The 57,671-nt window shown below is 47.5% G+C and carries 53 protein-coding genes and 1 pseudogene (2 of these 54 running past the window's edge); 13 read left to right on the top strand and 41 right to left on the bottom strand.

What is annotated here, in order from left to right; all coding sequences use genetic code 11:
* Positions 1-60, top strand: partial view of a hypothetical protein gene (locus WH46_RS17135; RefSeq protein ID WP_017811012.1) — the 3' portion only. The gene continues 366 nt to the left of window position 1, outside the view; only the last 60 of its 426 coding nucleotides appear in the window; its start codon lies off the left edge, out of view; its stop codon occupies positions 58-60.
* Here WH46_RS17135 and WH46_RS17130 read toward each other — a convergent pair.
* The 3 genes from WH46_RS17130 to WH46_RS17120 all read right to left on the bottom strand — a co-directional run bounded on the left by WH46_RS17130 (position 48) and on the right by WH46_RS17120 (position 2,377).
* Positions 48-539 (bottom strand): GNAT family N-acetyltransferase, encoded by a 492-nt coding sequence (locus WH46_RS17130; RefSeq protein WP_026135949.1) that lies wholly within the window; start codon positions 537-539, stop codon positions 48-50. The genes WH46_RS17135 and WH46_RS17130 overlap by 13 nt on opposite strands.
* 129 nt (positions 540-668) lie before the next feature.
* Positions 669-1,904 (bottom strand): MFS transporter, encoded by a 1,236-nt coding sequence (locus WH46_RS17125; RefSeq protein WP_046227638.1) that lies wholly within the window; start codon positions 1,902-1,904, stop codon positions 669-671.
* Between the two features lie 2 nt (positions 1,905-1,906).
* Complete coding sequence (locus WH46_RS17120) at positions 1,907-2,377, bottom strand: hypothetical protein (protein ID WP_046227637.1); 471 nt, start codon at positions 2,375-2,377, stop codon at positions 1,907-1,909.
* A gap of 208 nt (positions 2,378-2,585) precedes the next feature.
* On the opposite strand from WH46_RS17120, the gene WH46_RS17115 reads away from it, so the two are divergent.
* From WH46_RS17115 to WH46_RS17100, 3 genes are all read left to right on the top strand, one after another.
* Complete coding sequence (locus tag WH46_RS17115) at positions 2,586-3,698, top strand: sigma-70 family RNA polymerase sigma factor (RefSeq protein ID WP_082208439.1); 1,113 nt, start codon at positions 2,586-2,588, stop codon at positions 3,696-3,698.
* 168 nt (positions 3,699-3,866) lie between these two features.
* Complete coding sequence (locus WH46_RS17110) at positions 3,867-4,313, top strand: carboxymuconolactone decarboxylase family protein (RefSeq protein WP_046227636.1); 447 nt, start codon at positions 3,867-3,869, stop codon at positions 4,311-4,313.
* A gap of 565 nt (positions 4,314-4,878) precedes the next feature.
* Complete coding sequence (locus WH46_RS17100) at positions 4,879-6,591, top strand: methyl-accepting chemotaxis protein (protein WP_046227634.1); 1,713 nt, start codon at positions 4,879-4,881, stop codon at positions 6,589-6,591.
* Between the two features lie 183 nt (positions 6,592-6,774).
* Here WH46_RS17100 and WH46_RS17095 read toward each other — a convergent pair whose 3' ends face one another.
* The 26 genes from WH46_RS17095 to WH46_RS16970 form a co-directional block, all read right to left on the bottom strand.
* Complete coding sequence (locus tag WH46_RS17095; protein WP_017811019.1) at positions 6,775-7,983, bottom strand: ATP-binding protein; 1,209 nt, start codon at positions 7,981-7,983, stop codon at positions 6,775-6,777.
* Positions 7,984-8,217: 234 nt separating this feature from the next.
* A complete protein-coding gene (locus tag WH46_RS17090; RefSeq protein WP_046227633.1) occupies positions 8,218-9,111 on the bottom strand; it encodes a formate/nitrite transporter family protein in 894 nt (297 codons plus the stop codon).
* Between the two features lie 354 nt (positions 9,112-9,465).
* On the bottom strand, positions 9,466-10,827 hold the full coding sequence (locus tag WH46_RS17085; protein WP_046227632.1) for an FAD-dependent oxidoreductase: 1,362 nt from the start codon (positions 10,825-10,827) through the stop codon (positions 9,466-9,468).
* Between the two features lie 505 nt (positions 10,828-11,332).
* Positions 11,333-12,199 carry an ABC transporter ATP-binding protein gene (locus tag WH46_RS17080; protein ID WP_017811022.1) on the bottom strand — a complete coding sequence of 289 codons (867 nt, stop codon included), beginning with the start codon at positions 12,197-12,199 and terminating at the stop codon, positions 11,333-11,335.
* Positions 12,200-12,424: 225 nt separating this feature from the next.
* On the bottom strand, positions 12,425-13,450 hold the full coding sequence (locus tag WH46_RS17075; RefSeq protein ID WP_046227631.1) for a FecCD family ABC transporter permease: 1,026 nt from the start codon (positions 13,448-13,450) through the stop codon (positions 12,425-12,427).
* A complete protein-coding gene (locus tag WH46_RS17070) occupies positions 13,447-14,502 on the bottom strand; it encodes a FecCD family ABC transporter permease (RefSeq protein WP_017811024.1) in 1,056 nt (351 codons plus the stop codon). The genes WH46_RS17075 and WH46_RS17070 overlap by 4 nt, the downstream gene beginning before the upstream one ends.
* A 345-nt stretch (positions 14,503-14,847) precedes the next feature.
* Positions 14,848-15,744 (bottom strand): copper amine oxidase N-terminal domain-containing protein, encoded by an 897-nt coding sequence (locus tag WH46_RS17065; RefSeq protein WP_046227630.1) that lies wholly within the window; start codon positions 15,742-15,744, stop codon positions 14,848-14,850.
* Positions 15,745-16,006: 262 nt separating this feature from the next.
* Positions 16,007-16,948, bottom strand: coding sequence for a glutaminase A (gene glsA, locus WH46_RS17060; RefSeq protein WP_017811026.1), 942 nt, complete (start codon positions 16,946-16,948; stop codon positions 16,007-16,009).
* Between the two features lie 331 nt (positions 16,949-17,279).
* Positions 17,280-17,756 (bottom strand): DMT family transporter, encoded by a 477-nt coding sequence (locus WH46_RS17055; RefSeq protein ID WP_046227629.1) that lies wholly within the window; start codon positions 17,754-17,756, stop codon positions 17,280-17,282.
* An 84-nt stretch (positions 17,757-17,840) separates the two neighbouring features.
* On the bottom strand, positions 17,841-18,266 hold the full coding sequence (locus tag WH46_RS17050) for a DMT family transporter (RefSeq protein WP_046227628.1): 426 nt from the start codon (positions 18,264-18,266) through the stop codon (positions 17,841-17,843).
* Positions 18,267-18,629: 363 nt separating this feature from the next.
* Entirely contained in the window at positions 18,630-20,291 is a 1,662-nt protein-coding gene (locus tag WH46_RS17045; RefSeq protein WP_046227627.1) for a DEAD/DEAH box helicase, read from the bottom strand.
* A gap of 198 nt (positions 20,292-20,489) precedes the next feature.
* Entirely contained in the window at positions 20,490-21,938 is a 1,449-nt protein-coding gene (locus tag WH46_RS17040; RefSeq protein WP_046227626.1) for a SulP family inorganic anion transporter, read from the bottom strand.
* Between the two features lie 416 nt (positions 21,939-22,354).
* Positions 22,355-24,025 carry an ABC1 kinase family protein gene (locus WH46_RS17035; protein ID WP_046227625.1) on the bottom strand — a complete coding sequence of 557 codons (1,671 nt, stop codon included), beginning with the start codon at positions 24,023-24,025 and terminating at the stop codon, positions 22,355-22,357.
* A gap of 1 nt (position 24,026) precedes the next feature.
* Entirely contained in the window at positions 24,027-24,350 is a 324-nt protein-coding gene (locus WH46_RS17030; RefSeq protein ID WP_017811032.1) for a phasin family protein, read from the bottom strand.
* Between the two features lie 189 nt (positions 24,351-24,539).
* The gene (locus WH46_RS17025; RefSeq protein WP_017811033.1) at positions 24,540-25,214 is read right to left on the bottom strand and encodes a ThuA domain-containing protein; all 675 of its coding nucleotides are present in this window, start codon (positions 25,212-25,214) and stop codon (positions 24,540-24,542) included.
* 220 nt (positions 25,215-25,434) lie between these two features.
* The gene (locus WH46_RS17020; RefSeq protein WP_017811034.1) at positions 25,435-25,761 is read right to left on the bottom strand and encodes a hypothetical protein; all 327 of its coding nucleotides are present in this window, start codon (positions 25,759-25,761) and stop codon (positions 25,435-25,437) included.
* A gap of 398 nt (positions 25,762-26,159) precedes the next feature.
* Positions 26,160-26,489 (bottom strand): hypothetical protein, encoded by a 330-nt coding sequence (locus WH46_RS17015; protein ID WP_017811035.1) that lies wholly within the window; start codon positions 26,487-26,489, stop codon positions 26,160-26,162.
* A gap of 11 nt (positions 26,490-26,500) precedes the next feature.
* Positions 26,501-27,202 (bottom strand): pirin family protein, encoded by a 702-nt coding sequence (locus tag WH46_RS17010; RefSeq protein WP_017811036.1) that lies wholly within the window; start codon positions 27,200-27,202, stop codon positions 26,501-26,503.
* Between the two features lie 325 nt (positions 27,203-27,527).
* Entirely contained in the window at positions 27,528-29,507 is a 1,980-nt protein-coding gene (locus tag WH46_RS17005) for a methyl-accepting chemotaxis protein (RefSeq protein ID WP_046227624.1), read from the bottom strand.
* 321 nt (positions 29,508-29,828) lie between these two features.
* Positions 29,829-30,254 carry a DoxX family protein gene (locus WH46_RS17000; protein WP_052714276.1) on the bottom strand — a complete coding sequence of 142 codons (426 nt, stop codon included), beginning with the start codon at positions 30,252-30,254 and terminating at the stop codon, positions 29,829-29,831.
* 108 nt (positions 30,255-30,362) lie between these two features.
* Positions 30,363-31,247, bottom strand: coding sequence for a M56 family metallopeptidase (locus WH46_RS16995; RefSeq protein ID WP_046227623.1), 885 nt, complete (start codon positions 31,245-31,247; stop codon positions 30,363-30,365).
* The gene (locus WH46_RS16990) at positions 31,229-31,645 is read right to left on the bottom strand and encodes a BlaI/MecI/CopY family transcriptional regulator (protein ID WP_017811040.1); all 417 of its coding nucleotides are present in this window, start codon (positions 31,643-31,645) and stop codon (positions 31,229-31,231) included. The genes WH46_RS16995 and WH46_RS16990 overlap by 19 nt, the downstream gene beginning before the upstream one ends.
* Before the next feature lie 372 nt (positions 31,646-32,017).
* On the bottom strand, positions 32,018-32,455 hold the full coding sequence (locus WH46_RS16985) for a hypothetical protein (protein ID WP_046227622.1): 438 nt from the start codon (positions 32,453-32,455) through the stop codon (positions 32,018-32,020).
* Between the two features lie 466 nt (positions 32,456-32,921).
* On the bottom strand, positions 32,922-34,382 hold the full coding sequence (locus WH46_RS16980) for a catalase (RefSeq protein ID WP_046227621.1): 1,461 nt from the start codon (positions 34,380-34,382) through the stop codon (positions 32,922-32,924).
* A 301-nt stretch (positions 34,383-34,683) separates the two neighbouring features.
* A complete protein-coding gene (locus WH46_RS16975) occupies positions 34,684-35,505 on the bottom strand; it encodes a winged helix-turn-helix transcriptional regulator (RefSeq protein WP_052714275.1) in 822 nt (273 codons plus the stop codon).
* On the bottom strand, positions 35,481-35,876 hold the full coding sequence (locus WH46_RS16970; RefSeq protein ID WP_046227620.1) for a Fur family transcriptional regulator: 396 nt from the start codon (positions 35,874-35,876) through the stop codon (positions 35,481-35,483). The genes WH46_RS16975 and WH46_RS16970 overlap by 25 nt, the downstream gene beginning before the upstream one ends.
* A gap of 531 nt (positions 35,877-36,407) precedes the next feature.
* On the opposite strand from WH46_RS16970, the gene WH46_RS16965 reads away from it, so the two are divergent.
* The gene (locus tag WH46_RS16965; protein WP_046227619.1) at positions 36,408-37,775 is read left to right on the top strand and encodes a transcriptional regulator; all 1,368 of its coding nucleotides are present in this window, start codon (positions 36,408-36,410) and stop codon (positions 37,773-37,775) included.
* A gap of 140 nt (positions 37,776-37,915) precedes the next feature.
* Here WH46_RS16965 and WH46_RS16960 read toward each other — a convergent pair whose 3' ends face one another.
* From WH46_RS16960 to WH46_RS16930, 6 genes and pseudogenes are all read right to left on the bottom strand, one after another.
* A complete protein-coding gene (locus tag WH46_RS16960; RefSeq protein WP_046227618.1) occupies positions 37,916-38,206 on the bottom strand; it encodes a hypothetical protein in 291 nt (96 codons plus the stop codon).
* Positions 38,207-38,333: 127 nt separating this feature from the next.
* Positions 38,334-38,579, bottom strand: a complete 246-nt coding sequence (locus WH46_RS16955) for a DUF1871 family protein (protein ID WP_046227617.1) — start codon at positions 38,577-38,579, stop codon at positions 38,334-38,336.
* A 257-nt stretch (positions 38,580-38,836) separates the two neighbouring features.
* Positions 38,837-39,133 carry a DUF5071 domain-containing protein gene (locus tag WH46_RS16950; protein WP_269430637.1) on the bottom strand — a complete coding sequence of 99 codons (297 nt, stop codon included), beginning with the start codon at positions 39,131-39,133 and terminating at the stop codon, positions 38,837-38,839.
* A gap of 121 nt (positions 39,134-39,254) precedes the next feature.
* Positions 39,255-39,770, bottom strand: coding sequence for a hypothetical protein (locus WH46_RS16945; RefSeq protein ID WP_156172296.1), 516 nt, complete (start codon positions 39,768-39,770; stop codon positions 39,255-39,257).
* Between the two features lie 16 nt (positions 39,771-39,786).
* A pseudogene (locus WH46_RS24605) lies at positions 39,787-40,172 on the bottom strand (DUF4279 domain-containing protein).
* A gap of 161 nt (positions 40,173-40,333) precedes the next feature.
* Positions 40,334-41,275, bottom strand: a complete 942-nt coding sequence (locus WH46_RS16930; RefSeq protein ID WP_026135956.1) for an aldo/keto reductase family protein — start codon at positions 41,273-41,275, stop codon at positions 40,334-40,336.
* Positions 41,276-41,618: 343 nt separating this feature from the next.
* On the opposite strand from WH46_RS16930, the gene WH46_RS16925 reads away from it, so the two are divergent.
* From WH46_RS16925 to WH46_RS16890, 8 genes are all read left to right on the top strand, one after another.
* The gene (locus tag WH46_RS16925) at positions 41,619-42,713 is read left to right on the top strand and encodes an AI-2E family transporter (protein WP_046227613.1); all 1,095 of its coding nucleotides are present in this window, start codon (positions 41,619-41,621) and stop codon (positions 42,711-42,713) included.
* Positions 42,714-43,132: 419 nt separating this feature from the next.
* The gene (locus tag WH46_RS16920; RefSeq protein ID WP_017811054.1) at positions 43,133-43,987 is read left to right on the top strand and encodes a manganese catalase; all 855 of its coding nucleotides are present in this window, start codon (positions 43,133-43,135) and stop codon (positions 43,985-43,987) included.
* Between the two features lie 254 nt (positions 43,988-44,241).
* The gene (locus tag WH46_RS16915) at positions 44,242-44,583 is read left to right on the top strand and encodes a YtxH domain-containing protein (protein ID WP_017811055.1); all 342 of its coding nucleotides are present in this window, start codon (positions 44,242-44,244) and stop codon (positions 44,581-44,583) included.
* A gap of 345 nt (positions 44,584-44,928) precedes the next feature.
* The gene (locus WH46_RS16910) at positions 44,929-45,867 is read left to right on the top strand and encodes a phosphate ABC transporter substrate-binding protein (protein WP_017811056.1); all 939 of its coding nucleotides are present in this window, start codon (positions 44,929-44,931) and stop codon (positions 45,865-45,867) included.
* Positions 45,868-46,057: 190 nt separating this feature from the next.
* Positions 46,058-46,984, top strand: coding sequence for a phosphate ABC transporter permease subunit PstC (pstC, locus tag WH46_RS16905; protein ID WP_017811057.1), 927 nt, complete (start codon positions 46,058-46,060; stop codon positions 46,982-46,984).
* Positions 46,981-47,910, top strand: a complete 930-nt coding sequence (pstA, locus tag WH46_RS16900; protein WP_046227612.1) for a phosphate ABC transporter permease PstA — start codon at positions 46,981-46,983, stop codon at positions 47,908-47,910. Before pstC ends, pstA begins: the two co-directional genes overlap by 4 nt.
* Before the next feature lie 71 nt (positions 47,911-47,981).
* Entirely contained in the window at positions 47,982-48,737 is a 756-nt protein-coding gene (pstB, locus tag WH46_RS16895) for a phosphate ABC transporter ATP-binding protein PstB (RefSeq protein WP_017811059.1), read from the top strand.
* A gap of 336 nt (positions 48,738-49,073) precedes the next feature.
* Positions 49,074-50,015: a DUF418 domain-containing protein gene (locus WH46_RS16890; protein WP_052714274.1), complete on the top strand. Its 942-nt coding sequence runs from the start codon at positions 49,074-49,076 to the stop codon at positions 50,013-50,015.
* Positions 50,016-50,198: 183 nt separating this feature from the next.
* Here WH46_RS16890 and WH46_RS16885 read toward each other — a convergent pair whose 3' ends face one another.
* The 6 genes from WH46_RS16885 to WH46_RS16860 all read right to left on the bottom strand — a co-directional run.
* A complete protein-coding gene (locus tag WH46_RS16885) occupies positions 50,199-53,099 on the bottom strand; it encodes a glycoside hydrolase family 3 C-terminal domain-containing protein (protein ID WP_046227609.1) in 2,901 nt (966 codons plus the stop codon).
* Between the two features lie 327 nt (positions 53,100-53,426).
* On the bottom strand, positions 53,427-54,548 hold the full coding sequence (locus WH46_RS16880; RefSeq protein WP_046227608.1) for a toxic anion resistance protein: 1,122 nt from the start codon (positions 54,546-54,548) through the stop codon (positions 53,427-53,429).
* Between the two features lie 68 nt (positions 54,549-54,616).
* The gene (locus WH46_RS16875) at positions 54,617-55,345 is read right to left on the bottom strand and encodes a hypothetical protein (RefSeq protein WP_052714273.1); all 729 of its coding nucleotides are present in this window, start codon (positions 55,343-55,345) and stop codon (positions 54,617-54,619) included.
* Between the two features lie 32 nt (positions 55,346-55,377).
* On the bottom strand, positions 55,378-56,418 hold the full coding sequence (locus tag WH46_RS16870) for an ATP-grasp domain-containing protein (protein WP_046227607.1): 1,041 nt from the start codon (positions 56,416-56,418) through the stop codon (positions 55,378-55,380).
* Positions 56,399-57,241, bottom strand: coding sequence for an HAD family hydrolase (locus WH46_RS16865; RefSeq protein ID WP_231584372.1), 843 nt, complete (start codon positions 57,239-57,241; stop codon positions 56,399-56,401). Before WH46_RS16865 ends, WH46_RS16870 begins: the two co-directional genes overlap by 20 nt.
* Positions 57,241-57,671, bottom strand: partial view of a cysteine protease StiP family protein gene (locus tag WH46_RS16860; protein ID WP_046227606.1) — the 3' end only. It continues 718 nt past the right edge of the window; 431 of the gene's 1,149 nt are visible here — the last part of the coding sequence; the start codon falls outside the window, past its right edge; it ends in the stop codon at positions 57,241-57,243. The genes WH46_RS16865 and WH46_RS16860 overlap by 1 nt, the downstream gene beginning before the upstream one ends.

The following is a 57,671-nucleotide window of genomic DNA, read 5'->3' as shown; positions in this document are numbered from 1 at the left end:
GAGGAACTGACCGATATCATCACCCAGAGTGTCTATGGCCAGCATCCCTATAACCAGTAAGTCATAAAGATGTCATCCACATATTGTCCATTCATATAAAACTGTTCCTGAAGCCGTCCATTCTCGACGAATCCGTATTTGTCGTAGAAATGGACGGCTTCTGTATTGGTGGACAGTACACGCAGCGTAAGCTTGCGAACCTGCTGGGTATGAGCATGCATGCACAGGGCATCCATCAGCTGTGTGCCGATATTTCGCCGCTGATAATGCGGGTGTACTGCAATATGAATATCGTAGACATGACGGCTGATTTCCAGCGGATGAGGATGCCCGAAGCCTACATAACCGCATATCTGATTCTGCTGAATAGCCAGCAGTTGACTGCCTGGCGGCGAGGATTGAAGATATTGTCTGCGGGAAGAACAGCAGAGAATCGAAGGCGTATTCCGCTCATTCCAGACGAGCTGGTCGAGCATCATCAGCTCTCTGGCATCTTTCATGGTGGACAGACGAATCGTTAATGGAACAGCAGATTGCATGTTCATCCGGCATACTCCTTTTCTCGAAAAAAGTTATAATGCTGACAGCGTCTATTCTGCTTCATTATAGCATCCGCCCCACGCGAAATATGCAACTACCTACCCGGGAGTATTTTTTATTTTATCCGATCAGGCCTGATCACGCGGACGCAGCATAACACCGCGCTGCGCAACACTGTGCACCATATAGAACACAAGCGATAATACACCAGCTACAACAGCGACCCAGCCCACCGGAATCAGTCCGCCCTGGTCATAGAAGATTCCCATGACATAAGGGCCAATGACCCTGCCAACCGCTCCGATACCTCCAGCAACCCCCAGATAAAACGGGGCATAGGCTCCGGTTCGTTCCGAGACAAAGGAAGGAATCGCCGGTGACATCAGCATCTCGCCAAATGTAATCAGTATCATCGCTGCGATAAAGGCCGGATAATTATGGAATCCGAGAATAACCATATACCCGAGCAGATAAAAGACCGCACTCGCCGTTAGCTGCGCCTGGGAAGTCTGTGCCACCAATCGTCGTACCAGATTGACTACCGGCTGCCCGACGAAGATCAGCACTCCGTTTAGCGTCCACAGCAGACTGTAATAGCTGATCAGCATCCCCGAGCTAACGATAAAGGGTGATACGCCGGTGTTCCAGATGGAATTGGCGAGCCAGAGGAACAACGTACCGATCCCCATGAACAGATACACCCGCACCTGCCCGAGCAGCCAGATTGTACTCTCGCCTTTTTCCGCTTTGGGACGGCCCGGATTGTTCTCATCGATAGGTGCGCCAGCCTCTGTCCCTTCCCCAATACGGTTCAGATATACATAAAAGAATCCGGCAAACAGCACACAGCTGACACCATTTAAGATAAACGATAAATAAAATGAAATATCCGCCAATATACCGCAAAGGGCGGTGCCGAGAGCGACCCCGATATTGTTGGCTACATAGACAATATTAAACAGTTCTCCGCGGCGGTCGGCAAAGCGGAAGCCGATAAAAGCCTGAATCGCCGGCATCGACATGGAATTGAACAAACCAATCAGTACCATGGTGCCCATAAATAAATGCCAGTTATCGCTGACCAGCGGCAGCATAAACAGCAGCAGTCCATTCAGAAGTACCGAGCCGACGATCAGCTTTTTGACGCCCAGACGGTGATACAGCATTCCGCCCAGCAGCTGTCCGACAATCCCTCCAAGCGATTGCAGCAGTACAACAAAGCCGGCATCCCGCATCGGACGGTCCAGCTCCTGATACACAAACAAAGTTACCAGCGGCCACATCAGTGACCCGCCTGCGGACTGAATCAGACTCGCAAACAGGAACACCTGTATTTCACGCGGGTAGGTTTTAAGCCAGCGCATAATTAGATTTCCTTTCTTTCCCCACTCTTCTTGTCTTCCAGCTCCCAGAACCACTCCATAAACGTATTAAAATCCGGCCACTGCGGTTGCAGGATACCGTCCATAAAACGCTGCCATTCTTCACCCAATCCAAGACCCAGTACCTGCCCGGTATTGCGATTGTAGAAATAACCGTATTCCCCTTCAAAGCTGTCCAGCGGAATATAGTCCTCAGGGAGTTTTAACCTATCGTGTATTCCCTGTATACTCATCGTATAGCTGTCACTGTTCAAGACAAACCAGCAGATCTGATACAGCTGCAGATGATCTCTGCCCATAAATGTCGGCCCATCTTCCGCATGCAAATAAAACTCTGCAAAATCGGATTCCGGATCGACTCCGATCTGCTGCAGCGCGTCTATATATTCCTGCGTAACCTCATCAAACCACCATCCCCGCTGCTTGCAGTGATGGATTACTTTTTCTGACAGCATAGTTCTAGTTCACCCCTGATGTATGACTGGTATATGTATGAAATGCCGGTGATAGATTCATGCTTCCAAGCATAGCCATAACCCGTCTATCCACTTTGGACATTCCATCCTAGTATGCTGTACTCTGTGCTGGTAGGCAAGCCATCCCTTTGATGCTTTACTCTGCTAACAGTTGCAGTATTCTCACTTAACAAAGGAGTCCTGACTTATGTATGATCCCTTACGTACTAACCGTACTCCATCATCTCTATCGCAATTCGCTGCCGCTTCACAGGGCGAAGATTCACCTAATTCCCTTTTGAAAACATCCGAGTCTCCTTCGCAGGATCCATCCCAAACGAATAACGTGTATTCGTTGGATCAGATCTATAACACGTATTATTCCAAGCTGTTGGCTGTTGCTTACCGGATGACTGGAACCATCACTGATGCTGAAGATATCGTCCATGATCTGTTTGCCTATTGGAGTCAACGGCAGGAGGAAATGATACATATCGATCATATGCAATCCTATCTGATTCGGTCCATAACCAATCGCAGCATCAACCTAATGCAATCCGCACGCAAAAAACGTGAAGTCTATACCGGTCCCTGGCTGCCGGAGCCTGTGGTACAAAGCGCTTCTCACCGGCGTTCCGGTGCTGCTGAAGCGGCATTCGAGCCTGTATCTTCTGGCACCTCGTCTGTATTCCCTACTGCTGATCCATCACAATCTACTGCTGCTAATTCCGGTGCGGAACAGCTTCTGCTGCGCCAGGAAGAACTCAGCTATGCGGTGATGGTACTGCTGGAGCAGCTGTCTCCGGTCGAGCGCGCTATCTTTGTTCTTCGTGAATCGCTTGGTTATGATTATCGCGAAATATCCGAATATGTAGACAAATCCGAAGCGGCCTGCCGCAAAATCCTGAGCCGGATTCATGCCCGCCTGAAGCCAGCTTCCGTCTCTTCTACCGTTGCCAGTGAGCAGGGCGAGACCTTTGTGCGTGCTTTTCTGGCTGCAGCCAGGGAAGGCCGTCTGGAGCCTCTGCTGGATAGACTTCAGGAGGATGTACGACTGTATACTGATGGAGGCGGCAAAGTACGCGCAGCACTGCGTCCAATTTTCACCCGCAGCCGTGTCACAGCCTTTTTCAATGGGATCGCCAGCAAGGGATCTCTGGATGGAGAGTGGTCACTGGTACGAATCAATGGAGAACCAGGGCTAAGACTGCAGCGTGATGGACGTACCATTTATCTGTGCGCCCTGCTGTGGGACAGCAGCGGACAGATTCAGAATATTTATATGATATCGAACCCTGACAAAATCCGGGGAATAATCTGAAGAATAGTATAAGCCCGGATTTTTTTAATTATTAAATTCATTTTCCCTGGTTATTGCATTCTTTTGTCACAGATCGATTGTCTGTCTTGTCTTATATGATGAAGGCTGCTTTTCACGGAGAAAACAGTCTATGACATTCCAAATCATATTCCCCAAGGAGGCAATACTATGCAAACCCGTATAAATCATTATCAAGTTCACCCTGCCGTCTACAAACAAATGATGCAATTGGAGACTTTTATCAAAGAACAGGAGCTTGATCCTGTCCTTTATGAGCTGATCAAAATCCGCGCTTCCCAAATTAACGGCTGCGCCTTTTGTCTGGATATGCATACCCGCGATCTGCGCAAAATGGGCGAGTCCGAAGAACGAATCGCGCTGCTCAGTGTATGGAGAGAAACTCCCTATTACACCGAAGCCGAGAAAGCAGTACTGCATCTGACCGAAGTTGTGACAGAGGTAGCCCGTCAGGGGGTTCCACAGGATGTCCATGACCGTATGCTGCAGCATTTTAGCGAGAAAGAGTACATGGATATCATTATGGCAATCAACATTATTAACAGCTGGAACCGGATTGCTATTTCGACCGGAATGTTCCCGGGCTGCAAGGGCTAAACCGGCTTTTATTATTTTTTCGAAAAATTTATTCGCCGGGTGTTTCAAGTTCTATGGACCCGTTTAACAATAAGTAACGGCATTTGGCGAGAGTGATGTCCCCTTCATTCTCACCCTCTGTCATATCATGGACCACTCCCGGAATCCGCCATATCACGGTTTCGTTCCCCCGAACCGCGCTATGGCGGATTTCATTTGTCTTCCGATATACATAAAGCAAATTATCTTCCTTGTTATTTCGAAAAGCAGCCCTCTGTCTTGATGCCGGAGGGCTGCTTTTTGGTGCGTAATCATACAGATTGACTATATAGCCCGCTCTTCTTCAGGTATGGGTTCCTACGCCTCGCTAAATAGTATATCCCCCATTACATCTCCGGTAATTAAATCATCTAAACGAATTCATATCATGATCCGATACATAGTATTATCAAGTATTCATTTTCTTCTTTCTCCCTATATATAAAAGAATCACCCTACTATTTGATTTGCTTAACACGTCGTTTGGCCGCCCTGCCATTGCTCATCGTTTTGCCCCATTCTCCCCTCGCTCAAAGGAGTGTACCCAATGAATATTCTTCGTAACCTCAAATTTCGTTCCAAACTGCTCGTCCTCAATATAGCTGCACTTGCCTTCCTGGTTGTTATTGGTTCTGTCGGTTATATACAGGTACAGAATATGGCTGCCAACTCGGCCAGTATGTATACCAACAGTCTCCATAAAGTAAGTTCCATCAATCAGATTCTGACTAACTTTAACCGATATATGGGTGATGTACTGCAGCTCATGCTGAATGAAGATCCTGCGCGCAACACCTCTTTGCAGAAGCATTATGAAGAGACGTTCGCCACGATCAGTGCTTCTCTTACCCGTTATACCGAGCTTCCTCTCAGTGCTGAAGAAAAACAAATCTTCGTAGGTATTACCGAGACTCGCAAGCAGATCCGCAGCACACTCGGTGAAATTACAAATCTCACTTCACAAAATCAAAATGCCCAGGCTTACAATATGTATGTAGAGCGAATCGAACCGCTTAAGAAAACACTGGAAGATTATTATACGCAGCTCGCCGATATCGCTACAGCAGAAGCCAAAGTCAAAAATGAAGAAAATGAGCAGGCTCGCCAGCTCGCCCAGACTGTAACTATCGTATGCGCTGTCGCCGCTGCTATTATCCTGCTGCTGCTCTCCTATATCATCACACGCATGATCACCGTACCGATTCGTTCCCTGCAGCAGATGATGGAAAAAGCGGCTGAAGGCGATTTCACGGTCAAAGGCAATTATCCGTACCGCGATGAGACTGGTCAGCTGACCCAATCCTTTGACAGTATGGTCAGTTCATTAAATGATCTGGTGAAGCAAATCAGTGGGAATGCGGTCACCCTGGCTGCCAGTTCGGAGCAGCTGCTAGCCAGTTCAGAACAGAGTGCTACTGCCACCGAGCATATCTCCAACCAGGTACAGGATATTAGTGACGGCACCGAAAAGCAGGCTCAGGGTGCTATTGAGATGAACCGTACCATGGAAGAAATGAATACAGGTATCCAGCGGATCGCCGAATCTGCAACAGAGCTGGCTGCCGAGTCACAGGATTCCGAAGAAAAAGTAACCCGTGGATACAAGCAGCTGGAAAAATCCAATCAGCAAATGGAACAAATCTATCAGTCGATTGGCGCTCTCGCTGTAGTGGTACAATCTCTCAACAAAAAATCGGCCAGTATCGGTGAAATTACCAACACTATCAAAAACATCGCCGATCAGACCAGTCTGCTCTCCCTGAATGCAGCGATCGAAGCCGCTCGTGCCGGCGAAGAAGGCAAAGGGTTCGCTGTAGTCGCAGCTGAAGTGAAAAAGCTTGCTGTGCAAACCCAGGTGTCCTCGCAAAATGTCTCTTCACTGATCAGCGAGATTCAGACCGAGACCCAGAACGTTCTGCAAAATGTCGAAGTCAGCCAATCCCAAGCACAGGAAGGCAAAGAAGCGATCGCCGAAGTCTCCTCCGTGTTTGACAGTGTGATGCAAAGCATCCGTAACCTGTCGGTTCAGCTGCATGAAGTGTCCGCAGTCACCGAAGAAATGTCTGCCAGCTCGGAAGAAGTGCTTGCTTCGGTTGGTACATCTGCCGAAATCGCTCTCCACTCCAAAGACATGTCCCAAAGCGTCGCTGCAGCTACCGAGGAGCAGCTGGCATCCGTTCAGGAAGTAACCAGCTCTGCCGCCTATCTGAGCAGTCTGGCGGTTGAACTGCAATCGTCTATTGAGCGCTTCAAAGTCTAATCCGTCTTCACGTATGACTGGGAACAGGCTGATCACAAGCAGACCGATCGCCAGATTCAGAGCAGAATAAATGCTTAAGCAAAAAGGACCTTTCCATAAGGAAAAGTCCTTTTTGTGCATCGCCGAATATAATCGGATCCGGCTTTGGCTGCAGGATACCGACAAGACATCCTGGTATATACGCTAACGCTGGCTTTGCTGCAACGCCAGTATGCTATTGAGAATATGAATTTTGCGGACAGGCTTGGTAATAATCGTATCAAAAGTATCCCGGAAGTCACCCTCCACTTTCTCACCAAGCGGTGCAAGCAGAAATACGCATTGATTCTGAATCTTCGCCCGATCCTGAAGCCAGCGCTCCCGATCGATCATGGTAAGATCCACAAGTGTCAGATCATAGGCATGATGGTACATTTCGTCAAAAAAGCGTTCATCCATACTGGAAGAAGTAGTGACTTTGGCGCCCCATTCGGTCAACATATCAGAGATGATCCCAACACTTTCCGCATTGCTGTCCAACAGCAAAATACGAATTCCCTGCAGAATATCCTCTTGAAAAGGAATCGATGGCAGATCCGTATACTCCTCAAAATCCAGAATAACACTGACTTCTGTCCCAACGCCGTGCATGCTTTCTAGCCGGATCTCGCCGCCCATCAGCTCTACCAGATGCTTGCTGATCGACAAGCCCAGACCGGTTCCTCCATAGACATGTTCCTGATCGGAGTGAAGCTGGCTGTATACTTCGAAAATATGCTTCAATTGCTCTGTCGACATCCCGATACCGGTATCTTCAATCGCAATTTTCACAGTAAGCTTGCCTTTTACCATAGGTGGCAGCATAAAAAGAGAGACTTTAATATCTCCCGTATTCGTAAATTTAATAGCATTTTGCAGTAAATTCATAATGATCTGCCTTACCTTGAGCACATCGCCAATCACGAACAACGGGATATCCGAATGCACATTCAGATGCACACCGACTCCTTTTTCAAAAGCACGGGGAGCGAGTGCATAGGTCAGATCCTCTATTGTATTAATCACGTCAAACGGATCTTTATTCAGTTTCATTTTGCCGGCTTCCATCTTGCCGATATCGAGCAGGTTATTTACCAAAGCCATCAGAGAATTACTGCTGGTCTGCAGAATCTGTACATAGCTGTTCTGCTCTTCATCCAGTTCGGTTTTGTACAACAGTTCAGCCATCGACAGAATACCATTCATCGGTGTCCGGATCTCATGACTGAGCATGGCAATAAAATTGGATTTATCTTCAGCTACCTTTTGCGCATCGGCTCTGGCTTGCTGACATTCACCCAGTTCAAGGCGAAGCTGCTGTAATTCCATCTCCAACTCTTGCTGTCGCTCTACTAATTTTTCTACATTTTTCATGATTACACCTCTTGAGCCTCAATGGCGTATGTAGTGTATCTATTACCCAATGGTCGGCTTTTCAATCAATCTAGTCAGTTGATCAGTCTGATTGGAGCTTATAATACTAGAAAGTATACCTCTATCTAACAATATAAAATCGCGGTAAGCATTCATCTTTTCAGATGATGCTTACCGCGATTTATATTTATTATAATCACCGATTTGACGAGGTAACATGAAGCAAGTGTTGTCTTACACCCGATCACTATGCTGCAAAGCCATCGCTGCAGGCGTCCCTGCACTGGCTGTAGCACTGGATGGCTGATATCCACCGACTGCTGAACCTGTTCCTGCTGCAGGCACTGAAGACGAGGACTGCGGCTTGTGTACATAGGCTACAAAATAGGCACAAGCGACGAATAGAGCCCCTCCTGTCAGATTACCGAGCCAGACCGGCACAAAGTTCATCAGATATTGTCCCCAGGAATAATAACCTGCGAAGATCGCAGCCGGAATCAAGAACATATTGGCAACAACGTGCTGGAAGCCGATCGCTACAAAAGCCATCGTTGGGAACCAGATACCCAGAATTTTGCCACTGATACTATCTGCACTGTAAGACAGCCAGACGGCCAGAGCGACGAGCCAGTTACAACCAATACCGGACAGGAACATTTGCAGGAAATCCCCTTCCAGCTTGTGACCGGCCATCTCTACCGTTTTGGTTAAATAAGGTCCGGTCTCCGTCATGCCTACAATATGCCCGAAGAAATAAGCGACAAACAGCGCTCCCATCAGATTGGCGATCGTGATCGCAAACAGGTTCCGTACCATCTCCATGCTGGAGATTCGTTTGGCCATACGAGCCAGCGGTACCGCCATCATATTACCGGTCAGCAGTTCCCCTCCGGCAACCAGTACCAGTATCAGGCCAACCGGGAACAGCGAGGCCCCGATAAAGTTGGCAAAACTGCCCCAGGATTCCGGCGTATTGGCAATAACTCTAATATCCAGCAGAAATCCGATCGCAATAAATGCCCCTGCCAGAAATCCGAGTACCAGCATCTGGGTCCAGCTGGAACGAGCCTTGGTTACACCGGTCTCTATCGTATTCATAGCAATTTGCTGCGGTTTGTAGTAAGCCATGATATGATCTCTCCTCTATGTGTATTTCTCATATTTCAATTTTAATGGATATACTTTGTGAAAAAAGTAACAAATGTCACGATACCCATAAAAAAAAGCCCGTATGCATAAAAATCATACGGGCAAATAGAAGGAAGACATTTGTGATAAACCGTTACGCTTGACCATGAATATATGTTAACGGCAGAGAGCAGAACCTACTGCATCCCGATAAAATACCGATTGGCAGCCGGATGTTCAAAGTTCGAAATCCTGTTTGACCGGCTCTGCTATACTGCCGGAATAACCTGGGAAAGATTGTGTTGCATTTCACATAATCAGTTAAAGAAGATTCAGAATACTGTTCCTTCAGACTTAGATCGTAACCGGCTGTCTGGCTTCTACCGGAGCCAGCGCCTGCAGACCTACACTGTTCAGGTAGTTCCACGGTTTGTTGTAATGCGGCTGGAAGAAGAAGTCCACGAATGCCAGCTGATCTACGGTCATACCGGTCTGGATACATACCGAGATGGTATTGATCGACTGGGTCAGATCGGCTTCGGACATAATCTGTGCGCCCAGAATACGGCGGCTGTCTTTTTCATATACTACTTTTAGAGTAACTGTCTCATGGGTTGGCATGAACTCCGGACGATAGTGATCCTGGAAGGTGGAAGTCTCCACATCCAGACCCGCCAGACGGGCAGAAGTCTCGGTCATACCGGTACCGGCAATATTCTGCTCATAAATCTTGATACCCGATGTACCCTGTGTACCCATATATTCATTGGTTGGAGTCACCAGGTTGCGTGCTACAAGCGTACCCATACGTACGGCATTGGTTGCCAGCGGGATATAGGCATGTTGACGGGTCGGGTTGTAGAAGACGGCACAGCTGTCACCAGCGGCAAATACGTCTTTTTTGCTGGTCTGCATGTATTTGTCGACGACAATGGCACCATTGGGCAGCATATCGACCTGACCGGTCAGCAGTTCAGTTTGCGGACGGAAGCCGATGCAGAGAATAACCATATCGGCAGCGTGTTCGCCTTTATCAGTAACGACGGTGCTTACTTTGCCATTTTCACCATTGAACTTCACGACTTTCTCACCCAGTGCCAGCTGGATTCCTTTGCTGGTCAGCAGATCTTCGGTACGGGCAGTAAACTCAGGGTCCAGGTATTTGCTGAGAATGCGATCTTCGGCATCGATCAGGGTCACCTGTTTGCCGTTCATTTCAAATGCTTCGACCAGCTCGACACCGATATAACCGGCACCAACGACTACAATATTACGGGCGGATTTGGCTTTTTCGATAATCGTGTTGGAATGGTTAAAATTTTTGGACAATACGATATTATCCAGTTCGATACCTTCGAACTTCGGAATGATCGGCCAAGAGCCTGTAGTCACGATCAGTTTGTCATAGGTGTCCGTCAATTCAATACCTGTAGTCAGGTCACGTGCAGTCAGCGTCTTGGCATCGGTATTCACGGAGGTCACTTCATGCAGCATCTTGGTAGTGACACCCAGCTCGGCCAGCTGCTGTGGCGAAGAGTAGAACAATCCCTGTGCATCCTCTACTACGCCACCAACATAGAGTGCAATACCGCAAGACAGGAACGAGATATTGTCGTTACGTTCGTATACGGTAATTTGTGCATCCGGGTATAATTTAGCAGTGTTCACAATAGCGGAAGTTCCGGCGTGAGTACATCCAATAACAGCTACTTTCATGATTGTTTCCTCCTGAGTAAATCTGTATTTGATGAAGCTTGTGTCTGTCATGTCATGGTAGTAAGTGAACTGAAAATCAAACGATAAGGTCAACATCAGATGATGTATTCACAGACCATCTGTCCAAGGGGACAACGAATGTTTTTCGCTTGTGAATCATTTCACCTTGTAGTCTTATTATATTGTGATTTTTATCACATTACAATAGGTTTTGGTAATGTTCATACTTTGTTCAATTTTTCACATTTTATTCGTGAGGGGATATATTGACCCTATTCGTAGAATGTGCTGTAAGTAAATGTAATTAATGGTTGTTGGTAACTAACTTTTGGCAAGAGGCATTTGAATGCAAGACGCGAGGAATGTATGACTATAGCGATATACCGATAGGCTCATATATAACAAAAAGCCGCTTCTCCGGCTGATTCCGGTAGAGGCGGCTTTCGAGTGTTCTTGTTATGAAGAAAGGAAGAACTTCATGCTGCAGATAGATAGGATATAGGAATTAGTTCTGAGCAGCGGTACGCAGCTGACTGTGTTGACGTACTTCCTGTACCTGCTGCTCGGCAGCAACCGCGGCATGTACATTACCTGCCAGCGCATATGGCAGACAGAGTGGTACACCGCTGCGCGGATCAACCACAATATCGGCTTCAATCCCGAATACATCACGCAGCACATCGCAGTTCATGACTTCAACCGGCGTACCTTCAGCGATCGCTTTGCCCTTTTTGATAGCAATCATATGATGGGCATAACGGGATGCATGATTCAGATCGTGCACAACCATAATAATGCTGCGGCCGGATGTCGCATTGAGCTTCTCCAGCAGCTGCAGTACTTCCAGCTGATGCGCCATATCCAGATAGGTCGTTGGCTCATCGAGGAACAGAATCTCCGTATCCTGAGCCAGGGACATGGCAATCCATGCACGCTGGCGCTGACCACCGGAGAGCTGGTCAATCGGACGATCATGGAAATCCATCATACCCGTTGCTTCTATCGCCCAGGCGATTTTTTCCTTGTCTTCGGCTTTCATCGAGCCAAATCCTTTTTGGTATGGGAAGCGGCCGTAGGAGACCAGTTCCGTTACTGTCAATCCTTCGGGAGCGGTTGGCGTCTGAGGCAGAATAGCGAGTTGCTTGGCGACTTCACGGGTAGACTGCTTATGGATTGATTTGCCGTCGAGCAGCACGGCACCGGATTTGGGCTGCATAATACGTGCCATCGTCTTCAGGATCGTGGATTTCCCCGATCCATTCGCACCGACCAGCGCAGTAATCTGGCCTTGTGGAATCTGGATATTCAAATCCTCAACAATCAGACGGTCCTCATAGGCAATGTCCAGCTTCGACGTCATCAAACGCACCATAGTTCATCCATCCCTTTCAGTCAGCTGCAGATTCGTATTCTGCGCTGCTTTATATAATAGTGGCAAATCCCGGCAATCGTATTATTGCTGCCAATGGCTCTGTCTGGCAGACATCATTTACGAATTGCATAATCATTCATTTATTGACGGCTATCAACGGCAGAGGTATATATCCAACAGCTTTTTACTTTCCAAAAAAAAGACGTAATTCGCTTGAACCGTATTTCAGGCTCTCGAACGGGCCAGCAGATAAAGGAAATAAGGGCCACCGATAATTGCAACCATAACGCCTGCCGGGATCTCGGCATTCTCCATCAGTGTCCGGCCGACCATATCCGCGATCAGCAGCAATACTGCGCCGATCAATGCCGATACCGGAATCACATGTTCATATCGCGGACCAACCAGACGACGGGCAATATGCGGACCCAGCAAGCCAATGAATCCGATCCCGCCGCTCACTGCCACACACGAAGCGCTCAGTGCTACGGCGATAATCAACAGCAGCAGACGCTGCTTGTTCAGATAAGAGCCCAGCCCTGTCGCTGTATCGTCGCCCAGTGAAAATACATTTAGTTGTCTTGCTTTCCACAAAGCTGCCGGCAGCAGGACGATAATCCATGGAAGCAATGCAATCACGAACTTCCAGCTGCTGCCCCAGATACTGCCCGCCTGCCAGGTCGCGATAAAGTTAAACTCATTCGGGTCCATCTGCAGGGTGAGCACAATCATCAGTGCATTGATCCCCGCCGCCAGCGCGATACCGGACAAGACGAGTCGTGATGACGAGATGCCTTTATCCTTTTTGTAAGCCATCAGATAAATAATCGCTGCAGCTGCAAAGCCGCCTACCAGTGCCAGCAAAGGCATAAACATTGGCGATGCGGATTCACGCATCGGATTCGTAACTACAAACAGTACGACAGCCAGTCCCGCACCGGAGTTAATGCCGAGTATACCGGGATCGGCCAGTGCATTGCGGGACACCCCCTGCAGAATCGCACCGGCAATCGCCAACCCTGTGCCGACAAGCAGTGCAATCACAATACGTGGCAGTCGGAATTCAAACAGAATCAGATTGTCCCGCGGCGTACCGCCACCAAACAGCGTACGCAGTACTTCCGTAGGTGACATTTTGGTAAAACCTGTATTCATGCTGAGTAGCAATACAATAAAAGCAATAATGAGCAGTGCAACGATTGTAATCGTCGTTCGCACCGTACGTTTACGATTAAAAATAACTGGACTCAAAAGTTATCCCCCACTTTCTTCCGAATGACATAGAAGAAGTAAGGAACCCCGATCAGGGCAATCAGCGCACTCACCGGTTGTTCGGTCGGCGGATTCAGCAACCGTCCGAAAGTATCGGCGAAAACAAGCAGCAGCGCTCCCAGAATAGCAGAGGTTGGAATAACCCATTTGTAATCAACACCGACCAGTGCACGGGCTGCATGAGGAATCATCAGACCGATGAATCCAATCGCGCCCACGGTGGAGACCGAAGCGCCTGCAAGCACCATGACAACCAGTACCGCACCGAGACGTACCAGACCGGTTCGCTGTCCCAGTCCAGAGGCAACATCGTCTCCCAGACTGAGAATCGTTATCGATCGGGACAACAACAATGCCCCAATGAGTGCACCAGCGATCCATGGCCACAAAATATCAACCTGAGACCAGGTTACTCCTGCCACACCGCCTGCATACCAGAATGCCAGATCTTGCGATATCCGAAAATACAGTGCAATTCCTTCGGATAATGCAACCAGCATCGCCGCTACGGCAGAGCCTGCCAGTGCGAGCCGTACCGGTGTCAGACCGCCTTTGGCGATTGAACCGATCCCGTAGACGATTACTACGCTGACAGCAGCACCGATAAAGGAAAACATGATGAGCTGATTAAAGCTCATCCCCGGGAAAAAGGCAAAGCACAGCGCCAGCATAAAACCTGCACCGGCATTGACTCCGAGCAGTCCCGGATCTGCCAGCGGATTGCGAGTCATCCCCTGCATCAACGCACCGGCCACTGCAAAAGCAGCACCAACCAGTGCGCCAGCGATCGCCCGCGGAAGCCGAAGCTCCCAGATCACCTGGTGATCCTGATTAGCCGGGTTAAAAGCTACAATAGCCTGCCAGACCACATCCAGCGGAATCTGCCTGCTGCCTTTTGCCACTGAAAATGCCAGTCCGGCCAATAAAAGCACAAGCCCGCCAATGATAATCAGCAGCGCTGCATAAGGACGCGACCAGATTTCTTCTTTCGGCGAGGTCTGCCGGCCTTTCACAAACGTACTGCGAGTCATAAGCAAGCCTCTTTCTGCATCAGTAATGGATTTTATATTATAAAAAATGGTGGATTGTCTGCTAGATTGTGAAAAAGTATAGATTCTTCATGATAATTTCATCTATTTAAAGATACTGATAATCATTATCACTTGTCAACCGATATCAAAAAAAAGCCGCCTAAATTCCCATGAAATTCAGGGAATTTGGCGGTGGAAGTGAAATATTCCATATGGGATGATGCGATATAGAACATAGTAAGGTTCGTTTGCTGCTTTAATTAGCTTAGATGGATAAAGATATCATGTGCTGCAGATTCTCATCATTTGCGGAATATAAAGTAGGAGATCGAAGCGTGGTTATACTTATTTGGTTTCCTGTTCGATAGGGAAAAGCTCATCCAGACTGTTCATGTCTTTTTCTCCATATATTGTGGTCTTGCCGCTTGTACTGATTTCTCCATATTGTGCGAGACCTGCATGCGTAGACAAATAGTAATACATGAGGTTCGTCTGAATAACCGGGCGTTTACCGTTCTCCTTGATGATGCCTTTGATATAAAAAGGGGCATTAGCAGTTGCTTTCTTACTGACGACTGCTTGCCATTGAAGCTGTGCTGAATTATCCGTAATCCGGTAATAGCTGATTACGCCGTCACCTTCAATGAAAAATGCATTTGACATATTCTTGGGGAAATACAGACTGATGGAACCGGCGCTGTTCTCTGTACCCTGGATATCCGGCAAGGTAGAGATGATGGGTAGATGAAGTGCAACAATTCGTGCCTCGGTGAGATTGGAACTTTGAAGCTGACTGTGCTGGGTAGAGCTTGCTCTGGCGACATATACGGTACGTGTACTCGCGTTCCATGCTACATCGCAGCCGAAAGCCTCGGCAACAAAGCGCATCGGAACCAGCAGACTATTATTCACCAGGATCACCGGCTGTTCAAGTGTTAGCGTCGTCTGGTTCCGGGTAGCCGTTTTCTGGTTCACCTGCAGCGTTAGTGTGCTATGACTCACCCGATCTTGAATCGTCAGGATTTTGGTATTATTGTACCAGGTCTGGATATGCAGTCCATCGATTTGTTCCAATGCACGCATAGGGATATATGTAGTATTGTTCTGAATAATAGGCTGAATATGACTTGATACAGATTGGTTGTTGATATCAAGTGTGACCGGACTTGCTGCTTGTGAAGAATGTGGCAGCAGCGCCATGCAGCATACCATTGCAATCAGAACTCCAGTTATTTTTCTCATATGTGCCTCCAGCGTTATATTTATTTTGGTCTGTATTGGATGAATTGTATCTTTTCATAAAGATAGAGGTGATTTTCATATCCATAGCGCTGATTTTGCTGTATGTCGATGCTTTTGGGATTGATATATTGATTGGTTTTTACAATCGGCTTTATCTATAGGATGAAGATGCAGGTTCTGCATGGACCTGACAGAACCAACTACAGAGATAGCGAGTTGGTTCTGTGCAGATACCGTTCGCAGACGGAATAGGGCTGCTTGCTTAGAACAGGCTCCAGCTGAATTCTTTTGATAATCGCTCCAGCAGATGAACACCTGCGGTGCTGTTGCCTTTACTGTTCAGCGAAGGGCCTACGACGCCAATGCCATATTGTCCGGGTACCAGAGCCAGAATACCACCGGACACGCCACTTTTGGCCGGAATACCTACATCGATGGCGAATTCGCCGGAAGCATTATACATACCGCAAGTCACCATAAATGTCTTGGCGATCTGCACATAACGGCGCGGAATCAGCTTCTCTCCATTGCATGGGTCTACCCCGTCAAAAGCAAGTACCAGCGCCATACGTGACAGGTCTGCACAGTTGACTTCGATTGAGCAGTGCTTGAAATAGACAGACAGCACATCCTCTACCGGATCTTTGAGCACGCCATTCTGCTTAAGGAAATAAGCCAGCGAGCGATTGAGGTCACCCGTCTCTAGCTCTGAATGGTAGACATCCATATTGTAATCCAGTCCGTCATTACCGGCGAGCTTGCGGAAAAATTCCAGAATACGCTGGGATTTATCTTCCGGACTGTCACCGGCAATCAGCGAAGATACCGTGATGGCTCCAGCATTGATCAGTGGATTGAACGGGATACCCGGCTCCACCAGCTCCAGCTTGATCATGGAGTTAAAATCATCTCCGGTCGGCTCTTTGCCTACATTATAAAAGACTGCTTCCTCCCCATGATCCATCAGGGCCAGAATCAAAGTAAATACTTTGGAAATACTCTGCATGGTAAACGGGATTCCATAATCTCCCGCGGCAATCGTCTTGCCCTGGGAATCAGCCACGAATACCCCCAGCGTATCCCGAGCAGCCTTGGCCAGCTCGGGAATATACGAAGCCACCTCTCCCTGTCCCGTACGCAGTCGGCTCGTCTCCAGCCATTCCGGCAGCAGGGTTTCCATTTTCTCCATATGCTCTATACTCATTCGCAGTTCTCCTGTCTATTTCAGATGATATCTATGGTTAAGCTTAGCATTGTCTTGTGCAACTTCATAATCTCTTTTCACTTCATTTGCCTCCAAATGAATCAGTCCATCGTGATAGGCCTGCTCTTCTGCAAGCAATCAATGGATCATTTGTAGGAGAACCCTCTCCCTGTACGAATACAAAAGCCTCCCGACACCGAAGTGGATCGAGAGACTTTTACCAGAGGATGAAAACATGATAAATCACGCTTTCCTACCGGGATACTTTAATTATAGTAGGTGCTACAAATAGAGTTTGTTCTATAAGTAATGAATGGACTGCCTTGATTGGTTAAACGGATGGATTGGCCGATTCTTCCACGACTGTTTTGCGTCTGCCGCCAAATTTGAAGACGAGAATACCGGCTACAACAACCAATACTCCGATAATTTTGCCGGGAGTCAGTGGAATCCGTTCCAGTCCAAGCCATCCTGCCGAATCGAACAGCAGTGCTGTTGCCAGCTGGGCAATCAATACGATCGATGTGGAAAAGGTCGGACCCAGCAGGCGAATCCCTTGTACCAGACAGAAGACAACACCTACGCCAATCGCACCGCTAACCCAATACCACAGCTGCATATGCTGAAGTGAAAACGTTCCTTTGCCCTCGAAAATGAGACTGGCTGTCAGCGAAGCGATAAATCCCATTCCCAGCACCAGTGTTGTAGTTGCCCAAGACCCTGCACGGGCATTCACCTGATTATTGAAGACCGTCTGCAGACTGACTAGAGAGCCGGCTACCACAGCCAGCAAAATACCTAAAAGCATGCGTGTACACTCCTTGTTTATTCAATATACTTTCTTGTGTTCTGTATGAGCGGGACAGCTCATTATGTTATCTATCCCTTTACCTTATAGCTTGAGAATAATTACGCCGCCGATCATCATTAAGATGCCGATAAATTGGGGCATGGTCATCTTCTGCCGAACGACACCGAACCAGCCTCTTAGATCAATCAGAAATGTTACACACAGCTGGGCGATCAGCAGCGCGGATACAGTCAGTGTCACTCCTACATACTGGATCGCCATGACTTCACTATAAATAATAATGGAAGCCAGCGCACCGCCGAACAAGTACAACGGTTTGACCTGCTTGAATCCCTGCCAGCTGCCGTCGCGAACAATCAGCAGAACCAGCGCGGCCAGGATGAATCCGGTCAACTGCGTAATCGTCGCTGCCTGCCAGGTTCCAATATCCTGGCTAATCCGGTTGTTGGCTACTCCCTGTAATGTAATACATGCACCGCCCAGCAGGGCGAATAGTATTCCTTTCATGCTGTTATAATTCCTCCTGTATGTCTGTATAATAACCGCATTATGATTAATTCTGTGATTTACGTTAGTGCAAATTTCAACAACATCAATCTACTCCAACAATATCAATCTACTACGCCTTGTCTATTATAAGAACAGCAGGCCATCTCATGAAAAGGACATATGTCCCAATCGACTTGTCGCTTACCTACTGAACCGATCTATCCGGCGTATACGATATGCAAATCGCTAGATTTGCACATGTCTATTTTCTTTTCCGGCAATCCAAACAGCCCCTTATATCGACAAGGGGCTGCCTGGTATTTATTCAAATCCGAATCTGTCTATTATCCTGCAGAAATATGCAGGCAGAATCCAAGATTATTAACGTTTGCCACCGCGACCTCTGTTGTCGGAATTGCGGCTGGACTGACTGGAACGGCTGCTTCCCTGACGGGAGGACGATCCGCTTCCTTGGCGGGAAGATGCGCTGCTGCCACCTTTGCCTCCGGCTTTGCCATACTCACGCGTACGACCGCCTGCGCTGGCACTACCACCGGAACCTTTGGTTGTTTTCGAAGAATCACGACGGAAAGAACCCGATTCATCGGTACGGCGTGCCATCGCTCCGCTCATGCCGACAGCTTTGGCCGGACGAGCTGAACTTTCACTGCGCTTGTTCTTGCCACCGGAACGTGTACCTGTACCTGCGCTACTGCCGGCACTGGAAGCTGGGCGATCGGATGAACGCCCACCACCGCTGCCGCGTCTGCCGCCGGAGCGACCGGATGGCTCATCACGATAGCTGCCGCGTGCTTCACGGCGTCCATTTTCACTGCGTTTGTTTTTGCCGGTACGGCCGCCTGTACGCTCCGCTTTGGGACGAACATTGGACAGCAGTTCGCCGGAATCTTCGGATTGTGCGGACGTCTGGGAGATCTCGCGCGGCAGTTTTTGAGCGGTCTGGCGCTCGATCTGCTCCAATTCCTGACGATCATGCGGCGTTACGAATGTAATCGCACGGCCTTTTTCCCCGGCACGGCCTGTACGTCCGATACGGTGGATATAATATTCCACATCCTGCGGGATATCATAGTTGAATACATGGGTAATACCCTCAACGTCGATACCACGCGCAGCGACATCGGTAGCAACGAGCAGCTGCAGCTTGGCATCACGGAAAGCTTTCATTACCTGCTCCCGCTTGTTCTGGGACAGATCGCCATGCAGTTCATCCGAGGCGTAGCCCATCTCCTGCAGTTCTGCATTCAGTGCAGCGGCACGGCGCTTGGTCCGGCAGAAAATAACGGCCAGATACGGACGCTCCCGTTCAATATATTCACGTAGTGCAGCCAGCTTGCCTCGCGGTGTACATTCCACAACCAGCTGACGAATCAGCTTGAGGGGTACCGTTTCTTCGGTGCCTACACGGAAATCACGCGGTTTGCGCATATACTGGGCGGACAGACGACGGATACCATCTGGCATGGTTGCAGAGAACAGCATGGTCTGACGGGATGGAGATGTCGCCATAATGATCTGCTCCACTTCCTTGAGGAAACCCATATGCAGCATCTGATCGGCTTCATCCAGTACCAGTGTACGGATCTTGGTCATATCCAGCGTGCCACGACCCATATGGTCGAGCAGTCGTCCCGGTGTACCAACGACCAGATGACAGCCGCCTTCCAGCTTGCGCAGCTGACGCTCTACATCCTGACCGCCATAGGCAGCAAGAATACGTACGCCTTCGTAAGCATCTGCCAGCTTGCGCGCTTCTGTCGCAATCTGCAGGGCCAGTTCGCGTGTAGGTGCAACAACGAGCGCCTGTGGTGCGCCGGTTACATTCAGGTTTAACTTTTCAAAAATAGGCAGCAAAAAGGCGAGTGTCTTACCGGTACCTGTCTTCGCCTGTACAATTGCGTCTTCTCCGTTCATCAGTGCAGGAATAGAAGCTTCCTGCACTTCGGTCGGCTGAGTGATTCCGTTAACGGCCAGCAGTTCAATCGCTGCTGACGAAATGCCGAATGAGTTAAAGTTTGTCAATGATTTCACCTGTCTTATTCATAATATTATTCTTGCAGCACTCGTAAAAAGAAGCACCGGCGTGATACCGATGCTTCTGTATCTGTTCGTGACAGACACCTTTATGATCATCCGCAGCCTGACACAGGCTGCAGTCTGAGATTCCCGACCATTCTAACGACAGCTATAGCGTCAATATAACGTTTATTTCCCGCCGCGTCAATGCCCGGAAGCGGCGGAACTGCCGAGTTTTTCGTACAATTGGCGGCTTTCTTCATTCAGACCACGAATACGCACCTGCTTGCCCAGCTGCTCGTACTTTTCCTTGAGCTTGCCGATGCCGATGACAGCAGAATGATCCCAGATATGAGACCCGGCAAAATCAATCGTAATCTGCTCCGGATCTTCTGTCGGTACGAAGTGATCCACGAACTGGCTCATCGTACCGAAGAACATTTGGCCGCGTACTTGATAGACCCGGTGAGCAGACGTAGAATCCCCGGCTTCGGTAATATGGAGCTGTGACATTCTCCAGCCAAACCGCAGCGCACTCATCACCACACCGACACCTACCCCGATCGACAGATTGTCGGTCAGTACCACAATAACTACAACCGTGACCATAATAACGGCCTCGGCAAGTGGAATCTTGTGGATCGTCAGCAGGGAATTCCAGCTGAACGTACCGATCGAGACCATGATCATCACGCCGACCAGCGCCGCCATTGGCACTTCACGTACGATTGTGCCTAGTACCACGAGCAGGACGAGCAGAAAAGCTCCAGCGATAAACGTCGACAATCTGCCGCGTCCACCAGATTTGACGTTAATAACCGATTGACCGATCATGGCACAACCTGCCATTCCTCCGAAAAATCCACTCACAATATTCGCGAGTCCCTGACCTTGAGCTTCGCGATTTTTGTTGCTGCGTGTCTCGGTCATCTCATCAACAATCGTTGCTGTCAGCAGCGATTCCAGCAGACCCACAAAGGCAATCGAGATCGAATACGGCAGTACCGTAATAAACAGATCCCAGCCCAGCGGTACAACCGGCAGATGGAAAAATGGCAACTGATTGCTCAGTTCACCCATATCGCCCACTGTACGTACATCCAGATGCAGGAAGTAGGTCAGCAGAGAAACGATAATAATTGCTACCAGCGGTGCCGGTACTGCCTTGGTGAACAGCGGCAGGATATAGATAATGGCCAGTGTTAAGGCGACCAGTGCATACATCAGCCAGTTGGCTCCGACAAACTGCGGCAACTGTGCCGAGAAGATCACAATCGCCAGCGCATTAACGAACCCTGTCATGACCGACTGCGGAATAAAGGTAATAAACCGCCCAATTTTGAGCCAGCCGAGTATGATCTGGAAAATCCCGGCCAGAATCGTTGCAGCAAATAAGTATTCCACGCCATGCTTGGCAACTAGCGTACCGACCAGCACAGCAATCGCTCCGGTAGCCGCCGAGATCATACCCGGACGCCCCCCTGCAAACGAAATAACAATAGCGATACAAATAGAAGCGTACAGACCGACCATCGGGTCGACACCTGCAATAATCGAGAACCCAATCGCTTCCGGTATAAGGGCCAGGGCTACAGTAATCCCCGCCAGTACATCAGGACGGATATTACCAAACCATTGCTGCTTGTAATTCATGATTATCCTCTTTCAGACATGTGACAACCATCCGGTTGAATAGGTAAAATTCCGGACAATACTGACCAGATGAAGCACAGTGCTTGTTTGATTTGTAATAGCTCCCCTCTCGCAGGGCAGCCGGGTCCGTGGCAGAGATAGATTTTCATTATAACCAATTTTAAGCAATCTCTCTACTATTAATTGCTATATTACCGGATAAATAAATATGTAAACGTAATCATTTCTATAAAATAAAAACGCCTTGTCCGAAAAGGCAGTAAACTGCTCGCTGCTCGTTCGGACAAAGCGTAATCATGTAAAGGCTGGATTACATACGGAATGGCAATAGACTGCTAGCGATCTGCCGCCTTCTCACTTTGCCCAGCCTTCATTTGACAGTCAGAATGCTCTTGCTGCTTCTACAGATCGTTCGGCTAGAACCGCCCTGACCTGAAAATAACGACCAGCAGCCAGACCACCATCAGTGTCGCTATGGCAAAACCAATCTCTACTACCGGCAGTCCCCACAGAATCGGTGTGTTGTCCCGCAGGGAGGAACCAATGATCAGGCCGACCATAATAATACTGAATGCCAGCAATACGATACTGAATGCCAGCCGGTTACTGATCTGATCCATTTTGTGGAGCAGTTCTCCCAGTTCCGGTACACTGACTTCCACCTTGAGCTTGCCGGAGCGAATCACCCGTGATAGCTCGGATGCCTGACGCGGTAGATCGGTCAGAATCTCGACTGCCTGAAAGGCTCCGTCCGTAATCCGCTGACGAATCTTGCTCGGACTGTAGCGCTCACTGAGTAGACGACGACCGAACGGCTCGGCCATGTTCAGGATACTGAGTGAAGGGTCCAGTCGTTCAATCACACCTTCCAGCGTAATCAGCGCTTTGCCAAGCAGTGCCAGATCGGTCGGGATATCAATCTTGTACTGACGGATAATTGCGAACATCTCATTCAGTGCTTCACCCAGATCAATCTGGGAAAAAGGCAGATCATAATATTTCTCCCGCAGCCGCTCCAGCTCATTGCGCAGCGCAGACATATTAATATCCTCAGGAACAAATCCCAGTCGCATAACTGCCCGTACCATACTGTCCGTATTTTTGCGCAGCAGAGCAATTACGAATCCGGCCATGCCATTTTTGGTATCACTGCTCAATCGGCCCATCATGCCAAAGTCCAGATAGGCGATTCGTCCGTCACGCAGGGCGAGCAGATTACCCGGATGAGGATCGGCATGGAAGAATCCGTCGATAAAGATCTGCTGCAGCATGGAATCGACCAGACGCTGAGCCACATCGGACAGTTGGAGCCCTTGCTCCACAATCTCGTCCGGACGGCCCATATGAATACCGTCGACAAACTCCATCGTCAGCACACGGGCAGACGTATAATTCCAGTAGGTTTTCGGAATATGAATCCAGCGGTCCTTTTCAAAATTCTGACCGATCCGTTCCATATTCCGGCCTTCAATATTGTAATCAAGTTCTTCGCGCATGGATTTGGAGAACTCTTCGATAATTTCTTCTACATTATATTGAGCCACCCATTCCAGATGACGCTTGGCGAGCGAGATCAGATCTTGCAGAATCTCCAGGTCACGCTGTACAACGCGTGATACACCGGGACGCTGCACTTTGATCGCGACCAATTCACCGGTATGCAGCTTGCCCAGATGCACCTGTCCGATCGAGGCGGCGGCTACCGGCTGTTCCTGGAAGCTCTCCAGCATCTCGTCCAGACTGGTGCCTAGCTCCAATTCGATAATCTGACGGGCTTCTTCGCCCGGGAAAGGAGGCACCTGATCCTGCAATTTCACCAGTTCGTTAATTACATTTTCCGGTAGCAGATCCGAGCGTGTACTGGCGAGCTGTCCCAATTTGACAAAAGTAGGCCCCAGCTCTTCCAATACCAGACGAATCCGTTCTGCCAGTGTACGAATGCCGTGGACATCACGGCGTGCCAGCTTCAGCGGAATCGCCAGCATACGGTGAAGTCCCATCTCTTCAACCATATAACCAAAGCCATGACGCATCAGCGCCATGGCGATTTCCCTGTACCTTCCGGCATGCCGGATATGCAGAGACATCTTATAACAATGGCGGCTGCTGCTGTTCCTGCTCAGCCAGACGCTTTTCCAGAACCGTAATCCGCTGCTGTAATTGTTCTACGGTTTCCTTGGTCGGAATATCCAGTTCAGTCAGTGCTTTTTGGATCTGGCCGCGTACCCAATCCTTCATCTGATTCTGTTCTTCCGCACCACGGTCCATCAGGCGATCTACCAGTGCACGGGATTCGGATGGGGCCAATTCTCCGCGTTTGACCAGATCATTTACCGCTTTTTCTACCTTTTCCTTGCTGACTACAGTTGCACCCAGTCCCAGGGATAACGCTCTTTTGAACAAATCGCTCATCTCTATTCCTCCTGAACATATAGTAAAGTACGGTCAAGGCTCAACTACTCATCTGCATATTGGCATATTCCGGTGTCATAATCCTCACCGGCGCATGGCAACATGTCCATGCAGGGTCCATCTCTCTCTAGTATAACGGTTCGGTAGCCATATGCCTAATCCGGTATACAGCGAATGGGCAGGAATCTTCTATCCCTCTTCGTCACATCCGGCTACCCAGCAGATGCTCTGTGCAATCATCGTCCGGTATTCCGGATAATCAAAAGAAGCTGCATGGTGTCCGGGCATCAAATACACGGTGCGTCCCATACCATAATGGGAACACCAGGCAGCCGGCCAGGTATCGCCATTCATCGTATATTCCATCAGAATGGTCCGTTCTGCTCCTGGCAGCAGCGTGAATTCATACGGTTCTTCTTCCATGACAAAGGAATGTATACCTTTCATAATCGGGTGTCCCGGCGAGGCGATATGCATCTCCAGTGCTCCATATTCTTCATGACCACCGTACTGCGCACCCATCAACTGCTTGAGCTCGTAGCGTGTCTCCTGCAGCGATACACCGCAGTGGAGTATGAGCAGTCCGCCCCCATTCACTACGTATGTAATAATGCCGGCCGCATGTCTGGGATTGATCTTTTTATTAAAAGCGTCTGTATAGACGATACACAGATCATAAGCTTCGAGGCGTTCCATCTCCAGCATGTCATAATCATCCGAAGTATGCAGTTCCCATCCGGCCGGCATCAGATCGCGGATATGATTTTCCACCTGATCCAGCGGATGATAAGGTGCGTCTTCTCCATAATCTCCGATCAGGATCGCCTGCCTGGCCTTTAATTTGTCATCACTTAATATACTCATGATACGGGCAAGTCTCCTTTGGCATTTAATTTTGAAAAAAGGATATACCGTCAATCCGGCATTTCTCCCTGATATGTCCTTACCCGTATTTTCTTGGAATAGTACAGAATATTTAAATTTTTATCTTTTGTACATACAGCAAATCAGGATCATAAAATAAAACACGGCCTCATCAGATCACTGATGGGCCGTTGATAAATGAACGATATAATCCGGACGATTATTTGCGTACCGTCGGTTTTTTGCGGGCAGGTTTGCGGTTTTTCTCCTGTTCGGCAGCTACACGGATAGCTTCTTCCGCACGATCCTGATCCAGCTGGAGCTTGTCTGCCGCCTGCTGCTTGCGCTTGGCTTCATAAGCTTTGTAGAGTGTATCCTGTATATCCGATTTGCTCATCTTCAGATGGTTGCCAAAAGCGTCCGGGAACATAAACGATTTGCGTCCCACTTCCTCCGAGAACATTACCGTAATCCGTTCGTTATCATTCTCCACTACCTGTCCAACACCAAACTGCTCATGCATTACCTGTTCATCCTTTAAATTCATACGCTTGCCTCCTGTGACCGCTGCTCGGGTCTATTGATGAAGCTGATTGCCTGGATTAATCATTCTGTCTCCGATGCGCAAAGGGCCGTATAACGGCTTTCCTTCCCGGCTCGGACCTATACTAAAATGGCTATCCGCACATCGGCAGCATCTACATGCAGGAATAAGGGATAGCCGCTGAAAACAGCATTCTAAAGTAGTAACAATAACCGCCAGATATGATCTCGAAAAGGAACGTGGTGTCTGCTTCCAGATACAGGATATGGGCAGCACCTATACAAAATGCAGGTGATTTGGTCATATTTTGATAAAATAAACAAACTTCCCTGCAGTACTCTAAAGTGTATCTATTTAATTAGAGCACATATGTTCGAAGAAAGTCAAAGCATTTGTTTGGCTCAGGCCCAGTAATCCGTAGGCAGATAGCGGATTACTGTATCTGCTTCAATAATCAGATCCTGTTGATCGGTATCATAATGGACACCATCGGTACTCACATAATACCAGTGCTTCACCTGCGGTCCATCTTCCGGAATCTCGAATCGGAACAGATTCAGTTCTTTCTGGAAACGCAGGATCTCGGTAACCACCTCTTCCGGTGGCTGATGAAATACGAACCGATATCGTCCTCCTGGCAGATCAGTAAATGCATATTCCAGCGGTTGCTTGTTATTGTTGAGCCATTCGCGGCCGGTAACGGCATGTTTGACCATCACAGTCTCTCTCATGGTTATCCTCCTCAGGGCAAGTCGATCAGCATAAAAAATACAGCCTCTTCGGCTTCCAGCTGCAGACGGTTTTCCTGCTCCAGCCGGGCTGCATCCCTGCGGCTGAGCACATCTGCCTGGTTGAGACGCAGTGCCCCATGAATGACGAATACATAGGTGCGCCGCTCGGATTTCTGCAAGAACTCGATCTGCTGTCCTTTTTCAAGACGGCTCAGATAAATAGTCAGATCCTGATGGATGGTCGCCTGATGCTCTCCCCCCTGCCGGCTGACTACCGGAAGCAGACGTCCGCTGAGTGAAGCCGGATTATAAGAGGAGGTCATATAGGATGGTTCCAGTCCACGCGCTTCCGGTTCAAACCACAGCTGCAGCAAATTGCAATCCGTCTCGTTGGAGGCATTATGCTCGGTATGAATAACACCGGTACCTGCAGACATGCGCTGGATACCACCAAAGGAACTCACCGCCACATTGCCGATATTATCCTCGTGGCGAAGCTGTCCCTGCAGTACGATCGATACAATCTCCATATCACTGTGCGGATGTGCGCCAAAGCCGTATCCTGGTGCGATCGTATCATCATTGAATACACGCAGTACACCAAATCCCGTATTATCAGGGTCCTGATATTCACCAAAGGAAAAGCTGTGACTTCCCCGAAGCCACTCCCGGTCAAAATGAAATCGCTCGCTTGCCGGATAGAATGTGATCATCTCTGTTCCTCCTTGAGACCCTAAGCGTCAATACGGCCTAACCGGATGTATCGACCGCTCTTTGTCGCCGAGTATGAGTTATCTATTCTCTATTGTAATGCACGGATTGGGCGAAGAACAGTATTCCTGTGCGATCAAAAAAAGCCGCTGCCCCTATACATATATGGAGCAGCGGCTGCAAGATTAAACAGACCTACCTTATTTCATTATAAGAAAATGGATTGATCTAAGCAGGAGCGTATTCATTCCCGTTCATTGACTTTTGGCAGAAATATAGCTGTTACACAATAACTTCGCTATATATTTCAGCTGGTAAAAGGATCGTTTACAGCTTGAAGCGTGAAACTACCTGCTGCAGCTGTTCTGCCAGACGTGTCAGATCGGTTGCTGCACTCGATACTTCCTCCATGGAAGCAAGCTGCTCCTGGGCAGCTGCAGAGATTGTCTCTGTATTGCTCGCCGACTGGTCCGAGATGCTGGCAATTTCTTCAATGGAAGCCACGACAGCATCTGCTTCACTGTTCAGCTGATCTGTTGCACCGGATACATCATCCATTTTGCTGGAGACCGCTTTGATTGAACTATTGATTTGGGAGAAGGAACGGCCGGATGTATCGACAGCAACAATACCGCCTTCGACGTTATGCTTGGCTTGTGCCATAACATCCAGAGACTGGGTAACTACACCCTGCATACCGGAAATCAGCTCGCTGATACGCTGAGCGGAATCGCCCGATTCAGAAGCCAGTTTGCGGACTTCCTCGGCAACTACAGCAAACCCTTTGCCGTGTTCACCTGCACGTGCCGCCTCGATCGAAGCATTGAGAGCGAGTAGATTGGTCTGTTTGGCAATATTGCGGATCAAGTCAACGATACTATCAATTTCCGAAGACTGATTATTCATCTGGGTAATAATATCACTCAGTGTGTCAACCGTCGTCTGAATCTCATAGATTTTCTGTACTACATCAACGACAGATTCATTACCTTTGACAGCAGCTTCGGCAGCATTCTGCAGAGTTTGGCTGACTTCATTTACATGATTCGAAATCTCCGCCACCCGCTCGGACATACGCTCGATAGACGCGGCTCCCTGGTTGACACTGGTTACCTGGCGTTCGCTGCCAGTAGATACTTCCTGGATTGCCATCGTAACATGCTCTACCGAACGGCTGGTTTCTTCCGCACCCGCTGCCAGCTCTTCCGAAGCCGAGGATACATTATCGGTAGTATCTTTCACATTCTCGATCATCTCGCGCAGACTGTTTACCATACCGGCAAAGTCCCGTGCCAGATCACCGATTTCGTCATTTTTACTTTGATCAATCTCGACGGTCAAATCGCCTGCACTGATTAATGTAGTTGTCTGACGCAGACGCTGAATCGGATTCATAATCATGCGGATACAGAAGAATACAACAACAGCCGCTACAAGAATAGATACAATAACAATAATCATGGCTTGATTACGAACAGGTGCTACTGCTGTATCCACTTCACTTGTATACATAGTACCGGCAATTTTCCAGCCTGTGGTCGGATTGGTCAGGAATACCATCTGCTTGGGACGATCTTGAAAAGTATAATGGATATCACCGTGATCCTGGCTATACATCGTAGACAAATAATCACCGGTTGCTTTGTCACCCGGCTTGCCGTTGCGGCTGACTACGTAATTCTGATCTTTATCAAGTACAATAACATAGCCTTCATGGCCGACCTGGATATCAACCTGTTTAGCGATACTTTCCAGATTCAGTGAGATTCCCAGTACACCCGAGTTATCCGGCAGTGTACGTGCGATAACAACGACCGGCTTATTGCTGGAGTTGATCACGACAGAGGTCATTACGGTTGTTCCCGGTGCAGCAATTGCTTGCTTGTACCAATCGCGTTCGCGTGGATCATATCCGTTCTCATTTTCCTTGGGCACACCGCGGACCATCAGACCATCAGGCGTACCTACAAATACATCGATCGCTTCCGGATGAAGCTTGATATACTGTGTTAATCGTGGAACAATTTGCGGACTTAGACGACCATCAATCATGGAGCGGTTAAATAAGCCCGACAATACTTCTGCATCATGGAACTTGGCGTCCAGCGAGCTGCTGATAAAATCATTCGCTGCTTTCACCGTTTCATTGGCACTGGTAGTTAGCTGACCTGCCACCTGAGTTTTGGCATTATTATACATACTGATACTGATCACCAAACTCGGGGCAAGCAATACAATCGCGAATGCCACAATCAGTTGATTACGGATCGACCAACGCAGCCAGGATTTACTCTTATTCTTACTCATGTATTTCACACTCTTTCCTGTAGTAATATATCGTGCTGTTTGACCATGAAGAACTGACAATAACCCATAATATTGTATATATCGTCCAATTGAGGTTAATTATTTAGACGACTATCGAAACGAATCGAAATTTGTTGAATCTTCGGTACCATTCCGACACTTAGTTATTTGTATCCGCTATACGATATCTATAGCCCATTGTCATACGACGTATATATATCAAAAAAGAGGACACAATGAATGTGTCCTCCCTTTGTTTGCTTGTATTTGTATTCGATTGTAACTGTCTTATCTCGCAATAAGCTTCTAATTTACTAATAATTAGTTTTCGGCCAGCCGACGATTTTGACTGCGCTCTTTGCGCCATAACATGCCATCCAGGGACAACAATGCACTACCACTAATCGCCATTTGCAGACTGGTAATCAGCAGCAGATAATTGAACTCTGTTCCCATTAGGAAAGCATCCCCTTTGTGCGCAGTGACAAGTGTACCCACGATAATGCAAGCTGTGATGATTCCGGCAATACGTGTGAACAAGCCTACGATCAGTGCAATTCCACCGGCAATCTCCAGTACGGCTACGACAGGAGCCAGCCATGTTGGTAATCCCATGCTCTGAAAAAATCCCATTGTACCGCCAATACCTCCTTGAAACTTGGACAGGCCATGCAGCAGGAAAATCAATCCTGTTAATACTCTCGTAATCAGAATCCCCACTTCTACATTCCTTTTGGTCATATTCATTTGAACGCCTCCTTGATCATTTTCACACTACACAATGTAGTGCTTTGCTATAAAATAAAGTCGCTTTACCGGCAAACACTGTATTCATAGCATTTACCGGTAACCAGATTACTCAATCAGCGACCATAGTAACAAAATACTCAGTAGAATCAGCACAGGCAGCGAGACGAGAATTGACCACCATGGCAACCGGGGCGATACACCGCTTTGCGGATCGATAATCCGTTGTATGCGGTAGTTGAGCGATGTATCGGCAAATGAAGAATAGATCATACGGGCAGGCATCTCCATCCGTGAACGGGAACGCTTCACCAGTTTGAGTAGCGCACCGCCAATACCTACAGGCGTACCCAGATGTTCAATCGCATAATTATCCGCCAGGATCTCGCGCGAGATCTTGTAATGCAGTGCCAGCGTACGGACGACCGGTAAAAACCAAAGCGCACATGCTGACTGCCGCAGCAGGAATGTCGTCAACGGATCGCGCTGATGATAATGGAACAGCTCATGATACAGTACAGCCTGACGCTCATCTTCATTGAGCAAGGCCAGCAGTCCCTCGGACAGCACAATACGGCGATTGATAATACCAATTGTTAAGGCCAGCGGCTGTTCGCAGGACACAATCATAAAGATGTTCCGTCCATCCGGACGATAACGCTCATTATACTTAGCAGACAACCGATAGTTCTCCAGCTGACGGAAACGCTGCATGGCACGGAATGAACCATACCACTGATCCAGTCCGTAACCGACATATAACACAAATGTACACAGAACCAGTGTCTCCAGCAGATGACTCACCGACAACCAGCCATGTGATTTCATCCACTGATTACAGATACGTAGCAGGTCAAACGGAATATTCCAACCGAACAAGACATGCAGCGCGTACATCACCATCAGACCTATCGTAAACAAAGTAATAAACAGCCCTGTCTTCAGCAGTCTTTCGGAACGACGATGCCACCATTCTACGCGTTGTTTTTCCATTGTTTGATCTTTTCCTCCAAGGCTTGAATAAGTTGAGGATCCACCTCTTCAAGTATGTCCACCATGTGGTTTACAGCGAGTGATCCGAACTCTTCCATTAATTCATGAGTTAATTCCCTGGATTGATGATTCAAGAATTCTGCACGACTTTCCGACGGAATGTAATGAAAGCTTCTGCCTTCGCTCTTTTTGAGCAGAGCGCCTTTGTCCACCAGACGATTCATCACCGTCATCACCGTGTTAAAACTGAGCGGCTTGACCGGCTTCAGTGCAGTCTGCACTTCTCTGATCGTCATAGGGTGATCCATATCCCACAGTACATTCATCACCTGTGCTTCCAGCGGACCAAAAAAGCGGTCCATCCCTGTAGCACCAACTTTGAAATTTTGTATTTTCATCTTAATCTACGCCACCTCACACTACACATTGTAGTGTAATCATTAAAAGCAAGTCAAATTTCAGTACTTAATTGTATATTATCACATTATACGAATCAGTCTATACTTTTTTAACAGTTAATGCTTTTCATTTCACATTAAAATAACGAATTATCCTTTTATAAAACTCTAATATATGTTGTTAAACGCATTTTATAGATAAAATTTAATTTATATTTTTTCCCATATAAACCATTTCACTTTCTGCTTTGAATCATAAAAACGCGAAGACTCTACTTGCTTCAAGTCTCCGCGTCATATGCTATTCGGTTCCAGCTTTAATAAACCACTCTACTGTACACCGGTATAATTTATTATCAGCTGCTGATCGATTTAGCGCTCGTCTGTCCAGACAACGGTCATCTCTACACGATCATTCGTATTTGCTGCCGGTACAGCTGTCAGAATCCAGCTCTGCCGGGAAACTTCATTGGTTCCCTGAATGACCATTTTCTGCTCGCTCAGCATATCGATCGCATCCTTCATATCATGCTCACGGAAGTACTCGCTGTAGGTTTTGGCCAATGTCTCCATACTCAACCGGGTCTGGAAAGTAAACAGGACGAATTTCTCCTCGTCGCTGCTGTTCTGTACTGCCGTTACCGTCAGCGCATCATCAGGAACAGGGAAACTGGCCGGCAGATTCAGAGGGCGCTGCTGAATTCCTGTCAACGCAGGTTCTGCCGACACATAACCTGCCGTATTCCACAAACCAATCACCATAAACATGACTACCATACCGCATATCCCCAGGCTCCATAATTTCCTCATGATACACCTCTCCTTTGCTGTTGCAATCGTACTCTTGGGCTTACAGCATTCCGGCAAAGTATGGTCTTCACCATTATTTCCTTTCCACGTGTATCTCTCTGGATGGAATAGATCCCGGCAGGTAGCAGGGTATTACGGAAGGAGAATAAGACAGAAGGAAGCACACACTATATCCTGCTCATAGCATTGCTTCCCTCTACTGTATATATAATGGCCTGGCGGCCTTGTCCGCTGCGGCTTACGGGTTCAGGCAGCATGTACGGTGGCCCGTCATCCTGCGTTATTTCCCGGCTGAGTGCGCCGCAGACAGTGAAAAATATGAGCTTGTTGAACAGCTCCGTATCATCTGCATCGTGTAGAGCGATTCAACAGGCTGTATATAAAAGCATCCTGCCTGTAAGATTACAGGGATTCATACCCCTTTAGGCTGTAAAAGACAGGCTGCTGGATAGCGGTAATGCATAGATCAGGAGCGCATCTGGGACATGAATTCGCTGATATCTACCCCGAGTCCCTGAGCGAGACGCATGCCGTATTCACGATCTGCGCGGATAAAGTTACAGATCGCACGCAGTTGAATATCCTTTTTCACTCCCTGTAAATCATTAACCAGATTTTGAAGTAAATTATCTCTTTGCTGCGCATTATAAGAACGATATTGTTCACCCGCCTGGGTAAAGTCATCGGTTTTCTCGATTTGCTGACGAGTCACCTTGCCCTGCAGTTCTACTTCACTGTCGCGGTAGGCAGGATCTTCGACTGGTCCCTCGGTATAACTGTTCGGTTCGTAGTTATAACGGGAGTTATCCTGATGCACATTCATCAGACCGTCACGCTGGTGATTGCGTACCGGCGCATACGGGCAGTTGATCGGAATCTGCAAATAGTTCGGTCCCAGACGATGACGCTGTGTATCCGGATAGGAGAACAGACGACCCTGCAGCAGCTTGTCCTCGGATGGTTCAATACCCGGTACAAGCGCACTTGGAGAGAATGCGGACTGCTCTACTTCGGCAAAGAAATTCTCCGGATTCTTGTTCAGTGTCATCGTGCCGACCAGATGGAACGGGAACTGCTCTTCCGGCCATACTTTGGTAGGGTCGAGTGGATCAAAGGAATAACTGTCGATATCTTCCGGATGGATAAATTGAACCTTCAAATCCCACTCCGGGAATTCCCCTTGTTCAATATGGTCAAACAGGTCGCGTGTCGCATGGTTGAAATCCCGTCCCTGCTGTTCGCGCACTTCATCCGCGGAGAATGTGCGGACACCCTGTCTGGATTCCCATTTGTATTTAATGTAAGTCACTTTGCCCTCGGCATTGATCCATTTAAAAGCATGGACGCTGAATCCGTCCATTTCACGGTAATTGGCTGGTGTCCCATGATCCGAGAACAACCAGGTCATCATATGTGTAGATTCCGGTGTCAGGGTCATAAAATCCCAGTAACGACCAGGGTTCTGAATATTCGTCTGCGGGTCCGGCTTGAGGGAATGAACCATATCCGGGAATTTGATCGCATCACGGATAAAAAATACAGGCAGATGGTTGCCTACGATATCATAGTTGCCTTCCGGCGTGTAGAATTTCACGGCAAAACCGCGCGGATCGCGTGCCGTCTCCGGAGAGCCTACTCCATGAATAACAGTGGAGAAACGTACAAATACCGGTGTCTCAAGTCCCTCTTCCTGCAAAAAAGCAGCCCGGGTATATTTCTTCATACTGCTTGCTGTGCGGAATACGCCATGGGCACCTGCACCACGGGCATGCACAACACGCTCGGGAATACGTTCACGGTCAAAATGGGCAATCTTCTCAATAAGGTGATAATCCTCCAGCAGTGCCGGTCCTCTGCGTCCTGCTGTTCTGGAATTCTGGTTATCTCCTACAGGAGCACCCTGGTTGGTAGTAAGACGGTTGTCCATCGTTAGAATCATCCTTTCAAATCGGACAGTCTCAAGTCTTTTCACATCATCTATCATTCCTAACAGTACATTCATCTGAAAGTGAATGAATTAGACTTGTAATTAGACTTAATTTAAAATCCGTAAGTTTAGAATTATTCTAACATCGCCAACCAGGTACATTCATGAGCTCCGCATGAGTCTTGGATGAGCCTTGCATGAAGAAGACGTGAATAGATTGTTCATATTATGAATGTACAGCTTATCCATAATCCTATATTCTCAATAAAATTTGATTTGCCTATTATTATGTTTAAATGAATCAATCAGCCAAGCGATAACCTACACCGCGTACAGTCGCAATATACTGTGGTGCAGAAGCATTATCGCCGATTTTTTTACGCAGACTTTTGACATGGACATCTACGACATTACTGCCGCCGAAGAACTGTGTACCCCATATTTCGCTCATTAGTTGTTCACGGGATAATACGCTGCCTTCGCCTTCGATCAGCATGAGCAGCAGATCATACTCGGTTTTGGTCAGCTCTACACGTTGCTGTCCGCGATGAACGGTCATTTTCTTGCGGTCGATCCACAGATCCTTGAATACGATCCGGTGCTGAGCATCTTCATCTGCTGCAGGTGCTGCCGGACGGCTCGCATTGGAACGAATAACACGCTCTACATGATACAGTCCTTCCTGCGGACGCATCGGCCAGACGAGCAGTTCTTCTTCGGTCCATTCTTTCATTCCGAGAGCCAGCATCTCCTCGCGCACTAGAAAAATAGATGGTACATGAGAATCATTATCATTTATACGCAGCTTGGCAAGCTCGATCTCACTGCTGCCTGCAGCGGTAATCATATCAAAAATATACAGGTCGGCACTGATCGCACCTGCACCATTATTTTCCCAGCGATGAAATACCATAACATCAAAGCAGCTGTCCGACAGCATACGAGTCAATTCATGAATACGGCTCGGAGCCGGACTAATAATGACGACACGGCGTGTTACCGGACAAGCCTGAATCATGGTCTCCATCTCTTCATAAGTGCTATTGCCCGGTGCCCAGTTCATCGACGAAGTGGAGTCAGAAAGATAATCATTCTCAATTACTTTTTCGATTTGTTTTTGCATTCGGTACACACTCCTTTAAATACAACATGTGCATGATGGACATCGTACCCGGTCTCCTCTGCTACATCAGCGTACCATTGCAGCGGTGCATCGGTCATGACTTCATCTACACGTCCACAGGATTCACATACAATATGCTGGTGATCATCCATTTTGCCATCGTAACGGCTGGCGGTCTCACCAAGCTTGAGTTCACGGATCAGCCCGTTATCGGACAGATATCGCAGCGAGTTATATACAGTACCATAAGCGAAATTATGACCACGCTCTACCAACCGGTTCATTACGTCAGCGGCAGTCGGGTGATCCTCGGCGTTGCAGACGATTTCGTAAACAGCTTTGCGCTGCGTCGTCAGATTGATAATTTTCACATGGATCATTCCCTTAATTTGATTTTAGAATAAGTATAAATCCATTTCAAATGTCGGTCAATAGGTTTGCGAATAATACGAGAATCATTCTCACCAATTTTGAATATTTGTCATACTATTAAGTATTAAACGGTTCTTTTGTCCGTGAACAGCTCTTTTATCCTGTCGTATAATGTAGGATAAGTCATTCGTGGACAACGATCGACATGTTCAGGGTATCGTGTTCTTTTGTTATATGCTGCATACCTTGCTCTACGGAATAGGCTGCATGCATTTGAAAGGCATACTTTTCGGCATTTCTTCGCTGTTCTGTAATATCCATGTTCGTTATAAATTTTGGTTATCCGCTGTAAAATGGATTGCTCCCCCTGTCTGTATCCGCTATATTTTATTTAAAACCTTACAACCTGTAATCTTTTGTATATTTGTATAGACAAAGCATCATTCTTGTAGACCTCATAACCATGTGGTTCATAACCATCTGCGCATCGCATAAGCAATCTGCTTAATTTCATAAAGGAGGTGTGCCCTTTGGACCATCCACTACTCATTCGTGACAGACTGGAACAGCGTATCCAGCAAGAAGAGATTTCCATGAGCCGTTTTGCCAAGAAACACAATATCAATGTAGGTATTATCAGCTCCATCCTCAACGGTAACCGGGTGCTCAGTATCGAGCAGCTCGACAAAATCACCGAGATTCTGGAGCTGGAGAAGGGCGCGCTGTACGACCAGTACATCAATGAGTATCTGAACGATGCGACACCGGACTGGCGGCGGATCAAGCCGTTTCTGTATCGCTGTGTCGAGCTGGACAAACTGGATTGCATTCAGAAGATTGTACATATGCTCGCAGGCAAGTCCCAGTATCCTGGATTTCTGTTCGAGACGGCAGAAGACTTTTTCCGGGAAGATAAAAAGGAAGCCGCCAGCATGCTGTATGAAAGCGTAGCGGAGAGCGAGAACAAGCAGCATTCCGAACGACTGGCGATCTGCCATTACCGCCTGTTCATGGCGAGGCAGGGAGATGACCAGGAACAGAACTATCAGCTGGCCATCCGGTTCGAGCCATTTGTGGAGCGATTGAATGAAGTGGAGCAGCTAGATGCCTATACCGATCTGGCGAACACGTATCGCTCGCTGCGCAATTGGAAAAAAGTCGAAAAGATCGCCGAGATTCTACTGGATAAAGCCAGACTTCTGTACGATCGCAAACAGGCTGGAGAGCTGCCGACTGATCGCCAGCCGCAAAAACCATGGTTCTTTTACATAGCGTATGCGTATCTGCTACGTGCTCATGCGAATGAGGAATACAAGGATTATGAACAGGTCGCTCATTACCTCAAGCTGACCACCGAACTGGACTGGGTACAGGAAGAGGACGATGATACGTTATTATGGAAAAACCGGTTTGAAGAATGGGCCCGTGCCAACAGCTACGCGGCGAGACTGTATGCGGGTGAGCCGGATGTGCTAGAGGAATATGTGGAGTATGTAGAACAGCGGCCGGAGGAACTGCTCGTATTTCTATTAAATGTGGTCACTGCAGCCAACCGGCACCGACTGGACCTGAGTACCGTGCTGCCAAAGTTCAAGCACGAAATCGACGATCTGGAAGCGCAGACACTGGATGATGAGCTGTATACACTGCAGCTGAACCTAGAGCGCTATGCCCGGCTACTATATGAACTGGCATTGTATTATCTGGAGCGTGGACAATATGATCAGGGATTTGGGTATTTGCTGGAGTGTATGGAGCAGGCACAACGATGGAATTACAATCTGCTGCTGCTAAAGTGTACGAATTTGTTTGAGCGGTTCCGAGGAAATGCGGAAAAGGATATCGTGGCAAAGTATGCTGAACTGTATCAGCATGCGCAGAGACTGCTGCATCTTTGAGATGAGTGTGACGAGTTAGGATTATCGCAAGTTTGCTTTATACAACTTAATTTAATGAAAAAAGGAATGGGCCAAACTCTTAAGCCTCATTCCTTTTTCTCTCTTGTTCTAAATCATTTATGATTTGAAGATCATACCATTTACATTCTTTTATTAATCATCCTTACTATTTTCTTTAAATACCATGGGCTATATATTTCACTACTAGGTATACCTGGCCACTCCCCACTGCCAGTATCCCATTTTTCAACCAGCTCAGCATACCTTAGATCTTGAACTAAAATTTTAGTTTGTATCGTATATTTGTAATATCTATTACAGTGAAAACATTTAAGTTTATCTAAGCCACTTCCAAAACCAACAACATTAAGTTCTTGATTACAATTTGTACATTCCAATTTATTTTTTCTTAAATAATCAGATAATGACATTGAGTTCCCTCCTAACTTTGGAAATATTCACGTGCTTACATATTTTTGGATCATGTTAACGATTCACCTTACACTGGGTACGCGTAAAAAAAAGCCTTGAGGATTATAGTCCTCAAAGTCTTTATCATCAATTATTTAATGCGTTTAGTATCTTTTCTGCTATAACTTCACACTCAATAAGTGTATTTTGAAATAGTTTCCCAAAATTTTTTTCGAATACCTGATATATCTTTTCAGCCAACTCATATTTAGTATCGTTAAGAGTTAATAGTTCATATATCTGCTTCACTTCACTATCATACTCAATATCAAGCAAAGGATAAATCTCAATAGGATTCCAGTCATTAATGATTAGAGTTATTTTCTTAGTCAAGCGATCACCCCACTCTTTTATTCATCGAACAATGATGTAGATATTGCCTTATAAGCCTCAAAACTGAATAATTGTTATTTGAGATTGATATCCTTCTAACTGATTATCCTCCCATACTTTTCTTTGATTATACTTTTCAATATTTGACTATTCGTATTGCTCTCCTCAATGTTTCAGGAAATTTCTAATTTATGTAGGCTTTCATTTCAATCTATTTTTAGAGACTCCTTTCATTGGATCAAGCCTGGTCACTAGCTTTATTCGTTAGCAGATTCCAGAATTTTTTGTGCTAGCAAATCAACCTCCTCGCTTTGATCTGCAAAAGTAGGATGATTACTAAGCATACTCAATTCCTCGATAAGTTTCTGTATAACTTCTGTTCTTAGAAAGGGAATAAAGTCATTTAATAAAAAGTATTTCCAAGATGAGTCGTTCGAATTCAATATTTCTTTTAACGGTTCAATCAGATTTTCCTGTTGAGGCAACAATAACTCCTTGATCGATTGGTAGATAGGCCAATTACCATCTTGAATCCAGATTAAAAGGTCGGGAATAAGCGCAGTGATCTAGACGAATTCCAATTGTTGTAACACGGTTATACTAGCAAAATCATCTTTACTCTCAGGCAATTTGTGGTTCATATTAAGTATTTCCTCCTTTTATTTAGATATTCAACTAACTTATAGAGACGTTGAAATTCTCTTTGATTTTAGGAAGCGTCTTATTCAGGAAATCATGCTTATTTGTAAATCCTAAATAATAGTCATAGTCTTCATCCCCTGTAGAATAATATTCCTCATGAAAAAGAACATTTGAATGCTGCTGAAAATCTTTTCCTTGCTCAATGACTACACATCTAAACAGATGATCAATTTTGATAGCTTGAAGGATATCTTCTTTTTTTGTCACTGAAAACCAAATGATTTTTGGCGGTGTATTCAACTCATCCCAATGAGGTATCGTTTCTGCCCAGGGTAGAACCCATTCAGAATTTACAAACACACATCTGTTCAAGATGAAATCTTGTGTAGTCACATTATAAAGGTGCAGGTTTCTTTCATAAAAGGAAAAAAGTAAGCTCGAGTTTCCTACTAAAAACAAACTCAAAATCATAGAAAGATCCTCGTGTATTTCATTATATTTAATCATACCGTAAGAGGAAGATTTAAAAACAATGTCCAATGTAATCATCCTTTTTAATAAATAGTTAACTGTAATTATAGAGCTCAATACAAAACTCAGTGTTAAAATTATAAGCGAATTCAATAAATTGCTTTTCAAAGTGCATTGCTGGCTTTATATCTTCTTCAACATTAATAACAATAGCAATAACAAATTCTAAGCTACTCTCTTGTTTAAGGTCATTAAGAATATCAATCTTACTGCTTATTCGACTTATCATCTTATATAACTGATCGTTAATATCAAGAGATTCTTCATACCTGTAGATAATATCCAACATGAATCAGGTCTGGCAATTTTCTTATCAGGAATTGAATCTCCTTTAAGCCAACTTTCTGAAGGAGAGATTCCGATTACATTTGTTAATTTATTTAAATCCAGTTGCTCTACAGTAATAATAAATTCAACCATTACATTTGTTTTATCCAACATTCCGCCTCCTTTTACAATGATCTTGTTGATCTTTCACACATTATTCTCCTTCTGCTCCTTTCAGAGCTCATCTGCATTCTCTGCAAAGACATAAAGCCCTTCTGTATCTATATATTACAGAAGGGCTTTTGCCTACCTTTTTACTTCTTCAACACATCTTCAATTGCTGTCAGTACATCTTCACTCAATTTCACACCTGCAGCTCCCGCATTCTGCTGAATCTGTTCCGGACGGCTCGCGCCGACCAGGGCGCTGGAGACGTTGTCCTGACGAAGAATCCATGCCAGCGCCAGATGGGTCAGCGATAATCCGGCTTCGTCTGCGATACTTTGCAGTTGCTGTACCTGACCCAGACGCTGTTCATCCAGCTTTTTCTCGTCCCAACCGAGTTTGGCGGCGCGGCTATCGGAAGGGATCTGACCACCTGAGGTGTATTTACCAGTTAGCAGACCCTGTGCCAGCGGCGAATACACGACCTGACCGATGCCGTATTTTTCTCCAAGCGGAATGACTTCTTCTTCGATATAACGTTCGAACATATTGTAGATCGGCTGATTCACGACGATCCGATCCAGCAGGTAACGGTCGGCTACACCGACAGCCGCCTGCATCTGGGCAGCTGTCCACTGGCTGACACCTACATACAGAATCTTGCCCTGGCGCACCAGATCGTCCAGTGCACGTAGTGTCTCTTCGATCGGTGTCTCCGGAGAGAAGCGGTGGCAGTAATACAGATCGATATAATCATGCCCCAGCCGCTTCAGGCTGGCATGGCATTGTTCCATAATATGCTTGCGGGATAATCCTTTATCATTGGGGCCGTCACCCATATTGCCGAATACCTTGGTTGCCAGTACATACGACTCACGCGGATACGATTTCAGGGTCTCGCCGACTACCTTCTCCGCTTCCCCACGTTCATAGACATTGGCTGTATCGAAGAAATTAATGCCCAGATCATATGCGGCACGGATCGAATTCACAGCATTCTCCCGTTCCACATATCCTCCATACGTCAGCCAGCTTCCCAAGCTGATCTCACTTACTTTGAGCCCACTTCCACCCAGTCTGCGGTAATTCATCGTCATCGGTTACAGCCTCCTCATGGTATGTATCATGTGCCTTGTCACTCGGGCAGATCGGCGGATTCATCGCCGTATATCTATCCGAACCGGAACACCTAGCTCCCATTATATCGCTATAAGAATCCGCTTCCAAATATTTATTGTAAAAGTTATCCGTTTGTAGCTTTTGCTAACTTGCTTGTCCCAACTGTATGAAAAATGAAGCATAACGATTGAGTAGGCTATAATAGCGTTTATATACAGTTATCAGCTCTTTTAATAGCTAAGTTACTTGGACTGCCATACATAGAAGCAACTAAGCAGCTTAGAGTTGGACTATTCTCCGGGAGGAAACCTGCCTATGATACAAAATCGTTTTTTTCGTATTGGCGCGGGCATCGCGCTCGTACTGCTGATCATCTATCTCGGAACACTGGTTGATTTTATCTTTGTTCCTATCCGCTCTTTGATTAGCCTCACCATTGTACCTCTGTTAATTACTGCTTTTATCTACTATCCACTGCGTCCATTGGTTAACTGGCTGGAACGCAAACGCAAGGTCAAGCGGTCCATGTCTATCCTGATGATCTATGTGGTCATTATTCTGGCATTGGTTATTTTCTCCATGATCGGCTGGCCGACGCTGCGTGATCAGGTAACCAGCTTTGTACAAAACACGCCTCAGTTTACCAACAGCATTGTAAAACAGATTGAAGCACTGCAGCATAACTCGTTTATCAAGCAGTATCTGCCTGATCAGGGAACCAGTAATGATATGCTGTCCAAACTCACAGAATACCTGAATACGGTATTCACCTGGCTGTCGGATCACATTTCCAGTATGTTCTCCTTTGTATCCAATGTGGTACTGGTTATTGCTACTGTGCCGATTATGCTGTACTACCTGCTCAAGGACGACAAAAAGTTGTCCGAGCGTCTGGTACTGTTATTCCCGCAGCGATTCCGTGAAGACGGCAAGCTGATGCTTGGAGAGATCGATGACTCACTAAGCAGCTTTATTGCGGGGCGCGTTATTGTCAACTTTGCACTGTGCGTACTGCTGTATATCGGATTTTTGATTATCGATCTGCCTTATTCCCTGCTGCTCGTGTTCCTGGCTTTCTTCCTGAATTTCATTCCTTATATCGGGGCGATTCTGTCAGCGGTACCGGTAGCGATTGTCGGATTTATTGAATCGCCGATGATGGGGATCTGGTCGATTGTGATCGTTATTGTCGCCCAGTTGATTCAGAACAATCTGCTGGAGCCGATTATCTTTGGTAATCAGCTCGATATTCATCCATTTACAATCATTGTTCTCCTGCTAGTCGGTGGAGATATGGGTGGTATTCTCGGCATGCTGCTTGTTATTCCAATCTACATGGCGGTCAAAATTACGATCGTACACATTTACCGTATGTATCTGAAGCAGAAAATCGGCAGCGATTTCCAGTAGACAGCTTCATATTCATTAAAATTTCATTTAAATATATTTATCAGTATAGGATTGCCTTACCATGTGGCAGATCAGGGATATGTGAAGTTAACATACCCTGATCTGTTTTTATTTACCAATTAATGGATAGAAAACGGTATTATTAATGCTAGATAAATAACAATTTTGTCATTTTATCAGGAAGAAAAAGGTTATATCCAATCTGAATTGGTTAATAGTTGTTTGCGATGGCCATCGTATTCTTCGGGACACTTTTCATATGGTTCTGCTGCTATAGAGCAGTAGATTCATCTGCATTATTTAATGGATGAGTCATATGCAAAGTGGGACTACTTAACTTGAAGTGAATATGTACAGAAATTACGAATCCCTATGCATCCCAGTCTAGTTTTCTCACACATTAAAGGAGGCGTTACATTATGTTCTTTCACATTAAAGAGTTACAGTATACAGCTAAGCCAGACAAGCCGGATCCGATTTATGCGAAAAAACTGCAGGAAGTACTCGGCGGACAATATGGCGAAATGTCCGTTATGATGCAGTACCTATTCCAGGGGTGGAATTCCCGTGCAGAGAGCAAGTACAAAGATATGCTGCTTGATATCGGTACCGAGGAGATTGGTCACGTCGAAATGTTGGCAACCATGATTGCACAGCTGCTTGATGATGCACCACTGGATCAAGTTGAGCAAATGGCCAAAGACCCTGCGATTGGCGCAGTACTGGGCGGCATGAACCCGCAGCATGCCATTGTATCCAGTCTGGGCGCACTGCCATCCGACAGCGTAGGCTATCCTTGGAATTCCCGTTATATCGTCGCAAGTGGCGATTTGCTGGCTGATTTCCGTGCCAACCTGAATGCTGAGTCCCAGGGACGTCTGCAGGTTATCCGCCTGTACGAACAAACGACAGATCCGGGTATCCGCGACATGCTGTCCTTTATGATTGCCCGCGATACGATGCACCAGAATCAATGGCTCGCAGCGATTGCCGAAATCGAAGCCAAACAAGGTCCTATTACACCGGCTTCCTTCCCTCCAGAATTGGAGAAACGTGAAGTGGTCCACCAGTTCATGAACTTCTCCCAAGGTGAAGAAAGTGCAGCCGGACGCTGGGCAAGCGGTCCTGCAATGGATGGCACAGGTGACTTCGAATATGTACAGCAACCAAAAGCCTATGGTCAGGCACCGATTCTGAAGCCGGCTCCGGACTTTATGCATTCCCGTGCAGATCAGGCGCCAAGTATCGTCAATGTAGGTACACTGAGTAAATAAGATTCTGCTCTACAGGCAGATTTGTAAATAAGGCAACAAGCCCTGCTGATTCAGGCAGGGCTTTATTATCACCGGCAATAACTGCTATCTGCTATGATCCACGATGATAGTACTTCGGGAATATAGGATAGTTATACGTATGATCTATATCCAATAGATAAAAATAATCGACCCGATTACTGCTATCAGCTGGGATAATTTCATGAATGTGGGTAATAATAAACAAGCACTTCACTACGAAGGGAGTAATGAACATGAATACAGAGACAACAAAAACGTTAGCTATCGGTGCAGTAACAGGTGCGCTGGTAGGTGCAGGTGTAGCTGTTCTGGTCGCCCCGCAGCAAGGTGCAAAAGCACGTGCCAAACTGGCTGAGGTTACCGAACTGGTTAGAGAAAAAGGCCCAATGATTAATGAAAAAGGTCACGAGATCGCCGAGAAAGGCCAGGAAGTAGTCGGCGTAATCAAGGAATCACTCAGTACTGCCAAAGACTTCAAAACCGAAGCACAATCGGCAGTAGGCGATGTGAAATCCGAGATCCAAGGCTTCAAACAGTCCCATAACAGTACAGGCAGCGGCCCAACTACCATGTAACTTGCCTGATACGGCTGCCACGATGCAGCTTATAAAATCATACATTTTCATTTAATGATGCCCTAACTTCGGTGTTCTTTTCCGGAGATGGGGCATTTTTGCTGTGTCCACATTCCTCTATATATGGTCTTCTTCTATTCAATAAGAGAATATCCGGAATTGAGCATTTCCTTCTTTTCCCCACCTCTTTCCTTTCGCTTACATTCCTCAAACAATTTCGCGAAATTTTAATACAGAGTTTACAAAACTAAGACTTAACTCTAACACTGCGCCCCTAGAATAAGTCATGTAAGACAAAACACATAAAAGTATTGCGCCTTTAATTAGGGGGAGGAGACTTTACAAATGTTTAAAAAACTGCCAATCATGCTTCTTACGCTGACGATGGTCCTTGTGCTTGCTGCCTGCGGATCAAACGGCGGAACTACTTCGGGATCGAATGCCGGTACAGATACTGGCAGCACAGGAGGAGAAAATTCTTCCGAGCTTAGCGGTTCTATTCTGGCTGTAGGTTCAACAGCATTGCAACCACTGGTTGATCAAGTCGCTCAAAAGTTTATGGCAGATTCCAAATATGCTAACGTGTCTGTGCAAGTACAGGGCGGCGGTAGCGGTACGGGTCTGACTCAGGTATCCGAAGGTCAAGCCAATATCGGTAACTCCGACGTATTCGCAGAAGAAAAGCTGGACGCTGACAAAGCGGCTGAGCTGGTCGATCATCAAGTAGCGGTAGTCGCTATGGCAGCTGTTGCCAACAAAGGCGCTAACGTAAAAGACCTGAAAAAACAACAACTGGTGGATATCTTCACTGGTAAAGTAACGAACTGGAAAGAAGTTGGCGGTGCCGATCAAAAGATCGTCGTTATCAACCGTCCAAGCAGCTCCGGTACTCGTGCTACTTTTGAGAAGTACGCACTGGGTGAGAAAACAGAAGATCCAGCAGGTTCGATCCAACAGGATTCTTCCGGTACGGTTAAAAAGCTGATCGCTGAAACTCCAGGCGCTATCGGTTACCTGGCACTGTCTTACCTGGATGACAGTGTAACTGCACTGAGCTATGACGGCGTAGAACCTAAGGTAGAGAATGTTGAAGCTGGTAAATACCCAATCTGGGCTTACGAGCACATGTATACCAAAGGTGAGCCAGATGCTTCTACCAAAGCGTTCCTGGATTACATGCTGAGCGAAGATGTTCAACAAAGCGATGTAACAGAACTGGGTTATATCCCAATGTCCGGCATGCAGGTACAACGTGATGCAGAAGGTAAAGTTAGCCAGAAATAAGCATTGAATCGAATATAACAGATGAAAAGATGCAGCTGCTGGCTCGATCGCCATGGCTCGAAGAGGCGGGGACCCCGCCTCTCTTTTCACGTTTTTATACAGAACGACGATTTCATCATCATTCTCCCTTGAATTGTTGAGATAACGGCATGTCATTTATTCAAAGCATGAAGAAAAGAGGTTATTACTTATGGAGCATTCCAAAGTTACTCCACGGGAAGCACAGCGTCGCAGGCTGCCGCTTGAGAAGCACCGTCTGGAAGACTGGATCGGCAAAATTTACACATCGGTGTGTGTTGTTTTTCTGATCGCGGTCATCGTATCCATTGTGTATTTTGTTACTTCCAAAGGCGTTGCTACCTTTGCAGTAAATGGTGTCAGCCTGACTGAATTCTTCTTCGGTACCCACTGGGCTCCGGATGCAGCTGAACCTTCATTTGGCGCATTACCGGCAATCTCGGGTTCCTTTATGGTTACCCTGCTGGCTGCACTGATCGCAAGTCCGCTGAGTATTGCGGCAGCGCTGTTCATGACCGAGATCGTGCCCACTTTCGGTAAACGCATCCTGCAACCGGCGATTGAGCTGCTGTCCGGTATTCCTTCGGTTGTATATGGATTTATCGGTCTGACCCTGATTGTTCCTTTCCTGCGTGATCATGTAGGCGGACAGGGTATCGGTGTAGGTGCCGGTGCACTGGTACTGTCGATTATGATCCTGCCGACAATTACAAGCGTAGCTGCAGATGCCCTGGCTTCCCTGCCGCGTGGTCTGCGTGAAGCTTCGTATGCACTCGGTGCTACACGCTGGCAGACCATTTACCGTGTAGTATTGCCCACTGTTCTGCCTGCACTGCTAACCGGTATCGTACTCGGTATGGCTCGTGCATTCGGTGAAGCACTGGCCGTACAGATGGTTATCGGTAATGCCCCTTATATTCCAACGTCCCTGCTGGAATCCGCATCCACGCTGACCAGTGTTATTACACTCGGCATGGGGAATACAGCAATGGGTTCTATCCAGAATAATGCATTGTGGAGTATGGCACTCGTACTGATGCTGATGACATTTGTCTTCATCCTCATCATCCGCCTGCTCGAAAGGAGAAACCGAGTATGACAACTAAAACCGTAAACACCAAAGCCAGAACACGGGCCAGAAATGCAGACAAAATCGCTACGGTTATTATTGTCGCGCTTGCGCTCTCCATTGTAGTCATTTTGATCGGCCTGCTCGGATTCATCCTGTTCCGTGGTCTGGGACATATCAGCTGGGATTTCCTGACTTCCAAGCCACAGACGATTCGTGAAGGCGGCGGAATCGGGCCTCCACTGTTCAACTCCCTGTACCTGCTCGTACTGACAATGATTATTACAATTCCGCTTGGTCTTGGCGGCGGGATCTATATGTCCGAATATGCCAAACCCGGCAAAATCACCGGCTTTATCCGACTGGTTGTAGAGGTACTGTCCTCTTTCCCGTCGATCGTTATCGGTTTGTTCGGTCTCCTGGTCTTTGTAAACACTATGGGTATGGGATTCTCCCTGCTGGCAGGTGCACTGGCACTGACCATCTTCAACCTGCCGCTGATGGTACGGATTACAGAACAGGCTTTTGCTTCCGTACCCCGTGAGCAAAAAGAAGCCGGTCTGGCACTGGGATTATCCAAATGGAAAATCATCACTTCCATCATGCTTCCGGTAGCGATTCCTTCACTGGTGACCGGTACGATTCTGGCAGCCGGCCGTGTATTCGGTGAAGCAGCAGCCCTGCTGTTTACCTCAGGAATGACCACGCCTCCGCTGAACTTCTCAGACTGGAATCCGCTGCATCCGCGTTCACCACTGAACCCGCTGCGCCCGGCCGAGACACTGGCTACCCATATCTGGAAAGTCAACAGTGAAGGTCTGGCACCGGATGCGATACAGATTGCTGCCGGCGCTTCCGCTGTGCTCGTAATCATGGTATTGATCTTCAATCTGCTCGCACGCTGGGGTGGTCGTACACTGTATCGTTATATGACTGCTTCCAAACGCATGAACTAATTTTCCCAGGATCATTATGGGACAGATCCTTTCTGTCCCTATGGCAGTCTACTCAAGGAGGATTTTATACTATGGCAATGCCTTTCAGTACAGAAGATCTAAGTGTCTACTATGGCGAGTATCAAGCCATTAAAAATATAAGTCTTGGTTTCCCCGCCAAAACGGTCACTGCGCTGATCGGCCCATCGGGATGCGGGAAATCCACATTCCTGCGCTCACTCAACCGGATGAATGATGAGATCGCCGGAGCGCGCAGTACTGGCCATATCTGGATGGACGGCATCGATCTTGCTTCTCCTTCTACAGATGTTATCAAGCTTCGGCAACGGATCGGTATGGTATGGCAGCGTCCGAATCCATTTTACAAATCCATTTATGAGAATATTGCTTTTGGTCCACGCTACTATGGGATCAAAAATCGCAAAAAACTCGACGAAATCGTCGAAACCAGTCTGCGCCGTGCCGCTCTCTGGGACGAAGTCAAAGATCGGTTGAAAGAGTCGGCATTGTCCCTGTCCGGCGGTCAACAGCAGCGTCTGTGTATCGCACGCGCACTGTCAGTCAACCCGCAGATTCTGCTGCTGGATGAACCGGCTTCCGCACTCGATCCGGTATCCACCGGCAAAGTCGAAGAACTCATTTCCGAACTCAAAAGTGATCTGCGTATCGTTATCGTCACTCATAACATGCAGCAGGCGGCACGGGTATCCGATTATACCGCTTACTTTTATCTGGGTAATCTGGTGGAACACGGAGAGACGAACAAAATCTTCACTAACCCCGAGAAAAATTCTACACAGGAATACATTATGGGACGCTTCGGATGAAGCGTCTTTTTTTGTATGGTAGCTTTGTGCGATAGCTCATTTGACTGTTGACTATCGTGCGTGGATCAGGCCAGGCTTGGACAAAAGTTGAAAAGACTGCAGGATTGGACTTCTTAGCATAAATAGATCAGAGTGTTTTACTCATTTATTTATCCATTAGATCCACCTTTCTTCACTGTAAGCTTTTCGTAAGGTAAATCGATAGTACCGTCCGGATGGTTCTTTTATGCTGAATATATGGAGAGACTCCGCATGATGAACAGAGAGGAAATATATTGGCTCTTTGATCGGTCTTTCCTATAGCTATTAGATATTCACATATAAGGAGGCATTATTTTGAAACGCTTGGCTAACCTGGATATTCTGCGCGGATTCGCATTGTGTGGAATTATCCTGATCAATATTATGCAATTGGTACATTACAATATGGACCGGACTCCACTCGATGAGGGGATTTTGCAATTTCTGTATTTTGCTGTGGAGCAGCGTTTTTATGTTATTTTTGCATTTCTATTCGGAGTAAGCTTTCATATTTTTATTAGCCGGGCCGAGGCACGTGGCGACCGTCCGCGTCTCCGCTTTACTCGCAGATTGCTTATTTTACTCGTAATTGGTATGATCCATCATTATTTTCAGCCTGGAGAGGCGCTGTTGGTATACGCGATACTCGGATTTTTTCTGATTCCTTTTTACCGGGTCAAGCCGTGGGTGAGTCTGCTGATGGCACTGTTCATTATCGGCATAAGTGTGGGCTGGTTGGGTATCGCTCAGCTGGAGGCACTGGGCATGTTTTTCCTGGGCAAATGGGCCGGCCAGATCAGGTTATTCGCCGAGCCAGGACGCTATCGCAAAGGACTGCGGATTACACAAATTGCAGCCCTCGTGCTCATCTGGCCGCTGCATCTGGCAGGTAACCGGATTCTGGATCAATTCGGATTGGTGGATATCTCCTCCATGTTAAGCGGACTGCCGGTGAGTGTATTCTATGTCACAACGTTGATCCTGCTGCTGCGTCATCCGCGTATCGAGCGTCTGCTGACACCGCTCGGCAATCTTGGACGTATGGCCTTGACCAACTATGTATCACAGACGGCTGTGATTCTGCTACTGTCTTATCTGCTGCATTGGCCGTCTCAGGTACATATTACTGTACTGATGATTACTGCCCTATTTATTCTGATTATTCAGATGATTCTCAGCAACTGGTGGCTAAGTCGCTTCGCTATAGGACCGATCGAATATATATGGCGCCTTGGTACGTATGGACAGAAGTCCTAGCGCTGAGCAATATCCTCCTCCTGAAAGATTAAAATGTAAAAGGGCAGCTTCCATTGAGGAAAGCTGCCCTTTTAATTGTGTGCTGCTTGATGCTCGATTGTACATTCCGAGCCATCACATTGCCTACTCTGCACTTCCATTTAATCAACAAATCAATGGGATACTTACTTTCAAATCGTATACTTACTGTCCAAACCGGAATTCACGAATACGGGTGCCCTGACGAAGCACCAGATATACATTATGACGTCCATTCACCGACTGTATATTCACGCTGGTATTCTGCCAGTTGGTTATACCCGCAGAGCCACTCAGTTCCAGTGTACCGATCAATATTCCATCCGGGGCATCCAGGCGAATCTGTACTTCACCGGATTCGCCGGCAAATGCAGTCCGTGCCTGGAATATCCCTGTACCTGCTTCACCAAATTCCGCATCGCCGAACAGAATCCACGCTCCATCGCCCAGCGCTTCCACAGCCGCGCCGCCTTCACTGGATTCCACCAGATGCACCTGACGATAGTCGTCATAGTTCTCGGCCAGTACCGGCTTGGTCAGTTCCTGGGGAGGGATCACTTCGCCATTTACCTGAACATTGGACTGCAGCTGAATATCCGCAGACGAGCGACCGACCATGAGAGTATAGCTGCCCGTCTCGACACAATAACGGCTACGTGTTACATCCCAGCAGGATAGCTCGGTCACTGGCAGCTCGAACGTAACGACACTTGACTGACCGGCTGCCAGATGAATGCGCCGGAAGGCTTGCAGAGTACGTAGCGGCCGCTGGATACGCGATTGATCCAGCTTCGTATACAGCTGTACCACTTCATCACTATCGATCTCTCCGGTATTGCGGATCGTAACCGACAGACGGATTGTATCCTCTGCATCTACTTCTTCAGCTTCCAGTTCCAGACTGCTGTACTCCATCGGTGCATAGGTTAGTCCATGACCAAACGGATACAACGCCTGACCTCTGAAATACTGATACGTGCGTTCCGAGCGGATAATATCGTAATCCCTCAGATCACCGAGCTGCTCTTCCGAACGGTACCAGGTCATATTCAGGCGCCCAGCCGGAGCGTAATCTCCGTATAGCACATCCGCTACTGCATTGCCCAATTCCGGACCGGCATGAGACAGATATAGAATTGCCGGAATATGCTCTTCCACCCATTCCATAGCAAATGGATAACTGCCGACTACCACAACAACAGTATTGGGATTGACTGCATATACTTCCTGAATCAACTTCAGCTGGGAGGCTGGCAGCTCCAGACTTGGACGGTCATTCTCTTCCTTACCGTTGATCAGCGGATTGTTGCCGACAAATACAATCGCTGTCTTCGCTGCACGGGCTGCTGCCACCGCCTGTTCCAACCCATTTTCCAATACCATCTTCTCAAAAAGTCTTTCTTCCCCCGGTACTGTCTGCTCTTCCGCAATAGCCAGATTCCCTTCCGTACCCGAAAGATACACCGCGCGTCCATTCCACGTGCTGATTGCTATGCGTCCGTCATCCTGCTGATCCAGACCGAATACTTCTTTGACAAACCATCCATACGCTTCGTCGGCAGAAGCTGTAATCTGCCGACCTTCATCATCGGCTGTCCAGTACTTGCCGCTCTCTGCCAAACGGATCGTATAGCTGCCAAATCCCCAATCGGATACGGTGAACACGCTGTTCGTGTTCTTACTCAGCGCTTCTACAGCATTTGCAGGATCAGATGGCAATGAGGAGTCTGCGCTCCAGTCTACCCCAACAGTCGCCTTCTCTTTTTCCGATTCGGTTTGTTGGACAGACAGTATTCCACCCTGCCCTGCAGATTTGAAGCTCACCCTGTCATTGCCATCATGATAGTGTACTTTTCCTTTTACTTTGGCTTCTATGCCCTGCAGACCAGTCACGGCATATGGCAGTGTACCAGAGTACCAATCCCGATACACGATATCGCCGAGTTCGCCGATCACTGCCACATCATCGGTCCCCTGGCTGGATAATGGAAGCATGCCATTGTCATTTTTGAGCAGGACAATCGATTTGCGTACGGCTTCTGCTGCAACAGCTTTGGCTTCCTCGGTCATCATCGATTCTTCCCCAATTGCAGCATACGGATTCAGCTCGGCCGGATCGAACTCTCCCAGCCGGAAGCGAACGCGGAACGTATGGAACAAGGCGCGATCAATATCTTCCCAGCTCAGCAGTCCCTGTTCCAGCGCTTCACGCAGTGCTGCTTTGGATAGGTCTGCATCATCGGTAATACTATCAATGCCTGCTTTGACCGATTCGGCGACGCCGGGAGTATGCGAATCATAATAGCCATGGTCATTCATAATGCCCATCACATCGCCAGCATCACTGACGATAAATCCATCCATTCCCCACTCGCCTTTGACTACTTCCTGCACAAGCGGGTGCAGCAGTGCAGGTGTACCATTGATCGAATTGTAGGCAGTCATCATCGATTGGGCTTTGCCCTCAGTAAAAGGTTGTTCGAACGCTTTGAGATAATATTCCCGCATATTGCGTGGATCGATGCTGGAGGAGCCGCTGCCACGATCGACTTCATTATTGTTGCCGAGAAAATGCTTCAGCGTCGCTACAGCCTTGAGATATGTAGGATGATCACCCTGAATTCCCTGTACAAGACGAGTCGCCAGTTCACCAGTCAGACGAGGATCTTCTCCATAGGCTTCTTCATTGCGTCCCCAGCGCGGATCACGCTCCATATCCACAGTAGGTGCCCATAGGGTCAGACCGTTGATTGCCGGATTACGCTTGTACATAACCCTTGCTTCATCGGAGATCACATTACCGATTCGGTGCATCAGTTCGCTGTCCCACGTACAGGCCAGTCCGACAGGCTGCGGGAAAAAGGTCGCTTCGCCCAGCCAGGCAATACCGTGTGCTGCCTCGGTACCGTGCTTGTACGCCCCGACACCCAGTCGTTCTACAGCTGGCTGGTATTGCAACATCGATTCTATTTTCTCTTCTTCAGTCAGGCGGTTTACCAGATCATATACCCGTTGATCCAGCTCCAGCGTATGGTCCTGAAAAGGATATTTGGTCGTTTGTTCCATATTGTTATATCTCCTTTAAGATTAATGAGAATATAGTTTGATGCTCAACAAAAATTTGGTTTTATCTATCGATTACGTACTGCTACATTTTTATGGTAATGCAATCTTTTGCCAAAAGAAAGCACTTTCAAGTTGAATTGTCAGGTGATAATTAGCGTAATAATTAGTGATGATTTTACTGGTGTTACCCCTCTCGCAAAAGTCTGGGCATGAGAAGAGTTTGCTCGTCTACGCTTCTTCCATACAAGGTTAACAACATGAAAAATACCCCTTTGCATCAGCAAAAGGGTATTTTATAAGGCTTATTATCATACTATGAGGCGCATCTTATCGCAGCAAATCAGCCAATGGATCACGTGATGCTGCCGCAGCACTGCTGTTTAATGCCGCCGATGATCCAGAAGAAGCTTCTGCTTTTTCCAGCCCCAGACGACGAGTCATTTGTTCATTGATAGTGGACAGCTTGGCTGTATAGTCCTGACAGCTGCTAATAATCTCACGGTTGGAACGTTCGGATGTATCCAGCGCAGACATCAGATCGGAGATCGCCTGATTGACCGATTCCAGTGACATGGTCGGCTTTTTGAGCAGTTCGGCAGAGCGTTCGCTATTGGTTTTCAGCATCTCGGCATTGCGCTTGAACTGATCTTCGATCGTCTGGTTGACACTCTCTACCGCATTGGCTACCCGATCCTGATCTTCGATCGCCAGCGCGATCATGGCCGAGATCTTGATCAGATTGGCTGCTTTGTAGACCGAGTCATTCACTGAATCAATCAGTTTATCATTCGTATCATTAACGATATCAGTTGCGGCAATCGCCTGGTTGAACAACATAATATTTTCAGTCATCGACTGGATACGGGTAACGACTTTGCGCAGGCCACGCTCCAGATATACTTTGCGATGCTCATTTTCGGGCTTTTGGATCTCCGCTTCGAAAAGGGTTTTCAGCTCGCCACCCATAGCGATTTTGTACTGGAGATTATAGATCTCCTGCAGGGAATTGCGTTTGAGCGTACGCATGCTGATCATATTCTCTTCCAGTGTGTCCTTGCCGTCACGCAGTCCCTGTACAATCGCGTCTACGTTCTTGCTGACAGACTGATATTTGTAGACATAGTTTTTGATCGGAGACTTGCGCAGCAGCTTGCCGAACAGACTGACATTTTTGCTCTGCTGCAGCGCTTCGCATTCATCGCGCAAGGACAGGATCAGGTTGGATACCTGCTTGGACTTGCCTGACATCAGATCATTAACCGGACGATCCAGCATCTGCAGGGTCTGTGTCGCACGTTCCTGCGTCTGCATGCCGAGCTTGCCGACTTCATCCATCAGTACATCCAGACTTATGCTGTCAGCCTGTGCGACTTTCTGGATAATGACGCTTGCCTCCTGGGTAAGCTTTTGTTCATCTTCTTTTTTGAGACTTAACGGTGGAGTTGCCATCGCATTCTCCCCTTTCATCGATTTCAGCGATTCATCGCATACAGCACTCCTGGTACTTATTTCAGATATCAGGAATACCGCTGATGGATAATTTCCGCTCGGGACTGAAGTTCAATCAGGTCTTTATGTTCAATCGTTTTAACGATCTGAGTAATACGTTTATCAACATCTTTGATTCCGTCGAGCAGGATACGGCGGTTTTTGGTTTTGGCTTCGCCGCTTAGACGCAGGAACGGATTGATCACGCTGTTCAGATCTTTCAGCACCAATCGTTTGACGGTATGGTTAATATCATCATTGTGCATCTCGGCCAGCATTGGAATAACGCGCTGCAGACGCAGGAACAACGAGCAGGATTTCTCCACGATTTCGTTATCAAGATTATGCTTCTGCCCTTCCGAAATGATCATTTCTTCCAGCACATTCAGATACTCCAGCACGGGCTGGAATACCGGCGGAATCTCCGTCAGTTCCTGAGCCGGTACGCCGGCGGCGGAAGCTGCTGTTGCAGGCTGAGGAGTTGGCGGGGCAGCATTTCGGGCAGGACGTTCCGGTACCGTGTTTCTTCCTGGTTCAGGCAGCGGATTGCTGCGTTCCGGCCGAATCTGAGGCTCTGGCTGTGTAAATTCCATAGTCGGACGTGCTTTGTGATCTGACCGTGCAATCCCGTAGATAGAGCCTGCCAATGGGAACAACAGCGCGACATAACCAGGCACCCATATATCCAGTATACATCCGACGATATAACCTGCACCGCCAGCCAGTAACGTTCTGCCGATCATTTTGCCTTTACTCATCCATATTCACCTGCCTTTCCAGCTGAATCTATTTACTGTGCAGTCTGGCCTTGCATCAGAACAGGCTGCTCGACATAACTGGTTAATAATCCATATTCCGGTGTTTGCGGGGCTACAGTGTAACCCAGCGCCATTTTGACAGCCAGATAAGGGAAATTGACGCCGCTCAGACAGGTCATATGCAGACCGCCCGACATACGCGGGTTGATCTCCAGCGCCTTGGGAACATTCCCTTGATAAATCAATTGTAGATTATAATTATACGGAATTTTGTAAAACTGTGCCACTTTTCGGGCGATTTCCAGCAATTCAGGTACTTCTTCCAAAAGACGGGAACGCCCTCCGGCTTTACGCCTTGGAACGGCTGCTAACAGTTCGCCTTCCGGCGTTGCCAGACAGTCGATACTGTATTCATACCCTTCCAGCAGTTCCATGACCATAATTTCCGGAAAAGTATCGGTCTGTGATAATGCATGATACGCCTGTTCATAGGACATCTTGGCGCTCACGGTATCGAATAGTGCTGTTAGTGGATCGTAATAGGGATCGATAATGCGGAAGCCTACTCCGCCTTCCATCCGTGTCGGCTTGAAACATACGCTCAGCCCCATATCCCGCAGCTCTTCGTAGGCCTCTTTGAACTCCTCCGCCGTATGCACCAGACGATAATCCGGTACGATCATCAGATTGTTTTCCTCTGCAGAAAGGAAGAAGTTTCCTTTGTCCTCTACCCGGTCCAGTAGCTCCCGATCCGTGCAGCAGACAAGCTTCACACCCATTTCCGCAAAAGCATCCGCCGCTGCTACCACATAGCGCATGCCCCAGCGCGGTACAAACACCTCAATCTGATGACGACGGCAAAAGTCCAGACAATACTCTGCATAGGCTTCTCCTGTTAATACGGGTTCCACCTCCGTATGGTCGCAGGCACGCAGCGAGACATGCTCCGGATCGCGATGTGTACCGTAAATTTCGAATTCCATGCCGTCTTCATTATGGCGTACTGCATTAATGTAATGATATCCTACCGCAAAGCTGCGGTTGAACCAGATTCTAATTTTCCGTCCGCTCATAGTCCATGATTCCTTCCCTGTTCATGATATCCATTACAAATTGCAAAATATTTTCCGCTGCCTGAATGCCCGATTGTGCCGTAAATCCATAGTTGCCCTGCAGCTCGCCGCTTTGGAATCCGCGGTACAACTCTCCATGTGCCGGAGCAATCGCGTAATCTGCCTGATCCAGCAGTCCGCGGTCGAGCAGGGAATCGCCGGAAGCAATTACCTGGTCGGCTCCTGCCAGAAGCTTCACATGCTCGATCGCCCGATTCTTGCTAACCGGAAAAGGCACCAGATATACCTTTCTGCCCTGAATAGACAATCTCCAGCCCAGCTGCTCCAGCTCCGGCTGGATTGCCATTACCTGCTCATCCGGCATCCTATCCCGGTCAACCAGTACCGAGAAAAATGTATCTTCCCAGTAGCTTTCCCGGATAATCCATGACGGATCGGAGACCCGGTGAAAAGCCACTATTGCTTCAGTCGGCGGGGCTGCCTGATCACGAACATCCTGCATAACCTGTTCATGCCATTCCCTGTTCACCTGACCATCAATCAGAATATGTGCTCCATTGCTTGTAATCGCATATTTGGGAACAATCTGTTCACGAAAAATATGAATACGATGATACAGATCCAGTACCCGTGTCGTTACCGGTACAAAAGGAATCGACTCGGCAATCTGCTTCAACTGTTCCAAAGCCCGAATAGAAATATGGGAAATTATGCGTCCATCTACCTGTTCAGCCGCTATCATGATCCGGTCGTCCACATCCATGCCGCGGGAACGCTCCGAATAAATCAGGGTCTGGTCCAGATCACTTGCATAGATCAGCATCAGGAATGCTCCTCTCTCGGCTTGATAATACCGCAGCAGGAATAGGTCAGCTGCGGACATACTTCGATCTGGGCCTGGCGCTCACGGGCCAGCAGCAGAATATGACGCAGATTTGGATTGTCTTCCCGGTCGATCAGTATTTTCCAGGGTACACGGCGCAGCAGTACCCGCGTCGTCTCGCCTACACCTGGCTTGATCAGATTAATGTCATGAATCTGGTATTCCTGTTGAATCCAGCGGATATCTTCGATCCCCTGCCAGTTTGCCGGCTCGGGATGCTCCAGCAGTTCCTGTGCACGCAGCTCGGCTTGCTGCGCCACTGCCGGGAAATAGCGGCTGACCTGATCTACAAACGTATTCGACAGATCCTGATCCAGCCAATGTCTATAGAACTTCGATCCATGGAAATCATCTTCGCCAATCAGATCGT

The organism is Paenibacillus dauci (assembly GCF_000971985.1).
GTDB lineage: Bacteria > Bacillota > Bacilli > Paenibacillales > Paenibacillaceae > Saccharibacillus > Saccharibacillus dauci.
This window is presented reverse-complemented; position numbering and strand designations above follow the sequence as displayed.

What these genes read in the sequence shown, in the direction of transcription:
- WH46_RS16995 (WP_046227623.1), bottom strand. Translation starts at nt 31,247, where the DNA reads ATGGAAAAACAACGCGTAGAATGGTGGCATCGTCGTTCCGAAAGACTG.
- WH46_RS17085 (WP_046227632.1), bottom strand. Translation starts at nt 10,827, where the DNA reads ATGAAAGTAGCTGTTATTGGATGTACTCACGCCGGAACTTCCGCTATT.
- WH46_RS17090 (WP_046227633.1), bottom strand. Translation starts at nt 9,111, where the DNA reads ATGGCTTACTACAAACCGCAGCAAATTGCTATGAATACGATAGAGACC.
- WH46_RS17030 (WP_017811032.1), bottom strand. Translation starts at nt 24,350, where the DNA reads ATGAGCGATTTGTTCAAAAGAGCGTTATCCCTGGGACTGGGTGCAACT.
- WH46_RS17130 (WP_026135949.1), bottom strand. Translation starts at nt 539, where the DNA reads ATGCAATCTGCTGTTCCATTAACGATTCGTCTGTCCACCATGAAAGAT.
- pstB (WP_017811059.1), top strand. Translation starts at nt 47,982, where the DNA reads ATGGCAATGCCTTTCAGTACAGAAGATCTAAGTGTCTACTATGGCGAG.
- glsA (WP_017811026.1), bottom strand. Translation starts at nt 16,948, where the DNA reads ATGAGTATAGAGCATATGGAGAAAATGGAAACCCTGCTGCCGGAATGG.
- WH46_RS17065 (WP_046227630.1), bottom strand. Translation starts at nt 15,744, where the DNA reads ATGAGAAAAATAACTGGAGTTCTGATTGCAATGGTATGCTGCATGGCG.
- WH46_RS16985 (WP_046227622.1), bottom strand. Translation starts at nt 32,455, where the DNA reads ATGAGGAAATTATGGAGCCTGGGGATATGCGGTATGGTAGTCATGTTT.
- WH46_RS17120 (WP_046227637.1), bottom strand. Translation starts at nt 2,377, where the DNA reads ATGCTGTCAGAAAAAGTAATCCATCACTGCAAGCAGCGGGGATGGTGG.
- WH46_RS16960 (WP_046227618.1), bottom strand. Translation starts at nt 38,206, where the DNA reads ATGTCATTATCTGATTATTTAAGAAAAAATAAATTGGAATGTACAAAT.
- WH46_RS17040 (WP_046227626.1), bottom strand. Translation starts at nt 21,938, where the DNA reads ATGAATTACAAGCAGCAATGGTTTGGTAATATCCGTCCTGATGTACTG.
- WH46_RS17080 (WP_017811022.1), bottom strand. Translation starts at nt 12,199, where the DNA reads ATGGTGCGTTTGATGACGTCGAAGCTGGACATTGCCTATGAGGACCGT.
- WH46_RS17095 (WP_017811019.1), bottom strand. Translation starts at nt 7,983, where the DNA reads ATGAAAAATGTAGAAAAATTAGTAGAGCGACAGCAAGAGTTGGAGATG.
- WH46_RS16915 (WP_017811055.1), top strand. Translation starts at nt 44,242, where the DNA reads ATGAATACAGAGACAACAAAAACGTTAGCTATCGGTGCAGTAACAGGT.
- pstA (WP_046227612.1), top strand. Translation starts at nt 46,981, where the DNA reads ATGACAACTAAAACCGTAAACACCAAAGCCAGAACACGGGCCAGAAAT.
- WH46_RS16875 (WP_052714273.1), bottom strand. Translation starts at nt 55,345, where the DNA reads ATGAGTAAAGGCAAAATGATCGGCAGAACGTTACTGGCTGGCGGTGCA.
- WH46_RS16865 (WP_231584372.1), bottom strand. Translation starts at nt 57,241, where the DNA reads ATGCTGATCTATGCAAGTGATCTGGACCAGACCCTGATTTATTCGGAG.
- WH46_RS17005 (WP_046227624.1), bottom strand. Translation starts at nt 29,507, where the DNA reads ATGAGTAAGAATAAGAGTAAATCCTGGCTGCGTTGGTCGATCCGTAAT.
- WH46_RS16885 (WP_046227609.1), bottom strand. Translation starts at nt 53,099, where the DNA reads ATGGAACAAACGACCAAATATCCTTTTCAGGACCATACGCTGGAGCTG.
- WH46_RS16925 (WP_046227613.1), top strand. Translation starts at nt 41,619, where the DNA reads ATGATACAAAATCGTTTTTTTCGTATTGGCGCGGGCATCGCGCTCGTA.
- WH46_RS16980 (WP_046227621.1), bottom strand. Translation starts at nt 34,382, where the DNA reads ATGGACAACCGTCTTACTACCAACCAGGGTGCTCCTGTAGGAGATAAC.
- WH46_RS16920 (WP_017811054.1), top strand. Translation starts at nt 43,133, where the DNA reads ATGTTCTTTCACATTAAAGAGTTACAGTATACAGCTAAGCCAGACAAG.
- WH46_RS16975 (WP_052714275.1), bottom strand. Translation starts at nt 35,505, where the DNA reads ATGCAAAAACAAATCGAAAAAGTAATTGAGAATGATTATCTTTCTGAC.
- WH46_RS16930 (WP_026135956.1), bottom strand. Translation starts at nt 41,275, where the DNA reads ATGAATTACCGCAGACTGGGTGGAAGTGGGCTCAAAGTAAGTGAGATC.
- WH46_RS17050 (WP_046227628.1), bottom strand. Translation starts at nt 18,266, where the DNA reads ATGAAAGGAATACTATTCGCCCTGCTGGGCGGTGCATGTATTACATTA.
- WH46_RS17070 (WP_017811024.1), bottom strand. Translation starts at nt 14,502, where the DNA reads ATGACTCGCAGTACGTTTGTGAAAGGCCGGCAGACCTCGCCGAAAGAA.
- WH46_RS17055 (WP_046227629.1), bottom strand. Translation starts at nt 17,756, where the DNA reads ATGCTTTTAGGTATTTTGCTGGCTGTGGTAGCCGGCTCTCTAGTCAGT.
- WH46_RS17115 (WP_082208439.1), top strand. Translation starts at nt 2,586, where the DNA reads ATGTATGATCCCTTACGTACTAACCGTACTCCATCATCTCTATCGCAA.
- WH46_RS17015 (WP_017811035.1), bottom strand. Translation starts at nt 26,489, where the DNA reads ATGAGAGAGACTGTGATGGTCAAACATGCCGTTACCGGCCGCGAATGG.
- WH46_RS17010 (WP_017811036.1), bottom strand. Translation starts at nt 27,202, where the DNA reads ATGATCACATTCTATCCGGCAAGCGAGCGATTTCATTTTGACCGGGAG.
- WH46_RS17025 (WP_017811033.1), bottom strand. Translation starts at nt 25,214, where the DNA reads ATGAGTATATTAAGTGATGACAAATTAAAGGCCAGGCAGGCGATCCTG.
- WH46_RS17110 (WP_046227636.1), top strand. Translation starts at nt 3,867, where the DNA reads ATGCAAACCCGTATAAATCATTATCAAGTTCACCCTGCCGTCTACAAA.
- WH46_RS16945 (WP_156172296.1), bottom strand. Translation starts at nt 39,770, where the DNA reads ATGATTACATTGGACATTGTTTTTAAATCTTCCTCTTACGGTATGATT.
- WH46_RS17100 (WP_046227634.1), top strand. Translation starts at nt 4,879, where the DNA reads ATGAATATTCTTCGTAACCTCAAATTTCGTTCCAAACTGCTCGTCCTC.
- WH46_RS16990 (WP_017811040.1), bottom strand. Translation starts at nt 31,645, where the DNA reads ATGAAAATACAAAATTTCAAAGTTGGTGCTACAGGGATGGACCGCTTT.
- WH46_RS17000 (WP_052714276.1), bottom strand. Translation starts at nt 30,254, where the DNA reads ATGAATATGACCAAAAGGAATGTAGAAGTGGGGATTCTGATTACGAGA.
- WH46_RS16880 (WP_046227608.1), bottom strand. Translation starts at nt 54,548, where the DNA reads ATGGCAACTCCACCGTTAAGTCTCAAAAAAGAAGATGAACAAAAGCTT.
- WH46_RS17125 (WP_046227638.1), bottom strand. Translation starts at nt 1,904, where the DNA reads ATGCGCTGGCTTAAAACCTACCCGCGTGAAATACAGGTGTTCCTGTTT.
- WH46_RS17020 (WP_017811034.1), bottom strand. Translation starts at nt 25,761, where the DNA reads ATGAATTTAAAGGATGAACAGGTAATGCATGAGCAGTTTGGTGTTGGA.
- WH46_RS16870 (WP_046227607.1), bottom strand. Translation starts at nt 56,418, where the DNA reads ATGAGCGGACGGAAAATTAGAATCTGGTTCAACCGCAGCTTTGCGGTA.
- WH46_RS16910 (WP_017811056.1), top strand. Translation starts at nt 44,929, where the DNA reads ATGTTTAAAAAACTGCCAATCATGCTTCTTACGCTGACGATGGTCCTT.
- pstC (WP_017811057.1), top strand. Translation starts at nt 46,058, where the DNA reads ATGGAGCATTCCAAAGTTACTCCACGGGAAGCACAGCGTCGCAGGCTG.
- WH46_RS17035 (WP_046227625.1), bottom strand. Translation starts at nt 24,025, where the DNA reads ATGTCTCTGCATATCCGGCATGCCGGAAGGTACAGGGAAATCGCCATG.